Source organism: Segatella hominis, assembly GCF_004535825.1.
Taxonomy (GTDB): domain Bacteria; phylum Bacteroidota; class Bacteroidia; order Bacteroidales; family Bacteroidaceae; genus Prevotella; species Prevotella hominis.
On the sequence record NZ_SGVY01000008.1, the window covers coordinates 1 to 57,671 of the forward strand.

Sequence of the window (57,671 nt, forward strand, 5' to 3'; positions counted from 1 at the left end):
TTTTGCTTGTCTTCTTTTCGCAACACTAAGGTAAGTGAAAATTCTGACATGGCAAAATCCTGGGCAACTTTTTGTTGCTCAGGCACTTATAAATAATGTTAAACTATAGTGTTGCGGAATTAAGGTTACCGTAAAAATAAAGATCTATCTCCAATTACAGGACAAGTATCCACCATAAAGCTAATTCATCCATTCTATCCGAAACTCACTCCAGAAAATACAAGAGATTTGTTAGGAAGATAAATATGGATGCAAAGAACAAATATATATAAAAGCGTTCCCTCTTGATGAAGTCACGAAAGCTATAGCGAGCCTTATAGTGATCATCAAGATATATCCTGTACTCATGTATCATGGCATATCCCAAGATAATACCTAATATGAGTACAAACACCCCGATGATGATCAGGGCTAATTCTATCCTTGGTATAGTTTCTATTGTTTCTTTCATGGCACAAAGATAGTGTTTTTCATCAAAAAAAGGTGGCGCATTCCCCTGTCAATGTGTCTACTTCCTATGTTTTAGGTGTCTACTTCGTAGGAAGTAGACACCCATTTTAACGATTTTTTCCCTTTTATTATGCGTTTTTCTGATATTTATTGAAAAATGGTTAATCCTGTTTTTTATCATCTGGTGCTGCATTTGCAACTTGTTCTTCTCGCCATTCGGTAGGCGTACAACCTTCCTTTGACTTGAATATCCGGTACAGATAGGTACGGGCAGAGAAGCCACACTCGGCAGAAATAATGTCATTACTATAGTCTGGAAATTCCAACATCATCTTCTTTGCCGCAGTGAAACGTATATCACCAAGCCATATTCTGAATGTAGTTTTCAGATACTGGTCGAAGAATACAGATAACTCATCCTTGGAGATACAAAGTGTGCGAGAGAGGGTAAGCATATTCACAGTACTGTCCTTATATCCTAAATTCGCACACCATGCATCAAGACTTTTCTGGATGAAATCTCTGCGCTCATCGGAAAGTGGTTGTAAAGATTCTGTTCTGCTATCAGCAGAGGTCTGCTGTTTAGCAGAAAGTGCCCCCCCATACCTATATTTTGTTCCCACCAAGGCATCGTTTTCCACTTCTTTATCCAAGAGTTCTTCGGTAGGGATATAACTGCTGCCGAGAGCAATAAATGTAAGATTGAAGAACAGCAAGGCAAGCAATACGGCTGGACCTACTATATATAATAAGGTGGTAGAACAGATGGCAACTGGCATAGCAAGAACTGCAAGCCATAGAATGATTACACTGGCACGCGAATATCTTACGTAAGGCAACAAATCCGTTGCAGCCATTGTCTCCAACATATTTTTACGCCTAATCATCTCCTGAATAATCATGTATATGCAATAGAAAACACTTATGCAAAACAGAGTCAGCATCAGATAAAGCCCCTCTCTGATATACAGGCTATGATGAAGACTGATACCCACGCAAAAGGCCACAATGATGGCAGCATAAATGCCACTACACATCAGTATCATCTTTCTGAGGTTAGCACGGGTGGTTTCTATGTTGTAGATTCCTATGGAGATAAGCGAGAAGCAGGGGGTATAGAGGAGGATGTTGATGACCGCCCCCAGATTATCGTGCATAGCACGGAACCCGAAAGTCATCTGCAGCACATATTGTATCGCCAGTCCTATCAGGGCAGCAACGATCATCCATCGAGAACGCTCATACCGCTTGTTCTCCCATCTTACATGCAGATGAGAGAGTGCTACGATGAAGGCATTGATGAGCATGAATATAAAACATGCAAACTGAAGTAGAAATAATGAATCCATACGCTTCTTATCTTTTGTTTACTTTCTTGTATTTTTGATTACTTGCTGTAGGATTATCTGGATTAGTCATCTGCAAATATCCTGCTGCAACAAGGGAGGTGATGTATTTGGCTATATTTTTTGTATGATAGACAACACCGGCTCTTTCCAAAATTTCCCTACTTGTTCTTGGCACGCTACAGAAGTTTACTACATCCTTCTGTTTATTCGTCAATGGCACTCTTTTAGTGTCATGGTTAGTGTCATGGTAACTATGTATAGTGTCATGGTCTTCGGCAAAAGTGTCATGGTCGGTGGCTAAGTCAGTGTCAGAGTGTCTAAGTCCAGTGTCATGGTCTTCGACTTGGGTACTTTTTTCATGGACTTCGTTACCGACTTGGTTACTTTCTCCTCTCCAAACCGTGATGACAAATTCCTGTGCCTTGTTATTATTCATAAATGTGACATTGATGTCTTCATCCAGAGCACGAGTGATGCCGCTACCTACACCAGTGTATGGCAGCAAGTATATAGCATTGTTAAAAAGGAACATATTGCGAGGCATGGAAGTTCCTGCCTTGATATCCTCAATAGTAAGTCCATTAGGCAATGCACCAGGACTGTGAATCTCAACACGATTGTCGAAAATGAAAATGCGAACAGGGGCTTTCATGTTCAACGAGCGATGTACAAGGCTGTTTACTGTGAACTCAACCAAACTGGTATAAGGTATTTCCAACTTACCCATGCTGTTGAATTCATCTCCCACCTGCACATTATGCAGATTACGAGTGAAGAAATCCATGATAGTGTCATACTGATGAAGCAGATTTCCCTCCATATCTGCATCATTCACCTTGTCACGGAAGACCTTGCTGCCGATGCTGTTGCCAGCAAAACAGATGCACTTGGCTGTCATCATTGGCATCCAGCGTTGGGTGTATTTGCCAAACAGAAGCATGGCAGCAACAGTCAGTGAACCATCAGGACGGATAAATCGCAGATTGCGAAGTATCTTCTCACAGTCATGCCCCTTAGCTATGGCAGAGCATATCATATCAAGTGATGCTTCATTAAAAGCGTCACCTGTCAAGCCTTTCTTTTCCAACACTCTATCAAAACGGTTGCCAAGAAACTGCTTGATGGTCGTTGCATCAAGATCGTTGACAGTTGCATCCCTAACACCAGCCTCGTCTGGAGCAAAACTACCGCAGTCGGTCATCATTTCTGCAAGTTCTGCATTATCGAACACTTTACGCTTGTCGGCACCATTCTTCACCCATACAATTCCCTTGTTGTCATGATAAGGCTTGTTGAGTCCTTCCTTCACAGTAGCAACAACCAAGTAGCCATCCTCGACTTCAACAGTATCTATCTTTATCAGAATGGATGGCACTACGTTTTCTGAAGCAATGTCACTCAACAAGTTGGTTGTTTCTTGTACCTCAGAATACGACAAGGCATTGGTTTCTCCGGTCTTATCCTTTATACCAACTACCAATTTGCCACCATGTGAATTACTGAACGCCACTAACTCACAGGCAATATCATATTTGTCGAGAATGCGTTCCTTGAACTGCACCCCCGATACCTCGCCAGCGTTTATCTGTTTCAATATATCGTCCATCATTCTTTGATACATTCTTTGTTCAACAAATCGTTTACATCCACTTTTAGCAAATCAGAAATCCGTATTAAGGTTTCCAAGTCTGGTTGGCAAGTGTTGGTGCACCATTTGGAAATGGTTGCTTGGTCTTTACCCAACATTTCTGCCAACCACTTGTTTGAGCGCTTGGTTACTGCCAACATAATCTTCAATCTGTTTACATCTTTCTTTGCCATACTATATATATAAAATCGGTAAATACACTTGCAAAAGTACAATAATAATTTTAAATAGAGGTGTAATATTCTCAAAAAAATTACAGAAATCGTAAATAATTGAAAATTTCGCATTATTGTAATAGGCTTTACTTTGAATGTTCTTATCTCATCAAAGCAACATAAAGGTACAAAGCAAGTTATACTTAAAGGTATTTGGGGTGCTACATAAACCGATTCATAAATAATCCTAAAATGAAAGCAGAAAAGTTTGTTTTTAAGAATTTAGTTTTAACTTTGCACTTGTAAAAGGAGTGTTCTTTGCATATTGCAAAATACAGAAATGAGCAGTCCGCTCATTTCCATATTGTTACCTATAAGATGTAGGTAAACGCCCAACTTCTTGATATTCAATTAAAGACAAGTTTAGAGCGAGTTATATTTGTTAACAGAGAATGTTTACTGTGTTGGTAATCCGATAAAGCATATAGACTGATGAAAAACTGTTAAACCACAAATTAAATGTTCTTGCTCCTCTATAAGTTCTTCGTTCAACGTCTTTGAACCGACATTCAGCGTCTTTGAACCGCCGTTCAACGTCTTTGAACCGACATTCAACGTCTTTGAACGGAGATTTCTGTTAGGCTCAAAAACATTTCTATTTAGTATAAGCAATAAAAAGTGGTGAGAAAGTTTGGAATTCTCACCAAAAGACCTTACCTTTGTTCCCGATTTTAACTCCCAATTAAAATGAATGCCTTATGAATAGACAAAATCTATCTTCCAAAGTAAGGATCTCGTGCATTGGCAGCTGATAGGTAATATGATGAAAAAGATTAAAATTAAAAATAATGTCAACAGAACAAAAGAAAATTACAGACAGAAAGTATTTCGTACCTTTTGTATTAATCACGTCGCTCTTCTTCTTGTGGGGCTTCGCTCGTGCCATTTTGGATGTGCTCAACAAGCATTTCCAGAATGCTTTGCATATTAGTATTACGCATTCTTCGCTGATTCAGGTAACCACTTATTTGGGTTATTTCCTGATGGCGATTCCGGCAGGTATCTTTATTAATAGGTATGGGTATCGCCGTGGAGTCGTATTCGGATTGATTCTTTTCGGAGCAGGTTCCTTGCTGTTCATTCCTGGCGCAGCGATGGGCAGTTTTTCTGCTTTTCTGCTATGTTTGTTTATCATCGGTTGTGGTCTTGTCTTTCTTGAGACGGCTGCCAATCCGTATGTTACAGAATTGGGAGCCAAGGAGACGGCAACGAGTCGTCTGAATCTTTCGCAGTCATTTAATGGTTTAGGAAGTCTTTTCGCTACCTTTTGCGTCGGTCAGTTTCTGTTCAATAATACAGAAGAAGGCGGTAATGTCGTGGTGCCTTATACCATATTGGGTATTCTCGTGCTATTGATAGCGCTCGTCTTTTCGCGTGTTCATTTGCCAGAAATAAAGCATGAAGTAACTGCCGAGGATGAGGCTAAGGGTAGTAATATCGGCAAACTCTTTGCGCATCATGGTATGTTTGTCTTCGGTCTGTTGGCACTTTTATGCTATGAGATTGCAGAAATTTCCATCAATTCCTATTTCATCAATTTCGTGACAGGAATGCGCTGGATGGATGACCGTACTGCATCCCTGGTGCTGACTGTAGCTTTGGGATTCTTTATGGTGGGACGTTTCTTAGGCAGTTGGATTATGCGCCGGGTGGCTGCCACTACGATGTTGCTCATCTGTGCAGCTGGTAGTGTTGTCTGTATCGGTTTGGTGCTTTGTGATTTAGGGGTTGTTTCCTTAGTCGCATTGGTAGGCAACTATCTTTTTGAAGCGATTATGTTTCCTACGATATTTGCCATTGCTTTGACGGGTTTGGGCAATCTTACCAAATCAGCATCTTCCTTGCTGATGATGACCCCGATAGGTGGCTGTGGCTTCCTGCTGATGGGTCTGATAGCCGACACTACTCATGTTACTTTGCCATTTATCGTACCTTTTATCAGTTTTGTAATAGTATTAGCTTTTGCAGTTCGTGAATACAAAATTGCTCAAAAGAGCTAAAATTGCTATCTGTATTTAGCAAAACATTAGAAAATTCGCATCAAAAAGTAAGAATTAACTTTTTTAACTCGTTTGAAATACGAAAAAGCAAGTTAACATTTTGCCGTGTCAAAAGAAAAAAGTAAATTTGCACTCGTTTAAGGAAAGTGTTTGGTAAGAGTGCTTTACCTTATTAATATAGTATAGAAGAATGTTTCATTAAAATAATAAATTAAATATTATGGCAGTAGATTACAAGAAAATCGGTCTTGTGAACACTAAGGAAATGTTTGCAAGAGCTATCAAGGGCGGTTGGGCCGTTCCTGCTTTCAACTTCAACAACTTGGAGCAGTTGCAGGCTATCATCCAGGCTTCTTCTAACTTGAAGTCACCAGTTATCCTCCAGGTATCTAAGGGTGCTCGTAAGTATGCTAACCCTACTTTGCTCCGTTACTTGGCAGAGGGTGCTGTAGAGTATGCAAAGGAGTTGGGTTGCAACCATCCTGAGATCGTTCTCCACCTCGATCACGGTGATAGCTTCGAGACATGTAAGAGCTGTGTAGATTTCGGCTTCTCTTCTGTAATGATCGACGGTTCTGCACTTCCATACGAGGAGAACATTGCATTGACAAAGAAGGTTGTTGACTACGCTCATCAGTTCGGTGTAACTGTAGAGGGTGAGCTCGGTGTCCTCGCTGGTGTTGAGGATGACGTAGTTGCAGAGGAGTCTCACTATACAAAGCCTGAGGAGGTTGTTGATTTCGCTACACGTACAGGTGTTGATTCATTGGCTATCTCTATCGGTACATCTCACGGTGCTTACAAGTTCAAGCCAGAGCAGTGCACACGTGACCCTAAGACTGGTCACCTCGTTCCTCCTCCATTGGCATTCGACGTATTGGCAGCAGTTGAGGAGCAGCTTCCTGGTTTCCCTATCGTTCTCCACGGTTCTTCTTCAGTTCCTCAGGAGTATGTTGATATCATCAACAAGTTCGGTGGTAAGTTGCCAGATGCAGTTGGTATCCCAGAGGAGCAGTTGACTAAGGCTTCTGAGAGCGCTGTTTGCAAGATCAATATCGACTCTGACTCTCGTCTTGCTTTCACAGCAGGTGTTCGTGAGACATTGGCTCTTCACCCAGAGTACTTCGACCCACGTCAGTACTGCGGTAAGGCTCGTGAGTACATGGTTGATCTCTATAGCCACAAGATCAAGGATGTTCTTCATTCTGACAACAAGTTGGCTAACCTCGACTAATTCGAGATTTTTCAATCTAAGATATGAGAGTGGAATCCGAAAGGGTTCCACTCTTTTTGCTTTTTATAGGCTGACTCTTGATAGGCTGACTGTATTCTTAATAGGTTGCCACCCTATATTGGCAGGCTATTTTCTTAAAAGTTCAAGATTGCGAGAAATGCTGATGGTGGTCTTTTGTTTTAAAAAGGTGTACTTTTTGTTTTAAATCAGTTTGTTATAAGCTATATTAATATCCGTTAGTATAGTTTAACGGCATTCGCTCTTATTCTTCAAGAAAGATTTCATATTTTTGCACCCGAAAGAAATACTTTGCTTGGGCAAGTATGCTTTTATTCTTATATAATATCATGTACTAGTAGAAGATGAGGCTGCGTTTAGAGTAACGCAATTTAACTAAAAACATAAGTGTAAAGTAACTAAAGACAATATATAATGATTAAACAAAAATAAACAAGCAATAAATAGAATACAAGTAAATGATATTAGATTATGAGAAAATTTTTAATGATGCCGATTTTGGTATTGGCAATGGCATTGGGCTTTGTAAGCTGCAGTGCAAGTGATGATGGAGTAAACGATGGAATGCTTGGTCAACAGACCACTACATTCATGCCTTCGTTCTCAATGTTGAGTTACACACAGTCTGCAAGTACACCTATCCTACAGGATGGTAGCAACAGCGCTGAAATGGAAGAGAAGCTTGTCTGCAAGATTCTGCCAGGTGGAAAGTTGATGCTGACTCACAAGAATGTTGTTTTTGATGATGCTGTAAGCATTAAGATGGAAACAACTTTGGTGGGCAACAAGTTGATTGTCACAGAGAATGCTGACTATGGAGTGTCTGGCAACTATGGCTACTATACTCTGAATACTACAGTAGGTACGCTGAAAGATGGTAACTATACGATTGTTGTCATGCGCAACCAGAATGTGAGAGCAGAGTTCCAGATGTCTTACGATTCATCTAAGGCCAAGAACCAATAATTGTATTTCCGACGACCAGTTTAAATTTTATTTATTATATAATAAGTTAGTAAAGTTACTACAAAACTAATATTTCTCTAAAAAAGTTATTCTATTTCATTTTTTATTTGTACTTTTGTCGCATAATACAAATTTCGGATAGAGGTTTGTTGATAATGTTGATTTCCTGGTAGAATGATAATGCTAAAGGATAAAAGAAAATTGCAGGCAATTTATAGCTTGTTTAAAAAGCCAAGAGCAGAAAGACCTTTTGGGTTTGATTTTATATTATGGGCACCTGTTTTTGTATTGATAGTATATATAGAACTGTTGGTACAGCATAGTTATACTTTATTACCAATATGTATCCCATGGATGTATGATAAAATATGGATGATTACTTTTTCAGGGCTGTGTGCATTAATAAAAAAATATTTAGGAAAGTCTTCGGATGGCTTTTCGGATATTTCGTGTGTGTGTTTCGTAAAGGTTTCTTTGTGCTTTATTCTAATACCAGCTTTGGTCTTTTTGCCAAACAAGTATTTGTCATCAACAAGTTCTTTTAAGGAAGAATATGGCAAAGTGATAGACCTAACGGCTGTTAGTGGAAATAAGACTCCTACTTCCAAAAAGAATTATGTAAAGATTAAATTAGATAATGAAGATATTTCTTTCTGGTATGATACATACAAAGAAACAAAACCTCTTGGAACAAAATGCATTATGAACATTAAGAGAGGCTTTTTTGGGCTGAGATATGCCGATAATGTTGATTTTTTGGTAGAATGAGTTATATGCAGGCTCTTAGTTGATAACCTGCATAAGAACTTCAGGAGAACAGTCTTTTAAGATTACTTTGTTCCCCTTGTCAAGTAAATATATGGAAGGCATGGCTTCAAACTATATAAATTGCTGATATTTCTCTAAAAAAGTTATTCTATTTCATTTTTTATTTGTACTTTTGTTGCACAATACAAATTTCGGATAGAGGTTTGTTGAAAATGTTGATTTCCTGGTAGAATGATAATGCTAAAGGATAAAAGAAAATTGCAGGCAATTTATAGCTTGTTTAATAAGGCGCCTTTTTGGGTTGAATTTATATTGTTGATGGCTGTTATAGCTTTAGTAGTATATCTTGAAGTATTAGTGCAGCATAGTTATACTTTATTACCGATATGTGTCCCATGGATGTATGATATAATCGGGGTAAATTTTGTTTCAATATTATTGGCGTTAATAAAGATCTTTTTGAGAAAAACTTCTGAGGGCTTTTGGGATGTTTGGGGGACATATCTTTTGAAAACATCGCTATGTTTTATTTTAATACCAGCATTGATACTTTTGCCAAATAAATATTTACCCTCAACGATTCTTGTAAAGGAAAAATATGGTGTTGTAATAGATTTGGCATCAATTAAAATAAATAAGTCTACTAGTTCAAGGAAAAATTACGTAAAGATAAAATTAGATAATGAAGATATTTCTTTCTGGTATGATACATACAAAGAAACAAAACCTCTTGGAACAAAATGCATTATGAACATTAAGAGAGGCTTCTTTGGGCTGAGATATGCCGATAATGTTGATTTTTGGGTAGAATGATTTATATGCAGGTTCTTAGTTGATAACCTGCATAAGAACTTCAGGTAAACAGTTTTTATTATGAAAAAAAGAAGTTTTGGATTGGTAAAAGTAAACTTTGTTATGTTTGTAATTTGTATCGGATTTTTCCTGTGTGGCAAGTTTGGCATTCCATATATTTATGAAAAATATGGGATGCCAGTAGATGCTGTTGTTTACGGAATGAGTAACGATACTAAAGGTAGGAGCCTTGCACGTTATGAGTTTATTGTTGACCAGAAAAAGTACAGAGGAAGTACTTATAAGAATGTTCATGAAGGAGATACAATATGTGTTTGGTATTTTCCTGTTCTTCCTTGGTTAAACAGATATAATTAAAGAATTGGCTCGATTTTCTTAGTTGATAACCTGCATAAGAACTTCAGGAGAACAGTCTTTTAAGATTACTTTGTTCCCCTTGTCAAGTAAATAAATGGTAGGCATGGCTTCCAGGCTATAGCTGTCGCTGATGCGTGTGTCGGCATATATGGATAGAAAAGTGTAATCTGCAGGGATGGTCTGCTTGTCAAGCCAAGCCGAGATTCTGTGGCAGTTGTCACAGTCTGGGTCATAGAAGTAAAGGATGACCTTTCTGTCTTTGTAGTCACTCAGTTGATGTTGATTCCCGTTCTTGTCAGTAAACACAAAATCAAGGGCATTGTCACCAGGCAGGTTCTTGTTCCTCGTTTTTATCTTAAAGGCGATCCTCTCCTTTTCTGTTTCATCAAAGCCTGTTGATTTCTCCATTTCGTTGAGGAAAAGAAGATACACCTTGTCGTTCCTCATAGGCGACTTCGGATTACCCAGATAGTGTTCGATGAGGCTCTCGAATTTGTCTTTACTCTTCTGGCTCCCAAAAGCTTTTGAAGCAAAGATATGCACACTCTGCTCTGCGGTAGTTGGAGTAAAATGAGGAATGAGATCGATGAAATTGACAAATCCTTGTTCTGAGATATTGGCATTGCTAAGTTGCAAGGTATCCTTGAAGTCAAAATTGTCCCAATAATGGAGACCCAGATAATTGAGCCGTTGTTCTACGGATTTGAGAGAGTCGGGCATCACAGGATAGACAAACGAGCGGTTTTGTCCGATAGCTTGCAGAATGTTCAATGAGAACACCAATGCGGTGATAATAATAATTCGATATCTCATAAGCCAATTCTTTTTTTGCAAAGTTAAATAATAAATCTGAAAAAGGCAACAAAAATGTGCAGTTTTTCAAAAAATGAATGTCGTGGAGCTATAGAAGGTGAGTTCAACTCGGCAACTATATCTCCGACGACCAGTTTAAATAGTTTTCGCTATTTGGTGTTCTTAGTAAAAGTAAATGATATTTAATGATTCTGTAAAATCCGTTGTTTTTATCTATATGTAAAAGTAATTTCTTTAGCCTTTGTCTTCACGTTTGCTGCGTTTATATAGCCTCCGTTGTAGTAGCTGGCTTTCACATAGAACTTACCCGGAGTACCGGATGTGTTGACTCTCATGTTCTTGATGGTAATGGTCTGTGTCGTACCCACTACGCTGGCAGATTCATATTTCACAACAAACCAGTTGTTCCATCCTTTTCCTCCATCTACTTCCGCAGTAGAACCAACTTCTATACCGCAATTCTGCGGATTGATATCATTAGAAGCGATTTTGATTTCTATTGGAAGCAATTCCTTCGGATAGTTAGCCGGAATCTTGAATTTCAGTTGTGCTGTGGCGCTGATATCCTTACCCATCGTAGCAGGGAACTCAAACTCATATTCCATATTCTTGATGGTATAGATGTGGATATTCCTGCTCAGACCATGCTTCTTGTCCAACAGTCGGATGATTCCTTCCTTCATGGAATTATCAATGGTGCTCAATGTATAATGAATGCTTCCTTCGCCATTATTGAATGTAATGACAGGAGTCTCATTGATAGCACAATTGGTATTCTTCATCCAAATTGCTTCAAAGTCATTTGCGGTAATGTCGGTATCGCCAGCATACTTGAAGGAAATACTTTGTGCTGCAGTAGCTCCCTCGTTCAAGAGAATATAGGTGCCATTTGTGATACTGAGGGTATATTTTCCGTCAGAAACTTCTGGTACAATGTCTTCTACTACAATCCAAGGGTTGTTGGCTGGTGTTCCATTTACGGCTGCATCAAAGCTGTCATAGCCCAATGAAGCATCCAGTTTCTTCACCTTAATCTTATAGATGTGGTTTCGCTTGATGCGGTAGAGCTGGTTGTCCTTGTCCTGCAAAAGTACGTGGAAACGTTTGTGGGTACCGTTCTTGTAAGTTGCCCAGAGAATAACCTTCAGCGGTTTGCTGGCATCATTGCGATTCTCAAAGGTATAGGCGATATTCTCCATCTGTCCCTCAGAACCCTGGTATGTCTTCTGGTCTTTGGTAGGAGTGATATAATCAGGGTTCCATACTGCCATCTCATGGGTGTCAGGGAAGGTGAGGTCTGTCTTGAATGGAGCAATCGTACCGTGTTCCTGACCGTCGTAGATAGATACTATCACCTTTTTAATTTCGTTAGCCACCTCGTCTTCCAGTTCAACCTTCACCTTGGCTCTGTCTCTGATGAGATGTATCACAGGCTTGTCGGCTCCACCATTGAGGAAAGCTTTCATCTCCTCCGGCGTATTTTTCTTGACATATCCCCAATAGACGATTTTTTGAGACTGATCTTCTCCAGCGCTTGATTCGAATGAAGTCATGAGCATATTCTCATGCATTCCGATCCATTTAGGAGATTGGGTGATGTCCAACGTAGCATTGGCAACAAAGTGGATTCTTGCGGTAGAATTTGGTATTGTAGCCTTGATGCCTTTCGGATTGCTGCTGCCGTTTTCCAGGATATCTCCTTTAGGTGTTGTTTCAAGCGTAAGATCTTTTGCAAGTCCTAAGAAGAAACCGTCCTTGTCGAAGCAGAAAAGCTGGATGTCTTCTGCCCGGTCAATACCTTCATTACCGTATGTCTGACTTCTGGTTATGGTCTGGTTCTCCTCATAGCTCGGAATACCAACATAAGTGGTAATGGTATATTCGTTTCCTTGTTTTTCCCAAAGCTTAGAAGGACCATTCTCAACCATGTCGTTTGTGCAGGCTGTCAGCATAGCCAACAGTCCTGCAATCATACTCATATAATATTTTAAATGTTTCATAATAGTGCCTCCTTTGTGATGGTTTATTCTTTCTTGTTTTCTAATGCAGTTACCTCTTCAGGTGTAAGGTCGCGGACGCAGCGTACGAATCCTTCATCAGAACCTTTCGGATTTGCTGTTACCAGGTTTCCACTCAAAGACCAATATGAATAGCCTCTAAGGACCTCTGTTACGACATCCTGACCAGATTTGTATTGGTAGTTTACAATCACTTTGATTTCCGATTCCGTAGGAAGTCGCCAATTGTCATAACGGGTTCCGTCTGTTCCTACTTCTACATAGTCATCACAGTGCTTGGATGCTTTGACTCCTTTGCTGAAACTGAGTACGGTCCCGAGCTGAGATGCCAGAGCAAAAGCAGGTGATACTACGTCTTCTGATGACAGCTTTGTGGTCGGATTGATGTTGTTTACATGTCCAATCGTATAGTCTCCGTTGGTGTGCGTAATTTGAACCACATACATGTTGTTGTTGGATTGGTCTTTTCTTGCTTTATTCAGAGTGGCTTGGTATGCATTTTCTTTATATTCATCTTGGTATTCCCAAATATATGTGCCTTCTATGATATCTGACCACCAACCCCATCCTTCTTGTACCTTACCATAGGTATAAACCTTTGCCGTGAAGTTATCATCAGATGATGTCTTGCTGGTTTTGTGGGCTTTTTGATGTTCTTGCCAATCAATCCATCCGTCCAGACTCTTGGTAGAGTACCATCCTGCAATGGCCTGTATGTACTCCAATGGATATTGCTTGATGGTTACCTGTTCTGTCTTCTTGTTTTCTCCTTCACCGCAGGATATGGTAAACTTGATGTATTTTACGGTCAACGGAACAAATTCTTTAGCTTGGATATTGACGATACCCTGGTCTTTCTTCTCAGTATGACCATTGGCGAAATTCAGACTGATTTGTGGATAAGTAGTACTTCCTGGCTTAATCGTCTTCTTCGTGCCGTTCTTGTCGTAATAATAAACTTCGTCTATTTGGACAGTACAAGCATCGGAAGCATAGAATTGGATCGTCTTGTTATCCACTTTCTCATTTCTCATGATATGGAAGGTAGGGGTAACCAGGAGATAACTATGCTTATCGGCATTGATAACGGTTTCTTCGCCTTCTGTCCATTTCATCACGTCGTATTGGATATCCGCCTGGGTTCCATAGACGATTTCAGTACTGCTGCCACGATTGGTAATGTTGGCATTGACGGTATAGATATGGTTGCGTTTCAACTCTGTTTCGTTGATGTCACGTACTGGTATGCTATAGAAGTTGTCTGTGGTTTCGCCAACGGCTCCTTCTCCTTCAGCATCTTCTGAAATCTTGGTCAGCGGTACTTTCACGATCAACTTAGGCATCTGCTCCGTATTGTCCCATTTGGTAGCATAGCTGTAGGTGGTAATGGTAAAGTTTCCGTTTTCACCCATAGCACTTTCGTAAGCTCCACTCATATTGCCCAAAGTCTTGGCAGAGTTCTCGCCGAAGAATGTGGTAGCAGTATTGTAGTTCTGGAAATTCCAGCTTGGATTGCCAACAGTGTATCCAGGCACATTGATGTTGAGCTTAACCAGGATTTTAGCTGCTGCACGGCAGAGACTGGTTTGAATGGTTTGGCGGGCAGCTGTTGTTACGAGATAATCGGTCGTGCTGCTCATCAGGAAATTCTTGCCAGGATTGGTATTCGTCTGGTATGGTTTCCAGATGTCTGCATCCGTCTGGGTCTTTCCTGCTAATTCGCTCAGAACATTGATGCCTTGCAGTGATTCCTTGGCATTGGCAATGGTAACAACCTGGTAAGTTTCATTTTCTACCAGCTGGTTCTTGTCTTTCCAGTTGCCCTGGTCCAAAGTGGCAGTAGTACCTTGAGTCATGCTTGGCAACGTCTTGCCCAACTTGAGCGTTGCGTCGGCTTTACCAAAGATTTTCACATCGAGTTTATCCAACTTAGCCTCGTTGAGGCTCATGTCGGATGCAACTCTTGTCTTGGCATCAGTCACCTGTGGATAAATGCTGAGGCTCTCTTCCATTCCGATCGTATCGTTGAAGGCATCTTCCCCAGCGCACCCGGATAAGAGTACGCCCATGATGAAGGTCAGCATTGCTTTCCAGGTTCTGTTATATTGATAATTGATCTTCATGATGGTGTCATTTTAAATGTTACTTCACTTGAACAAAACTGATTTCCGTAGAGGTTCCTGGCAATTTTTCTTCGCCTTCACCCACGTTGATGAGTGCTTTGTTGCTTGGAACAATCGTCAAGAAGACATTTGCATGATAGTTGTGTGGATTTGCCATATCAAGAATCTTCTTAGGCACTACATAGAAGCTGATGGTTTCCTTGTTGCCGTTGCCTTCCAAGGTGTTCTTGATTTCTCCACTTTCGTCTCCCGCTATCACAAATCCGAAGACTGGATTGTTGCTCTGGAGAATCCATTTCCTGCCACCTGTATAGATGTTTTCGAAGGTAATCTTCGGTCCCCAGGTAGGCTCATTGAAAGCTACTTGTATGCCTCCGTCATGGGTTTGATAATCGCCTTCTACGACGGTATGGATTTCTACCTTATCTACATAGTTGTACTTTCCGCCATCTTCCCAGTCGAGTACGGTAGGGTTGATTTGCAACTTGCCGCCTTCGAGGAAGTATGCATAGACTACCAACTCGTGGTTGCGTGCTGCAGGCTTCATGTTGGAAGGTATTGTGAAGGTGGTACTTTGCTCTGGAGAGTCCTCACTCAGTTTGAAATAAATTCTACCTGTGATAGGTCGGTTGCTCTCTCTGAGATAAGTACGGTGCTGGGATACGAAGTTGGCTCCATCCAGACGCGTCATGTATTCAGCTGCTTTTTCACTGCTTCCTCTGTGGAAAGTTGTTGGGTCTGCAACACTGGTAATGTATCTGTTGGAAACTCCTCCGAGCATCACCTTTGAGTGTACGTAAGTGGTAGTTCCATTATACTGGGTGGAGATGAGTCCGGCAGTCTCGCGGTATGCATAGGTGGTTGCATCAGGGAAGACATAACTGGCTTGTGGTATGATATCCTCGTCCAATTCTATCTTGGTGATCAATGCCTCTTCTGTTCCTCCATCAGCCTTTCTTGCGAAGAAGAAGTGCAACTTAGAAACGGCTCTTACCAACGGAATGATTACGCTCTTGGCTGCAGCGGCAGTTTCTGTATCTGCCACATGGTCTGCTACAGAGATATGGGTGATGACTCTTGACAGTGGAAGTCCTGTAGCAGGAACTTCAGATGCCTGGGCTTTACCTTCACCGTTGATGCCGAACTGACTCTTGATGACCATTTCCTTCAACTGCTTGCGAGTCAACATCTTGTTGGCAGTATTATCAGGGAAAATACCCTTGATGCTTTCCGCATTTGCCAGAATGAAAAGGTCGAGATTCTCAAGTTCGTTTCCTCCAGATTTGCGAGGAATTTTCATGCTTACTGTCTTTACGGCAGTTTCGCCGTTGACAGGAGTGGTGAGAATTTCTTCTCTATAGCTTACTGCGATGGCATCATCACCTGTAGAGTTGGAATTGAAAGCCCAAACTCTGATGCTGTGGATGCTGCTTTCCGTAGCAGGATTGGCTGGGTTGCTGTCGAAGTCATCAGCTCTACTCATCGCCGCCCTTGACTCGGTAGGAGAGGAAGTCAGAAAACTGAGATTCAAATAGGTCTCGCTGTCGTCATTGGCAGTGCCAGGACCATAATCGTCATAGACGCATGATGTGAAGACGCTGATGGCTAAAAGCGAGAGTAGCAATGCCGTGAGTGCCATCAAGAAGGTCTTGATTCGATTCCTTCTTTCGTATAATTTAATGAAGTCATTCATAGCGTCCTCCTTTCTTTATTGATTATTACCTAATTCTGTATCTTTGATATTGACATTCCAACCATTGACATTCACCTTGGTGATCATGTTGTAATCTCTCTTGTCCGATACGTAGAACATCAGAACGTAATGGTCTTCACGGTCCAGATACTCCTGGTCTTCCCAATTCTGGTTTACCTTTTCACCGCAAAGGGCAAGGAACCAAGGGAGAGAATGATTGAATAATTCTATAGGATTATCCTTATCGCGCAGGTCGGTGATAATGATGCGCTTGTCATCATAATTGTTTTTGTCACCATCCCTTACGACACGTCTGTCATTCTGTCTTTCGAACATACGAGAAGATGAGAGATCGTAAATCAAGGCCTGATCTACAGGTTCTTCATTCACCTCGGTATGTGCACCGTCATAGTTTGCTCTGCGCTCCATGTTGTATGGCAAGTAGGTGATTCTTTCGTTCTTCACTTTCTCTCCTTTGTGATCGAGCCATGCTGAAGAACCTTCGATGCGAACGTCGAAATTCTCAGGTTTGAAATCCGCCTGATCGTTCTCGTAAGGGAGCAATACGATGCGGTAAGTCTTGGTACACTTCATTAAGCTGAGTGTAGAAGTCACTACTGTACCTTCGTTTCCATTTTGGTTCAGCCGCTGGAAGTCCACCTGGGTCTTTGCGGTGTATAAGGCTGCAAATTCCTTGTCGTTCTTGATTTCTTCGCCATTGTCCTTACCCATCCTTTCGGTCAGGTCGTCAATGGTAGAAACGCCCGGTGTAAGAGAAGCAAAACTGAACTCCATCTCGTCATCTTCTGCTCTTGACATCACCTGACGGTCGCGAGCCAGACATACGAAGGTATATTTCCCATCCTTCAGACCCGTAATTTCCATCGTGTGTCCAGTTTCAAACTTTTCTCGGCTTTCGATATAAGAGTCAAAGAATTTGCCGTTTTCATCAAAGGCATAAACGTTGATATTCTTAACTTCAGCGGCGAAAGCGTCAGCTTGTTTCACGTTATATGTATAGTCGAACTGGAGAGCCACTTTACTTATTGCAGGCGGGCAGTCGTCCATGTCTTCCTTGATGCAAGAAGACATTGTGGTTAGTGCTATGGCTGAGAAACATACCAATTTAAACCAGTTGTTGTTGATGAATTTTGCCATATCGTTAAATCTTTATATTGTTAATATTCTTAGAAAAGTTCTCTTGAGTTATCTGGAGTGCCCTGCTTTTAGGGTAGGGCATCGTTGATTTCGTCTTTGGGGTGCTTTACTGGAAGCACTGGGTAATCCCATCTTTCTGTGGGTTGTCCCATCTTTCGGATGGAGGAGGTAGTAGGGGGTGAGTTTTATATCACTGTCTTATGGAGGCTTCGTTCTTGATTCTTTGGAGGAAATCTTTCGGAGGCAATGCCCCCGAAAGATTGATGATAGTTACTTCAACTGAATATTAGTAGAGTTAAGTACCCAAGGGTTGATAGCTACTGTTACATTCATGTAGTAGTTAGGCTGGATATCGTCTGGAGTTGGTCCATTAGGAACATCCTTACCTAAGTCGTAGATACCATTCACATTCATGCGATAGATGCTGTTGCGGAGAATTGAGTAGTAACCTTCACGTACGTAGTAGTTGTCCTCAATGGTGTAGCGGTAGTACATCTTACCTGCACGGTAAACTTCGATGTTGTTGGCCTTGCGGAAGTTTGTTAACTTTTCGCCTTCCTCGATCAAGTTGCCCTGTGCATCCTTAATATTATTTACCACTTCTGCTGCTGTGAGCGCTCCGAATGGGTTACTTACTTCCTCGTCTGCCATCAAATCTGCGATACGGGTGTAAAGCTTGCCGTCATAGCGATAGAATGTGCCATCTGCGAAGTCTGCATTTGCCTTAGCACTTTCTGTCAATGTGGCCTTGATGCAGAAGTAGATTGATGTTGCATCATCCTTTTCAGTTGTTGTATTCTCAAACATATAGTTCTTAGGAGTACGGGCGTTGGTGGTGAAATTCTCAAGACCTGCAGCCTGATACTTGGTACCGTACTCTGTTGTTGGCTTGTAGTAAGGAGCAGTTTCTGCAATCAGCGCGTTGAGTGTCCACTTGCCTGTTGTGTTCCAATTCTGCACTACGTAAGAGTTGTTGTTCAAGTTTGACAGTGCGTATGTGTCATAAACTACACCTTCCAGATAATCCTCAAAGTTCTTGGTGGTAGTTTCTGGCTTTCTTTCAATCTTGGTTACATCTACGGTAGGAGCATCTACTCTTGCTACAACTCGGTCGAGAGAGATCTGGGTAGCAATGGCAGGGGTAGCCTCGTTCTTATTGTCTGCTGTAAAGGTAACAGTACTGTGATCTGCCTGCTTGTTCTTGTCGTTCTGGTTGAACATTACGAAATGGTTGTTGCTTGCATAGTTTGCACCTCCGACTGTTGATCCTGCAAATGCTGCATTGGCTGCGAGAGGATAGTCTAAATCTGCGTTTGCCAAGAAGTAAACGGTGTATGGTGTGTTCTCTTTCACGTCGTTTACACTCACCTTGATAGGCTTGGTCTCACCAGCAGTTGTCTGGGTAGGAGCTGTCTTCCAGTCACTTGCCGTTACGGTCTTCTTGAAGATTCTTTCTGTACCTTGATAGATATAGATGGTACCAGATGTGATGGTGCTTTCCTCTACTGTTCCGTTCTCAGGGTTAGATTGGGTAGTTCTGGTAGCATCACCAGCAGAACCTTTTACTTGGATAGTCATGTTATAGAAACCCTCTACTGTTTCCTGACCAGTGGTAGGAGACATTGTGTCGTCAGTGCTGCAACTGTTGAATGTGAATGCTGCTATCGCTAACATACTCATTGCGAATAGATTAAATTTCTTCATAATCTTAAGTTCTTAAAACGTTAAACAATTATTTTACTTATACATTAATTCTAAAAAAGAAGTTTCGCATATTTTGTAGCAAAAGTTATTTGCTTTTTTTATAAACCTTCTTAAACTTAATTCTCTTTACAATTTATGAGTCATCTTTTACTTATGAAATCCTCTTTTGTTGAATAATCATCTTTTACTATACATTATATATATAGATATTCATCCTTTGATTACATCCTTCTGAGAAGTTCCTGAAGATTAATCTTGGCTTCCTTCAAACCAGCCTTATCTGCTTTTTCGAAGTAGGTCTTGGCAGTCTGATAATCATTCTTCAGAACAGCAAGTGCGCCTTTAGCGTTGTCCACTTCCGGACCATTTCCAGCCTTCTTCAAGTAATTCTCTGCGCTTACCTTATCGCCTCTATCGATGGCAGTATAGGCTGCGTTGAGATTAGCAAGTTCTTCCTCTGGGAACATCTTTACGGCGATATCAAATACCTCATTGTATTCCTTGCTTCCCTTTTCGTAACTGTTGGCTACTGCATACATCTCTTCGAGGGATAGCTTTTGTGGACGGGTCTTGATAATCTTGCGAGCTTCTTCGAGATTGAAATGTCTTACGTCGTAATTGATTTCATATTCGGTGCGGCGCAAAGGTGGATATACTTGGTTGATGAGATATCTGTGTGCATCTCCTGCTTTGGCTGCAATCGCTCTTTCCATTTCGTCTGGTCCCATGTTGCTGTTGAGGATGTTCAGCACGGTTGCCTTCTGCGGGATGTTGTTCTTGGCTACGTAGTCACGCACTCCCTGCCAGTCTTCTGCAGTAGAGGAGAACTTGAACAGTTTCATTTCCACTGGATAGAGGTTGCGCAGATAGTCATAAACGGCTTTAGTACGGTTCTTAGCCAATTTCTCATTGTTGGCATAGCTGCCGTCTGGGGAGGCGTAACCATGTAGTGAAATCGAAGTGATGTGTACGTCTGCGTCGTTCTTCACCAGGTCGATGGTCTTGCGCATCTTGTCTAATTCTGCTTGATTGTTGCCTAGTTTTGTATTGATAATTGCTTTATTGATATGAAAATTGAGTTGTGCCGTACCCTTTTCCTGTCGGTTCTTGATAGGTTCTGCCTTAGGTCTCACGTATGCATATTGCAATTTCATTGGTCCTGGCAGGGCTTCACCGATGCGGCTGAACAAACCGTTTTCTACAATAGCTTGGTTACATCCGCAGACATCTTGTCCGACAACGAGTTGTGAGTTGTTCATCCACTCGCGATATGGAGTTGTATAAGCATAATGTATGGTCTGGGCTTCCTTATTGTTACGTCTGGTAACGATAAGTGGATTTTGGGTGGCAGTCTTGTTGTTGCGCTGGTAATAGATGTAGCGTTTGCGTCCCATGATTTCCACCGCAGGCATTTTGAGCGTATCTTGCTGGTTGACGATCATCGGGATGATGACGGTTCCCTTATTGCTTTTCACCTGAAGGTTGTCAAGCTTGAAATCCATATTGACAGCAACGTTATTGCCTGTTTTTTTCACTTCCTTGTTGAGAAGGCTCACTTTTCCACCTACCAATTGCTGTGCTTTGGCAGGCATACAGAGCAGAATGACTGCTGCTGCGAGGCTTAATTTGATGATATGAAATGTTCTCATAATTGAAGTCTTTTACTAAATGATAGAAACAATGTAATGCCTAAATGATAAGAATACTACCTTGCTGATGTCGTTTAGAAGACATACACCAGGTTGATGGCTGCCTTGGTAGGGCCTACGTAGTGGTGGCTCTTGTCACTTTCTACTTTCTCGCCGCATTTCTCACATTCGTATTGGTCATACTTGGAGAAAACGTACCCTAATCCCAACTCTGCTTCCAAGTTCCAGTGCTTGGAGAGTGTCCAGGTGTAGCCGTATGCGATTCCGGCTCCTATCATCCATCCCTCGAAGCGATGTTCTTTCAACTTGGAGAAATCTGTTCCCAGTAACATGAAGTCTGCATCAATATTACCTATATTATACTGTCCACCCAAGGCATGGAAACCAAGGAAGTGCCCCATCATCTTGTTGCAGAACCAATATCGTGCTTCAGGTTGTACGATCCAATGCTTCCACTTCTTATTGTCTGAGAAAGACCAAGGATTATAATTTCCCGACAGATCGAATGTCCATTTCGGTGCAAGGCTGAACTCAACTCCAAGATTGAAGGTGGTTGTTGCATCATACAAGAGGTTGGTCTTGATGGCTGCCTTTTGGGCTATTGCCGAATAGGAAAATCCTATGCAGGCAATCATTGTTATAATCATCTTTTGCTTCATAATCTTATGTTTTATGATTTTGTTCTTAGAATTATTTACTTTTATTATTCTTTTAAACTTTGAAGTTCTTAGAAAAATTACTTTTATGATTTTTGTCTTTTACTTTTTTATTGGTTTTAGAAATCATTACTTTTATCTTTCCTCTAAACTTTGTAAGTTCTTAGAATCGTTAAATGGTAGATTTTTTGTTCTTTCTGGTGGCAAATTTATAATGAATTCTCTTTGGTTGCAAGTTTTTTAGCACTGAAAAATACTGAAAAATGCGATTTTTTCTACATTTACAACTAAAAAACACTGAAATTTACCCCTAAAAACTAAAAAATCTCCAAAAAGAATACGAATCTCAAAATAAAAGCGTATTTTTGCGAAAAAGATGATGGTTAACTTTTTGATAGAATTATTGTATGAAAGGTCTTAGTAATAGTACGGTGAAAATGATACGATTTATAGAATTGTATCTTTGTCCACAATATTGTGGTGTGATTGATAGAAGAAGAGTGATAGCTTATCTGTTCTTTACACTGATAGAAGCTGTTGTGATTCCTCTGCATTTCTTCTTGTTTCTGATGTTCTGGGAGCCTATGGGCTTTGGTCTTACCTGTGCCCATCTGATAGCTTTCTCTGTCATCCAATGGACCATCTGGAAGCAAAGCTTAAGTTTCGATAATGGTTTGTCAGCCCTGCTGATGCTGGCTGCTGGTAAACTGATGATTGACAGTATATTCTGTATTTTTTTGGAGTTGTCGAAGATCATATCTCTGTTTTGGGTAATGTCTTCGTCATGATGGTTATCGGAATTACCGCTCTCAGTCTGATGTTGCGTAAAACGGCTTTGGTCGTAGCTCTGGCGATGATTCCTGCATTGGCTTTATATGTTTATATGGAACCTTCTGTTACCTTATGGTTCTCATTGAAGCCTTTACTCGTGGGTATATTGATGTTCGGCTATGTCTATACCTATAATATGAGTAAGGTGACTAAAGGATTGCGCCAACCGCGTGAAATCAATCAGGAAGAGAAGAAGGCATTGGAAATGCTTGCCAATATTCGTGATTTGGATCATGATAAAGCAGAAAGTTTGCTGGAAAGACTTACTCCTGAAATGCGTCAGCGTATTGTGGGGCTTGCCACTGAGCGGTTGAGAAAGGAAGAAAGGGAACTCTTAGCTTGGGATCTGATATGTGTGGAACTGACCAAAAGCGAAAAGGTTATCTGCAAATTGATATTGGAAGGAAAGACGCTGAAGGAAATCTGTTCTTTACTCAACAAGTCTGAGTCTAATATCACCAGCCAGCGCTGTCATATTCGCAGAAAACTGAAAATGGGACGTAAGGATGATTTGCGACGTACTTTGGAATTAAAAATTATAGAGGTAAGAGATGCGCTTTAGGCCATCTCTTATCTCTATTACTTTTATGTCAACCGTTCATTGATGTTGATGAACTGTCTTTTAATCTTCCATTCTCAGGAAGGCTTTAGGCAGATAGTCTATGAGATCGCCTGCGATGAGGCTCTCCTTGCCCAGATCTTTTATAGCTAAGTCGCCTGCGAGTCCATGAAGATACATGCCTATTTTGCAAGCTTCTGCCTGTCTGTAACCTCGGGCCAATAAGGCTGTGATAATGCCTGTCAAGACATCTCCGCTGCCGGCAGTAGCCATTCCGCTGTTGCCTGTTGAATTGAATTCGATATGCCCGTTTGGCAAACAAAGTGCAGAATAGTGTCCTTTGAGAATGATGTAAGCCTGGAGCCGCTCTGCCAATTCACTGGCTTTCATCAGCCGTTCGTAACTGTTTGCACAGGTGTTACCTACCAGACGGTCTAATTCCTTAGGGTGGGGAGTCATGATGATTCCCTTCGGCAGTTGCTGCATCCACGCTCTATGACTTGCCAGAATATTGATGGCATCTGCATCTACGACGAGTGGACAGGCGGTACGTCGTATTTGTGCAATCAGGGCGATGGCTGTTCCTTCGTTAATACCTAATCCCGGACCGATTCCGACGGCATCAAAGGCGTCTGCATCTGTAGGTTCACTGAAATAAGTTTCTTCGTGATCCAGTTGGAGGACAGCTTCCGGTACGCTGATTTGCATGATGTCGTAATTTCGCTTGGGCGTATGGGTAGTAACTTTTCCTACACCGGCTCTCAGACAGGCTTTGGTTGCCAATATGGCTGCTCCTGTCATTCCATAGCTTCCTGCGATGAGAAGCGCATTGCCCATACTGCCTTTGTGGGCAAAGTCGTTGCGAGGTTTCATCATGTGGCGGATATCGCTTTCTTCCAGGATGGAACATTTGCAGTCGGCATTTTGTATGAACTCATGCGAAAGGCGGATATCCAGTACCTTGAGGCGCCCGATGTACTGCTGCATGTCGGCAAGCATCATGGAAAGCTTTTTCTGCTGGAGTGTCAGGGTAAGGTCTGCATGGATGATGTTGGCGTGGATGTTATAGGTGTTATCTTCGCACATCAGTCCGGACGGGATGTCGATACTTACCACCTTGGCTGCACTCTGGTTGATGTATTTCACCATTGCAGCAAAACCTCCGGCTAAAGGCTTGTTAAGGCCGCTGCCAAACATGCCGTCGATGACAACGGTCTTGTCTGTGAGCTGCGGCGGATCAAGGTTGACCGTAATTTCTGTAAACTGTCTGATCTGTTTGCATTCTGTAAGCCTCTTCTTATTGGCTGCACAGTCTGCAGAGAGTTTATTATGTACGTTAAACAGATATACCGAAACCGGATAACCATCTTCTGCCAGTAGTCGGGCCACCGCAAGCGCATCACCACCATTGTTGCCAGGACCGGCAAAGACAACAATGGGAGTACGGCTGGACCATTCTTCCTCAATGCTTCGGGTAATGGCTTTAGCCGCACGCTCCATCAGATTGAGCGATGAGATAGGTTCATGCTCGATGGTATATCTGTCCAATTCATGAATCTGAGTACTTGTAAATATCTTCATATTTCTCCTATTTCTCCTATTATTGTGGGGGTGTTCTTTTTCTACAAATGCAAAAGTACTAAAAAAAGCCCGATGAAAGCATGAAGTTTCGTATTTTTTTCGTAATTTTGCACAAAATATTATTTTCAAGACTATGGGTATAGTTAAAATCAAGGACAAAACCTTTAAGACTTCCATTCCGGAAGCAGAGATTTTGAAGAAAGTACAGGTCGTGGCAGACCGCATAAACAAGGACTTTGAGGGTAAGAAACCTGTGTTCTTGGCAGTGTTGAATGGCTCGTTTATTTTTGCTGCCGATTTGATGCGCATGATAACGATACCGAGTGAGATTTCATTTGTGAAATATGCTTCCTATGAGGGCACTTCCTCTACCGGCAGCATGAAGACGCTCATGGGTATCAATCAGGATTTGGCTGGTCGCCATGTCATTATTGTGGAGGATATCGTTGATTCAGGTTTTACCATGGCCCACATGATAGAGGAACTCAAGAAAATGAATCCTGCATCAGTAGAAATCTGCTCTCTTCTCGTGAAACCGGGTAACCTGAAGGTTAATCTCGATATCAATTATGCAGTGATGGAAATCCCTAATGATTTTATCGTGGGATATGGTCTGGATTATGATCAGGAAGGCAGAAACCTCCGTGATATCTATACGATAGTGGAGTAAGATTGTGGAAGAATAACAATATATAATTTTATATACATAATAAAGAAGATGAAAAATATCGTAATTTTCGGTGCTCCAGGTGCTGGTAAAGGTACTCAGAGCGACAAGATGATCGAGAAATATGGTCTCGGTCACATTTCTACTGGTGATGTACTCCGTAATGAAATCAAGAACGGTACAGAACTTGGTAAGACTGCTAAGGGTTATATCGACAATGGTCAGTTGATTCCAGACGAGTTGATGATCGACATCCTCGCAAGCGTATATGATAGCTTTGGTAAAGAGCATAAGGGTGTGATTTTTGATGGTTTCCCACGTACCACTCCGCAGGCTGAGGCTTTGAAGAAGATGTTGGCTGAGCGTGGTCATAAGATTGCTGCCATGATTGAGTTGGCTGTTCCTGAGGATGAGTTGATGGCTCGTTTGATCAACCGTGGTAAGGAAAGCGGTCGCTCTGATGATAACGAGGAGACTATCAAGAAGCGTCTCAATGTATATCATACACAGACTGCTCCTCTCATCGATTGGTATGAGAAGGAAGGTATTCATCACCACATCGAGGGTCTCGGTACTGTAGATGAGATCTTCGCTCGTGTTTGCAATGTGATTGACAACCTCTAATGATCATATTTAATGTGTAATGTTTAATGTTTAGTTGGGTTTGCGCCTTGGGTGCAGCTTGATAAAAATTAGGCATTGCACATTAATTTCTTTCAACCAGGAAGAGAATCAATCAGGAAGAGAATCAAACATAAACATTAAACACTAAACATTAAACAATAGAAAAAATGGCTGAATCCAATTTCGTAGATTATGTAAAAATCAATTGCCGCTCTGGTAAGGGTGGTAAAGGCTCCATGCACCTGCGCCACGTGAAGTACCAACCGAATGGTGGTCCTGATGGTGGTGATGGCGGACGTGGAGGAAGCATTTATCTTCGCGGTAACCACAACTACTGGACGTTGCTGCACCTCAAATATCAACGTCACTTCTTTGCTGAGCATGGTGGTAATGGTGGACGTGATAAATGTCATGGTACTGACGGTAAGGACATCTATATTGACGTACCTTGTGGTACGGTGGTTTACAATGCTGAGACTGGCAAGTACGTTTGTGATGTAACTTATGATGGGCAAGAAGTGCTCCTGCTCAAGGGTGGTCGTGGCGGACTTGGTAATTTCCAGTTCCGTACTTCTACCAATCAGGCGCCACGTTATGCTCAACCAGGAGAACCTATGCAGGAAATGACCATCATCATGGAGTTGAAACTTCTGGCTGATGTGGGTCTTGTTGGTTTTCCTAATGCGGGAAAGTCAACTCTTCTCTCTGCTGTGTCAAGTGCTCGTCCTAAAATAGCCAACTATCCATTTACTACGCTCGAACCATCATTAGGTATCGTGGATTATCGCGATCACCAGAGTTTTGTCATGGCTGATATTCCTGGCATCATCGAGGGTGCGAGCGAAGGAAAGGGACTCGGTTTGCGATTCCTCCGCCATATTGAGCGCAACTCTCTCTTGCTCTTTATGGTACCAGGAGATACGGACGATATCAAGAAAGAATATGAGGTGCTGCTGGGTGAGTTGAAGAATTTCAATCCGGAGATGCTCGACAAGCATCGTGTACTTGCCATCACCAAGTGTGACCTTCTTGATGAGGAACTCATAGAGATGCTCAAGGAAACGCTTCCTACCGACCTGCCCGTGGTTTTCATATCTTCAGTGACAGGACAGGGTATTCAGGAACTCAAGGATATTCTGTGGAAAGAGTTGAACTCAGAGAGTAATAAACTCCAGGAGATTACTGCAGAAGATACGTTAGTTCATCGTGATAAGGATATGTCTCGCTTCCAGCAGGAATTGGCTGATGAAGGTGAGGATATCGTTGAATATATCGATGAGGATGATATCGAGGACGTAGAAGACCTGGATGATTTTGAATACGAGTAAAATGATAAAGGAATATCATATAGCCTCTGATGTCATGGCTTTTTCTACCACTCGTCAGGGTGGGGTGAGCCAGGGCAACTATGGTGAATTTAATATAAATGAGTTTTGTGGTGATAATCCGGAATGCGTGGAGGCTAACCGCAAGGCTTTGGCTCATGAACTGGGTGTTGAGGAAAATCTTATTCTCATCCCACATCAGGTTCATGGCGTGGAGGTAAGACAGATTGCAGGTGAGTTCCTTTCAATGCCTGAAAATATCCGTAAAATGGTGTTGGAGGGAGTTGATGCTATTATGACCAATCTGAAAAATGTCTGTGTCGGTGTTTCTACGGCTGATTGTATTCCTGTACTTCTCTATGATGAGGAGCATCATGCCGTGGCTGCCATTCATGCTGGTTGGAGAGGAACCTTGGCTCGCATCGTACATAAGACCCTGCAAGAGATGGCTTTTGCCTACAAGACAGAGCCTGAACATCTCAAGGCTGTGATAGGTCCTGGCATCTCTATGGAGAATTTTGAAGTGGGAGATGAGGTTTACGAGGCTTTTGAACAAGCCGCTTTCCCAATGGAAGAAATAGCAGCGCAATATCCTAATGCTGCTTTCAAGGCTAATCCTGAGGAACGTGAGCGTATGGCAGCCGAGGGAAATATTGATCAACCTTTGAAATGGCACATCAATCTGCCACTTTGCAATAAGGAGATTCTTATCCATTGCGGTGTTCTGGAGGAAAATATTCATGATTGCGGCATTTGTACATTTGCTCATTCTGATGAATATTTTTCAGCCCGCAAACTTGGAACTGATAGCGGACGAATTTATACAGCTATTATGCTGAAATAATGATAAAAAAACATCCACGAAGCGCATTTCGGTACGTTCGTGGATGTTTTTTTATATTCTATTGATTACTTTTTCTGCGACTTGCGGTTGGCGCGTTGTTGGCGATATTTAGCTTTCTGACGAGCAGAGCCACTGCCGTGGGCGCCGGTAATGTACTTTTTCTTTTTGGCCTTAGTCTTCACCTTACCGTCGTCGTCCTTTTTAGGACCACCACCGCTTCTGAAGACCATGCCGCCCATGATTATATCGTCTATATCATTCATGTCGTTTTTATATTGAAGGGGGGATGAATTCTTCACTCTTCACTCTTCGTTCTTCACTCAATTAATGGTGGAACAAGCGAACATGTGTGAACGCCATGGCGATACCATATTTGTCACATGTCTCAATAACATTGTCGTCACGGATAGAACCACCAGCCTGTGCGATATATTCTACGCCACTCTTGTGAGCACGCTCGATGTTGTCACCGAATGGGAAGAAGGCATCACTACCCAGGCAAACACCTGTGTTCTGTGCAATCCATGCTTTCTTCTCCTCACGTGTCAAAGGCTCAGGCTTCTCTGTGAAGAACTGCTCCCAAACACCATCCTGAAGAACGTCTTCCCATTCGTCTGAGATATATACGTTGATGGTATTGTCACGGTCTGCACGGCGGATCTTCTCCTTGAAAGGCAGGTTCATGACTTTAGGGCACTGGCGCAACCACCATTCATCAGCCTTGTTACCAGCCAGACGAGTACAGTGGATACGGCTCTGCTGACCGGCACCGATACCGATAGCCTGTCCGTCCTTCACATAGCATACAGAGTTACTCTGTGTATATTTCAATGTGATGAGTGCTATGATGAGGTCACGCTTAGCATCTGCAGGGAAATTCTTGTTTTGTGTAGGAATATCCTCGAAGAGTGCTGGGTCGTCTAATTTAACTTCATTACGACCTTGCTCAAAAGTAATGCCAAATACTTGCTTACGCTCAATAGGAGCAGGAGTGTAGTCTGGATCAATCTGAATTACGTTGTATGTACCCTTACGCTTATCCTTGAGAATCTCAATGGCCTCAGGAGTATAACCAGGAGCAATCACGCCATCGCTGACTTCTCTCTTGATGAGGAGAGCTGTAGCCTCGTCACAAACATCGCTCAATGCTACGAAGTCACCATAAGAACACATACGGTCGGCACCACGTGCACGAACGTATGCGCAAGCCAATGGAGACAACTCGAAGTTGACATCATCGCAGAAGTAGATCTTCTTCAAAGTGTCGCTGAGAGGAAGTCCTACTGCTGCTCCGGCAGGAGATACGTGCTTGAAACTTGCTGCAGCTGGAAGACCAGTGGCAGCCTTGAGCTCCTTGACCAATTGCCAAGAATTGAAGGCATCGAGGAAGTTGATATAGCCAGGACGGCCATTCACTACTTCGATAGGCAGTTCGCTTCCATCCTCCATATAGATTCTGGAAGGTTTCTGATTCGGATTACATCCGTACTTGAGTGCTAATTCTTTCATTGCAAACATGTATTTATTAAGAATTTGCTGCAAAGTTACAAAAAATATCGCATTTTTGTAGCATCGAATCAAACTTTTTTGTACTTTTGCAGGCAATTAGGTAACGATAGAGAAAAAGTAGAGAATACGTTAGTAAAAAGATAAAGAGAATTGCAAATTTCATGATGTTATGAAAAATGACTTAGTACTTCTCACCCATGAGGTAGAGAAGAAGATTGGTAAGAAGATTCATGTAGGTTCTGATTTTGAAAAATTAGCTTCTATCTTCTCTGTGAAACATCATCTCAAGGTGAGTGCACAGGGACTGCACAAGGTGTGGGGATATGTGAGTGGTAAGGAAAAACCTACCCATGAAACGCTCAATAAACTGGCACTTTTCGTAGGGTATCAAAGTTGGGATGATTTTCATGAGGCTCTTCATGGTGAAGATGATGGAAATCTGAGCTATGATACGGATGAAGATCATGAACTGAAGCCTGATTCTTCGGATGATATTGATTGATAGAAAATTGTCTTGTGAAAAAACAAAAAAAGGAGATTCCGCAAATGATTTGCAAGGAATCTCCTTTTTATTTTTACTTGGATAGTAATCAAGTGAATTACTCTGCGTTCTTGGCAATAGTCTTCTTCTCAGCGATACGAGCCTTCTTACCAGTGAGCTTACGCAAGTAATACAACTTAGCGCGACGTACTTTACCATGCTTGTTCACCTCGATAGAATCGATAGCTGGTGACTCGATAGGGAAGATACGCTCAACACCTACTGTACCAGACATCTTACGAACTGTGAAACGCTTCTTGTCACCATGACCAGAGATCTTGATAACAACACCACGGTAGAGCTGGATACGCTCTTTTGTACCCTCGATGATTTTGTAAGCGACTGTGATAGTATCACCTGCCTTGAACTCAGGGAACTTCTTGCCGGTTGCAAATGCTTCTTCAGCAACTTTAATCAAATCCATTTTTTGTATAGAATTAAAAATTGTTTATCGTTCCTGCGCAACATGGTCGGGCAACTCTTCTGCCCAGACAACAGCGGTTACGCCGAAAAGCGGGTGCAAAGTTACGCTTTTTTCTTCTATCTCGCAAATTTTCAACCATTTTTCTTAGTTTTTTCCACAAATATTCGTATCTTTGTGTCATCATGTTTTAAATTTAGTAAGTATGAAGAAAAAAAATAGTGGTAAATGTTTGCTGGCAGCAGCTGCTATGTTGCTGATGGTCAGTCCTTCTGCTGCTCAAAAATACAAGGTGGCAAAGGTGGAACGTACTCGCATTCTCATCGATCAGCGGTGGGATGCTAAACCTGATGCTGAGGCTGCCCAGTTTATTGCTCCTTATAAAAATAAGGTGGATAGTATTATGGGGCCTGTTGTGGGTAGTATTGCCCACGATATGACTCGTCATCGCCCTGAAAGCGAACTCAGTAATCTGCTCTGTGATATCTTAGTTTGGGGTGGTCAGGCTTTCAATGAACAGCCGGTTTTCTCTGTCTATAACATGGGAGGTATCCGTAGTAACCTCGCTAAGGGTAAGATTACTGTGGGTGATGTCAATGATATGGCTCCGTTTGAAAACAAAATCTGCTTTTTGACGCTTACGGGTGATAAGGTCATAGAACTCTTCCAGCAGATAGCTCATCGTGGGGGAGAAGGTTTGAGTCATGCTGTCCGCCTTACTATTACAAAGGATGGCAAATTGAAGGAGGCTACTATCAACGGTCAGCCTGTTGACCCTTCTAAGTCTTATCGCATTGCTACGCTCGATTACCTGGCTGAAGGTAACGACCAGTTAGTGGCTTTCAAGAGTGGTACGGATGTTCTTTCACCTAAGCAGAAAGAAAATAACGTGCGCTATATTATCATGGATTATTTCCGTGAGATGCAGAAGCAAGGAAAGTGCGTGGAGTCTAAGATTGAAGGACGATGCATAGTTGAGTAATGAGAAAAATAAAAGTAGAAATGATGAAGCATACATTATTATATATAGGGATGGCTCTTGCATTTTTTGCAATGCAGCCAGATGCAGCTCAGGCCAAAACGAAAAAGCCGGCTAAAGTGGAGAAACAACTGGTGGTGCTCCATACGAATGATACGCATTCCTGTGTGATGCCTATCAATCCTAATCTCGCTGATACTGCGATGGCAAATCGTGGCGGTTTTCTCCGTCGTGTCGCTATGATTCAGGAGGAACGTAAGGCAAATCCAGACTTGCTGCTTTTTGATAGCGGTGACTTTTCGCAAGGTTCTCCTTATTATTCGCTCTTCAAGGGTGATGTGGAAGTTGGTCTGATGAACGAGATGAAATATGATGCGGCTACGATAGGTAATCATGAATTTGATTTCGGTATCGACAACATGGTGCGTATCTTTAAAATGGCGAAGTTTCCGATTGTTTGCAGTAACTACGATTTTACGGGCACTCCTCTTGCTGACATTGTGAAACCCTATGCCATCATCTATCGTAAAGGCGTGAAGATTGGCGTCTTCGGTCTCGGTCCTGAACTGAAGGGCTTAGTAACTGAAGCCAACTATGGTTCTATAAAATATGAAGACCCGATAGCTAAGGCTAATGAGATGGTGAATATTCTGAAAAAGCAGGAGAAGTGCGATGTTATCATCTGCATCTCTCATTTGGGTTGGGATATTGATGGTATTGATGATACTGAAATGGTGTCTGGTACCCGAGATATAGATCTTGTCTTAGGTGGTCATAGCCACAGCTTCTTCCAGACGCTGAAGTACAGAACAGATCTCGATGGCAAGCCAGTGCCTGTAGACCAGAACGGAAAGAGTGCCATCTGGGTTGGCAAAATGACATTGGATATTGTGAAAAATAAATAAAACTTATACAAAGAAAAAATACAAAAAGACTCCCCGAGCTTTTCGGGGAGTCTTTTTGTATTTTTTATATCATATCATGATATCTGTTATTCCTTGTTAGAAGAGGCATAGAGTCCGATGCAGGCACCGATGAAGCCACCGCTCTTCTGGGTGCTCAGGTTGCTGGCATCAACGCCTTTGGCGAGCAGCTGCCAGTCGCCACCTTCCTCTGCATAATAGAAATCATAATATCTGTCATGACCTTCTACCTTCAGCTTCAGTTTGCCTGCCTTGATAGGAGCTGAGGCGATAGTGGCGTTGTTCTTCTCGGCACGGGTCAGGGTAATCATCAGCTTGCCCTTCTTCATGGTCTTACCCAACACGAAGTTGTGGTCTTCCTTCTGGAGAAGTGCCAAACCTGCTATCTCCTTGTCGTTGCGAGGAGTGAAGTTGATTTCTGTCTCGGCAGAGAAGGTGCCGTGCTGCTGGCGTGCCCAGATGGCAGACATCGGTTCACGCTTGTAGATATTGCCTGGCAGCAGATTCATGTTCAGCTTGCCGTTTTCTACCTTATAGCAATCTGTAAAGTCGCGGAGGAACATCCAGCGTTGGTTCAAATCCTTCAGACCTACACCGTTGTCGGCTGCATCGAAGTTATCCACATAGCTGAAGTTGCCCGAGAATTCGTTCTTCCCGGCTGGCTTCAATCCTGCCTTTTCGCCTACCGTAGAAATAGGGGTGTTCTTGGCGAGAATCTCTGGCCATCCGTTTTTCCATGTTACCGGCAGGAGATAGGTGTCGCGACCTGTGTTGTACATATCTTCCTCGTAAGGGCGGCAAGCCAGGAACACTGCCCACCAGTTACCCTTTCCATCTTCTACGATGTCTGCATGACCAGCACTGGATACAGGGTCCTTGCGGTTAGGATCGAGTCCGGTACGCTGGGTAAGGATAGGGTTGTTTGGGCATTCCTCCCAAGGACCCATTGGGTTCTTGGCGCGGAGAATCACCTCGCTATGCCAACCGCCTGTACCACCTTCTGCACACATCAGATAATAGAATTTGCCCTTTTTGAAGAGGTGAGGACCCTCAATCCAGATAGGACGAGCTTCAACATGGGTTCCGCCACGGAGAATCTCCTTGAAGTCGCCCTTGATGCTGTCGCCCTTCACGTCGAATTCGAAGCAGCGGATAGCACGCTGACCCTCATAGTCGGCACCACCAACTACCGGACCGTTATGTACGATGTAGCCCTTGCCGTTGTCATCGAAGAAGAAGCTTGGGTCAATGCCGTCAATCTTCTTCAGATAGATAGGTTCGCTCCAACCCTTGGATGGGTCCTTGGACTTGACGAAGAAGTTTCCGGCTCCCACGTTGGTGGTGATCATATAGAAGGTCTTGTTCTTCTTGTTATAGCTGATGGCTGGTGCGAAGATGCCGGCTGATACTTGCTGTCCCTTCAGAGGCACCTGCGATTGGCGGGTGAGCACATGGCCGGCAGGAGTCCAGTTTACCAGATCCTTGCTGGTAGAGAGAGGCACACCTGGGAAGAAGGTGAAGGATGAGTTCACCAGATAATAGGTGTCACCTACGCGGCAGAGAGATGGGTCAGGATAGAAACCTGTCAATACTGGGTTGTAGTACTGATGAGTCTTGTCTATCGGGACATTGAATCGGGCATCATTGCCGGCATACTTGAAGTAGTCGAACTCTGCTGTCTGTGCCTGCGCTCCTGCAGCAAGCATCATCGAAAGCGATAAGATTGCTAATTTCTTCATTATGATTGTTGATTTTTAAAGATTATACAATAAGATAAAAAAATGCAGCGAAAAACCAAGAGGGTGATAAACCTTTGGATTTTCCGCTGCAAAGTTACTGCTTTCTTTATAATCTTTCTTTTTGAAATGTAACCAAAACTTTTCGCTATATTTCATAGACAGTTTGTTTTGTTACATATAATTTTTATCTATCCTTTTAGAAATGTTTCTACTCCTTCATGGCATTCATCATGTATTCTCTAGGAGAACAGCCGTAGAGGTTCTTGAACATGGTGCTGAAACTTGCGGAATTGGAGAAACCGCAAGCGTACATCACGTCGGTGATGCTCTGCTTGCCATCCTTCAGCAACTTGGCTGCCTGCTGCAGTCGAATGTTGCGGATGAAGCTGTGTGGAGTCTGGTTGGTCAGCTCCTTCATCTTGCGATGCAGGTGCACTCGGCTGATGCCCACCTTCTGGGCTATCATATCGACACTCAGGTCGGAATCGCCGATGTTCTCGTTAATCACCTCCATCACGCGCTGCATCAGTGCATCATCTGGAGTCTGAATCTTCCTTTGCTCCACCTTCTCCTCCTGACTCTCTTTGCCCGTAAATTTATTTTTCAGCGTGCGGCGCATGGTGAGCAGGTTGATGATGGTGCGGCGCAGGATGTCCATGTTGAATGGTTTCAGAATGTAGGCATCTGCTCCGGTCTGCAAACCTTCCAGCTGATCTTCTTCACGGCTCTTTGCCGTGAGCAGGATGATAGGCACATCATTGGTGTTGATGTTTGATTTCAGCTTGGCACAGAGGGTGGTACCATCCATTTCCGGCATCATGATGTCGCTGATGATGAGGTCAGGCTTATTCTTCAGAATCTCGTTGAGTGCCACCTTTCCGTTAGGATAGGTGCGTATATTGAAGTCGCTGGAGAGCTGGGCCTTCAGGTAATCCTGAATATCCTCTTCGTCTTCCACAATCACGATTTCAGCCTTGTTTCCCCTTGCTGAGGCTGGCAGATTGCCCTGCATATCCGTTGTGCCGGCTGCGCTTTCGGCTTTTTCGGCATTTTCCGTCTCCTTCACCTCCTGTTCCAGCTGTTTCACCTCGGCAAGTTCCAGGTTCTGCTCTTCCTTCACCTCTTCTTCGTCGATGAGTTCTTCGGGTTTCAGATGGTCCTTGCCCAGCGGAATGCGGATGATGAACTCGCTGCCGTGCTCAAACTTGCTTCCCTTCTCGCCCTCGTTGTTGCGGGCAGAGATGGAGCCGTAGTGCAGTTCCACGAGCGAGCGGGTGAGGTCGAGACCGATTCCCGTACCGACGTTGCGGTCGTTAGGGTCGGCAGGGGTCTGGTAGAAGCGCTGGAAGATGGTTTCCAGCTTGTCCTTCGGGATACCTATGCCGCTGTCCTTGATGCTGATGTAGGCATGGTGCTCGGTGTGGGTGAGCGAGAGGAGAATGTGGCCTGCCGTAGGGGTGAACTTGAAGGCGTTCGAAAGGGTGTTGATAATCACCTTGTCGAAGTTGTTCCGGTCTATCCATACGGGCAGTTCTTCGCTGTCGTGCTGGTATTCGAAGTCGATGTTCTTGGCCAGAGCCTGCTGCCTGAAGAGTTCGTATTCCTCGTTGATGAACGCCACCATGTCGGTCTGGCACATGCGCATCACCATCTGTCCCTTGTCTATCTTTCTCAGGTCCATCATCTGGTTGATGAGGTGGAGGATACGTTCCGAGTTCTTTCGGATAATCTCGTAGATGCCCTGTCGGTGAGGCTCCTTGTCTTCCTTGATGAGTGAGAGCAGCGGCGTGATGATGAGCGTGAGCGGCGTGCGGATTTCATGACTGCTGTTCATGAAGAACTTGATCTTCGCCTCGCCCATTTCTTCAGCGTGGATGTGCTGCTGCAGGATGAGCTGGTCTTCCATCTGGCGCTTGCGGTGGCGCAGGTAGAGCATGATGGCTGCTATGAGGAGCAGCAGATAGAAGAGCTTTGCCCAGATGCTGGCATACCAGGCTGGGTGAATGGTGATGGTGAATTCTTTCACCGGTGTTTCGTAGCCATTGCAGATGGCCTTGATGCGGTATTTGTAGCTGCCTGGAGCCATGTGCGAGAAGGCAAGTTCGTTCTGTCCGGCTGGCACGGTGCGCCAGGCATCGCCGTTGATGCTGTACACATAGCTTATCTGCTCCACATCATTATAGGTGAGGGTAGAGAGCTGCAGGGTAAAGGTGTTGTCTTCGTGAGAAAGCTGGAAATCACGGGAAAAGGTTGACCAGTTGTCCGTGATGGTATAGCTGCCCGACTTCATGCCCGGAGTCACCATCTTGTTGTTCAAGATGAACCCCGAGATAACTACCTTTGCCTGCCATGGGTGCTGTCTTACTTGGTCTGCCTGGAACCAGTTGAGTCCGCCCGAACCGCCCATCAGGATGGTTTTTCTATCCTGTGTGGTGCATACGGAAGCGTCGCTGAATTCGTTGCTCTGCAGTCCGCTTTCGGCATAGAACTTGGTGATTGTTCCGCTCTTGAGAGCCAGTTTGTTGAGTCCCTTAATGGTTCCTATCCATATATTGCCCTGGTAGTCCTCGGTAATGCTTGCCACGCTGTTGTCGGTGAGCCCGTTGGCTGTGGAATAATGTTTAGGCTCTATTCCCTTTCTGAAGTCGAAACAGAAGGCTCCATTCTCGGTGCCATACCATACGTGGTCTTTGCTATCTACAAACACGCAGTGCGAAAAACTGTTCTTGTTCAGGCAGTTGATGCCCTTGAAGGTGGAAACCCAGCTGTTTCGCTTGCGGTCGAGGCACGCCAGTCCCACAGAGGTGGCTATATACACGTGGTTGCCATCCTTTGATAAGGCCATCTTGGTGAGGTAATCGTTGGGCAGGCTGTTGACCTTGAGGTTGTTATCTGCACCATATTTAGCCTTGTAGTTCCTTCGGCTTCCGTCTTTCTGCAGGCAGAAGAGACCTTCGCCCATGGTGGCTATCCAGATGTTGCCCTGTGGGTCTTGTTTGATATCGAAGATGCCCACCGACTTGCTGATACCCAAATCAACAGGGTGGAAGCTTCCGGCTGCATCCATATAGCCCAGACCGTCGGTATAGGTTCCCACCCAGGTTCTGCCCTGCTGGTCCTTACAGAGGGTGAGCACGGTGCTTTGGTTTAGGAAATGCCCCTCTACGCTGCGGGTTGCTATATTAAATAGGTATAGGCCATCCTTGTCGGTACCCACCCACACCTGGTTGCCCTGGTTGATGCTGAGGCTGGTAACGCAGTTTTCGCCAATCACGTTGCGGTTGCCCAGGCGGAAGCCCATGTAGTTGAAGTCGTTCTGTATGTTGCTCTGCATGAACACGCCTTTCTGCAGCATGCTTACCCAGATGTTGCCCTGATTGTCTTCTATGATGCTGGTTACCTTGCTCTTGGCCAGGTTCACCAGTCGGCTGAAGAGAGGGTTATCCTGCAGGAATCCGGTCTGAGGGTCATATACATAGATGCCCAGTCCGTCGCAGCCGATATAGAGCTTGTTGTTGCGGCTGATATAGATGTTGTCGATGGGCAGGTTTCCGATGCTGCTGATTCGGGTAAAGGCGTTGCTTCCTGCCCTGAGCAGATATACGCCCTGGTTCTTGCTGGCGAGATAGATGTTGCCCAGGGCGTCCTGCTGGATATCCTGTGCGCCCACGCCTTCGGTACCGGCAAAGTGGGAGGTGACTCTACCGTTTGTTTCCTTGCGGTAGAGTTTTCCGTCTTCGGTGATGATCCAGAGTCTGCCCCGTTTATCTTCCAGGAGTTTGTGGATATATTTCAGTTTTTCCACCTCTCCCTTCATGGCATGGCATTTTTGTTCATCCTGCTTTTTGAGCATGATGCCATAACCGGATGTTGCCACGGCTACGTCTTTATTTTTTAGGGGATATACCTGCTTTACGTAGGTGGCGAGTTCTTTGCCTTTGGAATCGAGCATAGGGATTTTTAGGAATTCGCTTCCCGTAAATTCCAATAGAGAGTTGTTGGTACCTAACAGGATATGTTCTTTCTCGTCTTGAGCAAGGCTAATGATGTAGTTGCTGTTGAGACCTAAAAAATTTGACATATCCTTTTTTATAACGGTGATGTGGTAACCATCGTAGGTGTTCAAACCGTTGCGGGTGGCTATCCAGATGAATCCGCTCTTGTCCTGGAACACCTGCGTGGCGAGGTTGCTTGATAGTTGATTGTCTGTATTGAACAGCTTACCGCTCAGCCCCCATGACGGGAGGATAGAGAAAACTGATAGAATGAGTATCAGAATGATACTTTTCACGACTAACTGGTATTTTGTGTTCATTATAAGTTTAATCATTATTGGTTTATCATGCGAGCTTATTGTAAGCTTTTTCTGAGTGCAAAAATAGTGTTTTTTTTTGATTATTCAAGTAAAAACAAGATTTTTTTTACTTTGTGTGATGAAAAATGTTACATGTCGTAAAGTATTTGTTATATCCTGTAAGCGATTAGAAAAGAAATCGTTACTTGTAATAAAGTACATATTATATAATAGCAGTATCTTTGCAACTGAAAAAGAGTTTGTTTTTTAAATAGGTTAGGTTTAATAGGTTAGGTTTATTAATAGTTAGGTTTACTAATAGTTAGGTTTACTAACGTTTAGATTTATTTTGGTTTATAACATTTCAGATATCATGTTGCTATAGGCTCATGATTAATTGGTTTTCTAAGAATGGTGCGTAGTGATTACGCGCCATTCTATTTTACAAAATATGATAGAATCTAAAAACAATAACTATACTATATATGAAAAAGAAAATAATACTTGGCTTGGCGATGACCATGGTGTCATTGCTTGGCAATGCGGCTGACAATCTTCCTGGTCAGCAGGTAGTCAAGGGCTACAAGGGCATCGTGATTAAAGAATAAACAATTATAAATAAAAAACTGAACGAAATGAATAAATTATCTTTCGTGGCATCAATGCTGATGATGTGCCTCCCGATGACGATGATGGCACAGAAAAACGGGGCGAAGGCGCAGGATAAGCCCGACCCAAACTTTCAAATTTATCTCTGTTTCGGACAGTCGAACATGGAGGGTAATGCCGCCATCGAAGACATCGACCGAACAGGTGTGAATCCAAGATTCATGGCAATGTATGCCGTGGATAATGAAAAGGCTGGATGGAAAAAAGGACAGTGGCATACTGCCGTTCCTCCTCAGGCACGACCAGACACTGGCCTCACTCCTGTAGATTATTTCGGAAGAAAGATGGTGGATAACCTGCCAGACAGCATCAAGGTGGGAACCATCACCGTGGCTGTGGGCGGTGCCAGCATCGACCTCTTCGACAAGCGTACCTGCAAGGCATATCTGAAGAAGCAGCCCGACTGGATGAAGAACTTCGCTTCCCAGTATAACGGCAATCCATACGCCCGACTCATCGAGCTTGCCAAGATAGCCCAGAAGCAGGGTGTCATCAAGGGTATCCTCCTGCATCAGGGAGAAACCAACAATGGTGATGTCAACTGGCCCAACCGGGTGAAGACCGTGTATAACGATATTCTGAAAGAACTGCACCTGAAGGCTGAGGATGTGCCGCTGCTTGTGGGTGAGACTGTTCGGCAAGACCAGGGCGGAATCTGCTGGAAGCATATCGCCATTGTGGATGATATCGCCAAGACCATCCCTACTGCTCATGTCATCTCTTCCAAGGGTTGTCCGCAACGTGGCGACGGATTGCATTTCATTGCCGAAAGCTATCGCACCATGGGTAAGCGCTATGCCAACATGATGCTCTCGCTGCTCGGCATCATTCCGGATGCCAATTATCCGCGTGTGGACAAAGACCATCGTGCCTATGTCAAGCTACATGCACCGGAAGCAAAGCAGGTTATCTTCGACATCTGCGGAAAGAAGTATCCTATGAAGAAGGATTTCGACGGCGACTGGTATGGTGTTTCAGACCCATTGGTAGTAGGCTTCCACTATTATTTCCTGAATGTGGATGGTGTACAGGTAGTAGATCCTGCAAGCGAAACTTATTTCGGCTGCTGCCGAGAGGCGAGTGGGCTGGAGGTTCCTGAGGGAGCCGAAGGCAACTACTATCGTCCTCAGCAGGGAGTAGCACAGGGTCAGGTTCGTTCGGTATCTTACTATGCTGCATCTCAGGGCAAGTTCCGCAGAGCCATGGTTTATACGCCTGCAGAATATGAAACCAATCTGAGCAAGCGCTATCCAGTGCTCTATCTGCAGCACGGAATGGGCGAGGATGAGACGGGCTGGGAGCATCAGGGCTATATGCAGCACATCATGGACAACCTTATTGCCGAAGGCAAGGCTGAGCCGATGATTGTGGTGATGGAGAGCGGCGATGTAAAGCAGCCTTTCGTGCCACGTCCGGGCAAGGATGTGGATGAGGAGCGCAAGCTCTATGGCGCATCTTTCTACGATGTGATTATCAAGGATCTGATTCCGATGGTAGATAAGAAGTTCCGAACCTATACCGACAGAGAGCATCGTGCGATGGCTGGCTTGTCATGGGGCGGTTGCCAGACTTTCAACACCGTGTTGCCGAACTTGGATAAGTTCTCTGCCCTGGGAACCTTCAGCGGTGCACTTTTCGGTGTGGATGTCAAGACCTGCTTCAACGGTGTCTTTGCCGATGCAGAGAAGTTCAACAGTCAGATAAACTATATGTTCATGGGCTGCGGTTCAGAAGAGAACTTCGGCACGGAGAAGATGGCGAAGGAATTGAAGGACCTGGGCATCAAGCTTGATGTCTATGTTTCTCCTGGTACTCATCATGAGTGGCTTACCTGGCGCCGCTGCCTGAAGGAATTTGTGCCACATCTGTTCAAGTAACAAGACTGGAAATCAATAAGATAATATAAAAAGTTGTATCCCGAAACTGCCTGGCAGTTTCGGGATTTCTTTTTGTTACATTTCTAATATCTTTTGTATCTTTTTGCTTTTTTATTGTGTTTCGTAAAGTAATTGTAACATAAGAGAAAGTCATGTGACGAAATAAATCTTAATTTTGCAGCGTGCTTTACAAAAGAATGTTTTTACTGAACACGAACAATCATAAATTAAGAAAATTAACAATTTAATCTATTCTCTTATGAGGAACTTAAGAAAGATTGAAAAGCCGTTAGCGTTGCTATCCTTTCTCTGTTTATTCCCTGCAGGAATGTCGGCTCAGAGTATTGTAAAAGGAGTAGTTACAGATCTAAGTGGTGAACCTGTCATTGGTGCAACAGTGAAAGCTGCAGGTAGCAAGCTGGGTGTGGTTACTGATTTGGATGGTAAGTTTAGCATTGATGCTGCACCTGATGCAACATTGACTATTACCTATGTGGGTATGGAGACTAAGACCGTGAAAGCTCAGGCTGGTAAAACGCTTACCATTACCTTGAAGGATGATTCTAAAGTTCTGAATGATGTCGTTGTCATCGGTTATGGCGTTCAGAAGAAGAGCGACCTGACAGGTGCAGTTGCATCTATCAAGAGCGATGACATCAAGGGCTTGTCAGCTACCGATGCCGGTGCTGCCCTCCAGGGTAAGGCTGCCGGTGTACAGATTATCAACTCGGGTGGTCCGGGTGAGGCTGCCGATATCCGTATCCGTGGTTATTCTTCCAATAGTGGTAATATCGGTCCGTTGCTCATCGTCGATGGTCTGAAGGTGGATAACATCCAGTATCTGGATCCATCTATGATTGAAAGCATGGAGGTATTGAAGGATGCCGCTTCTGCTGCCATCTATGGTGCGCAGGCGGGTAATGGTGTCGTTATCATCACAACCAAGACGGGTGCTGCCAATGGCGGTAAGGCACAGATTTCTTATAGCAGCAAGTTCACTATCCAGTCGTTGGGAAAGAAGGCTGATATCTTTGATGCTCCTGAGTATATCGAGTATCACAAGTATTTGGGCGACTTGACCGATGATCTTCTGAAGAAGAACAACTATAATGGTCAGAACACCAACTGGTATGACGAGGTGTTTGAGAACAGTCTGGCTCATCAGCATAGCCTCACCATGCAGACAAGCAATGGCAAGGGCCGTTTCCTCGCCAGTCTGAATATCCTCAACAATGATGGTATCGTGAAGGGCAACAATGATACCTACAAGCGCTTCACCGGTCAGATCAATGCTGATTATGATATTTACAAGTGGTTGAACATTACTACCAATACATCTTTCGAAAAGTGGAAGATCAAGGGCGTGACCAAGGGTTATGGTTCATTGCTGAACTCTGTGGTTTCCATCGACCCATTAACTCCTGCTTATTATAGTAATGTCGATGATCTGGCTCCTGCCATGAAGGCGGCTCTCGAAGCAGGCAAGGCGGTGATGCGAGATCCTAACCATAACAATGACTACTATGCTACTTCAAAATATGTAGAGGAAGCAACAGGTAACCCATTGGCTCAGAAAGACCGTCATGACATCACCAATTCAGGTATCAATGTGCGTGGAACCGTGGCTGCCAATCTCAAGCCATTCAAGGGCTTTACCTTTACTTCCCGTCTGGGCTACCGCATTACCCAGAGCAATTACCACAAGTTTGAGGCGCCATACTATCTCAATACAATGGCCAACTCAACCAAGTACAGCATTGAGGCACGTTCCAACAACGGCTTATACTATCAGTGGGAGAACTTCGCCAACTATATGAATACATTCGGCAAGCATACAGTGGGTGCGATGGTAGGTATGTCGTTTACCAAGAATCATTGGGACAACAATACCATTTCTTCAGAAGGAGATAATATTCTTTCTGCCTATGAGTCCAACTTCCGCTACATCGACTACTTGCTGGCTGATGCCACCAAGAGCGTGGGCAATGCTCCGGGTGATGCTACCGAGCTTTCTTACTTCGGACGTTTGAGCTACAGCTACGACAACCGTTACTTCCTGCAGGTCAACTTCCGTCGTGATGCCTTCGATACATCCAAGCTTTCCAAGAAGGCTCGTTGGGGTAACTTCCCATCTTTCTCTGCAGGATGGTCTATCAGCAACGAGAAGTTCTTCAAGGATCATATCGACCGTGATGCCGTTTCCTTCCTGAAGCTCCGTGCATCATGGGGTCGCAATGGTAACGTCAATATCCTGAGCGGTTATCGATATTCTTCTCCTATTGCACTCAACCAGAGCTTCTATCAGTATAATCCGTCTATCGGTGATGGTAAGCTTACCTATGGTTCCAAGCCAACTGGTATTGCCAATCCAGACTTGACATGGGAGACATCTGAGCAGGTGGACTTGGGTCTTGATGCTCGTTTCCTTAACGACCGTCTTACCTTGGGTGTTGACTGGTATCGCAAGACTACCAAAGACCTCTTGATTGAGATTGCTCCTCTTCCAGAAATCGGTGTCAACAAGATTGTTGTGAATTCCGGTAAGGTTCTCAACTCAGGTCTTGATATCGAGTTGGGCTGGAGAGACAACATCAAGGACTTCAAGTATGGAGTTACCGTGAATGGTTCTACCTTGAAGAACGAGGTAAAGGAGGTTTCTGCTATGGTAAACCGTCTGACCGAGATAGGTATTGATGGATTCAACAACCAGTTGAAGCCAACCTTCGAGGCTGGTCACTCCGTATGGTATTTCCGTGGTTACAAGTATGCAGGTGTTGCAGAAGATGGCAGTGCCCTCTATTATGACAAGAATGGCAAAGTCACTCCAGCTCCAACCGATGAGGACAAGCAGGATTTGGGTGCAGGTATTCCTAAGTTTACCTATGGTATCACCATCAATCTGGCTTATAAGGGATTCGACTTCTCCGTATTCGGTACAGGTGCAGCAGGCAACAAGATTTACAACCTGATGGTATCTGCCGACCGCCCATTGATTAACGGTATCACCACCTATTGGGAGAATTCATGGAGAGAAGACCGTACCAATGCCAAGTATCCTGATATGAAGAAGGTTGCTACCGACTGGAAGTTCTTCAGCTCTGATGCAGCTATCTTCAGTGGTTCCTACTTCAAGTTCAAGCAGATTCAGCTGGGTTACACCTTGCCAAAGCTCATTACAAGCAAGATTGGCTTGAGCGACCTCCGTGTTTACTGCTCATTGGATGATTTCTTCACCATCACCAACTATCCTGGTGCCGACCCTGAGACTGCTTCCATGAACAGTGGTGCATCCCGTGGTTTCGATAATGGTACCTATCCAACTTCCAAGAAGATGGTATTCGGTATCAATGTAACATTCTAACCTTTTAAAACGAAAAGAAATGAAGAAAATATTATTTTCAACCATACTGACACTCGCTGCAGCAGGCACCATGACACTCACCACATCTTGTGAGGATCAGTTGGATATCGAGCAGAAGGGTGTTATCTTATCAGAGAATTTCTATAAGACTGATGCTGATGCCGAGGCAGCCCTGGTTGCAGCTTACGAGGGATTCATGTGTAATGTAGTGGGACGTAATCACGATGGTGGTGGTCCTGGCATCTACACTCCTTATAAGATTATCACCAATATGTGTGGTGATGATGTGCTCTATGCCAGTGGTAACTATGGCGACCACGAGTTCAGCGGTATGCTCAATGAGTTCCGTTACGATGCTGAGGCAGAGGTGCCTAAGTTTATGTACACCGGTCTTTATCACTCGGTATATACCTGTAATCTCGTTACTGATCATTTCCAAAAAGCAGCTGATACTCCAGTCAAGAAACGCTGCGTAGCTGAGGCTCGTGTTCTTCGTGCCTTCGACTACTTCCTGCTGGCTAATCTCTGGGATAATCCTCCGTTCGTAGATCACGTATTGGAAAGAACTGATCTTCCTTATAACTGCAACAACAAGAATCTTGAGCACCCTATGGACCACAAGCAGCTCATTGAGTGGGTGGCTAAGGAGTGCGAGGAGGCTGCTGCCGACCTCGACGAGCGCAAGGGCACCGATGATAAGGATGGTGCAGTCAAGGTGACCAAGGGCTTTGCATGGGCTCTGGCTGGTAAGGCTTACCTCTTCGCCGCTGAATATGATAAGGCTAAGACAGCTCTCAAGAAGGTAATCGACTCAGGCAAGTATGCGCTTGTTCCTGGCGACCGCTATATGGACAACTTCCATATTGAGGGCGATGGCAATGAGGAGAAGGTCTTCGAAATCAACTTCGAGTACAATGCTGGTAAGGGATCATGGGATGGTATGATTCAGCGTTCCAGCTGGATGGAATCTAATGCCTGGAACTGGCGTGCCGCCAGCTTCGTCCAGTCACCACAGAGAGTTTATAGTGGTATTGATGGCTGGGGTGGTCTTGGCGTTCCTCAGTGGTTTGGTGATGAATTCCATGCCAATGATGGTGATTCCTATCGCTTCAAAGCTACTTTGAAGCATATTGATGATGCTGTCTATAAGATGGAATATGCTGACCCTGCATTGAATGCAATGTCGGTAGAAGAGAAGATGAAGAGCAAAAAGGTGGGTATCAACGACCCAGTACAGGGACTCTACGACAACTCATTCTGGTTGGCTTTCAAGCAGGTAATGAGAAAGGCTGATACTGAAGGCGGCAAATATGGAGACGGCAATATTCGTCTGAACAACTATGTTGTGATGCGTTATGCTGAGGTATTGCTCAATTATGCGGAAGCTTGTCTTCAGACAGGCGATCAGGACGAAGCTACGAGATATATCAATATGATTCAGGAGCGCGCCGGTTCAAGGACCATCAGCCAAACCGTAAATATGGATGTGCTGAAGAAGGAGAAGTCTTACGAGCTCTGGCTGGAAGGCTGCCGCTGGTTCGACGTGATGCGTTGGAAGGATACCAAGGCTATCGAGCGCCTGAAGAATGTAGGCTCTGACTGTCCTCATCTATTCGATAAGTTGTTCCGTAAACCTAAGTCTGGTGACCGCAAGGTTACCTGGGAAAATGGTACAGAGGCCAACAGCCGTTTCTATACCGTATCTACCAGTGCTGCCAAGGATGCCGGTTTCAACGTAGGTTTCAAGAAGGGCAAGCATGAGTTCTTCCCTTATCCACAGACCGTGATGGATAAGAATCCTAACCTGGAGCAGAATCCTGGTTGGTAATCATGAAGTTGTTTTGTAAATAAAACGTTTTAAGTTTAAAGAACTATAGATTGTTTGACAATTAAGGGGGTGTTTTGAAAAGAAGCACCCCCTTTTTTCTTCTTTAAAGGAATTTGCGTATGAAAACATGGATGTGTGCCCAGCTTTGGCGCATCGAGCAGCTTACCGATGGCACCTATCGCATCATGCCAAAGGCTGTGCCAGGCACAGAAGAGAAACTGGCATTGGTTTCACTCAGCGATTGTACCCCAGGTCTGGCTCCTTTCGATTTCAACAGCGATAATTCTAAATGGAATTTTAGGCAACAATAAATCCATGATGAATCCCAATTTAATATACTAATAGCTTAATAGTAATTGCAATGAACATGAATGTTATATACGCAGCTTTGATGTTTGTGGTAACTATGTCCTCCGGCAATGCCTCAGCGCAGCAGTTGCCTGATTTCAAGGATTACAGCATGAAGGGCAGAACCTATCGTTATATGAACGATGCGCTCTTCCCATTCGGATATGGTTTAAGCTACACTTCTTTCTGTATGGGTGACGCTACACTTTCCAACTCTATCCTGAAGAAGGGTGAAAAGATTACCTTGAAGGTGCCTGTAAGTAATGTTGGCAAGAAAGATGGTACCGAGATTGTGCAGGTGTATGTGAAGGATCCAACTGATGCTGATGGACCATTGAAGACTTTGAAGGCTTTCGAGAGAGTGGAGGTGAAGGCAGGAAAGACTGCTGAGGCTGTCATTACGCTGGATAGCAGAAACTTCGAACTCTTCGATGCTGCAACCAATACCGTCCGTGCCAAGGCTGGAAAGTATGAGGTTTATTACGGCAGCAGTTCGGCTGATAAGGATTTGAAGAAACTGGATGTTTCTATTGAATATTAAGTAACTTGAGGAAATCCGTCTTTAGTTAGGAGAGGTTATCTTATCCACGGACATTTTCCCCTGAGTCCAAGTGTATCAATCACCAATAGAGTTGGTGTAGTAAGATAAACTTAATAAGGTTTTTGAAACATTCGATAAAGTCATTATGATTATTTTTTCGTAATTTTGCAGCATTAAACGAAAAAACAATCATAATGATGAATACAACGAAAATCTTGGCTCTCAGAAAGCCGTTACTGATAAGTGCATGGCTGCTTGCCATGCAGGGTGCTGCCTATGCACAGAACCCAATCGTACAAACACAGCTAACTACCGACCCGGCACCTCTGGTTGTCGGAGACCGTCTCTATGTATATACCGGTCATGATGAAGATAAGGCTGACTTCTTCTGGATGAACGAATGGCGTGTGTATTCCACCAAGGATATGGTGAACTGGACAGACCATGGTTCTCCGCTCGACCTCAGTTCTTTTTCCTGGGCAGACGACCGTGCCTGGGCAGCACAGACTATCGAACGTAATGGTAAGTATTACTGGTATATCTGTGCGCACTCTAAACTGACGGGCGGAATGGCTATCGGCGTAGCTGTGGCAGATTCTCCTACCGGTCCGTTCAAGGATGCGCTGGGAAAGCCGCTTTTCGATAATGGAAGTTGGGACAATATCGACCCAACGGTTTGGATGGACGAGGATGGTCAGGCTTATCTCTATTGGGGTAATCCGCATCTTTACTATGCCAAACTGAATGAAGATATGATCAGCTTCAAGGGTGGTATAGATGCTAAGGCTGCTGTTGATAAAAAGCGTGAAGTGGGCAGAATCGTGATGACTGAGGAGGGATTCGGCTCGCCTGACGTGGAGAAGCGTGATTCTACCCGAAAATATAAAGATTGCTACACAGAGGGACCTTGGTTCATGAAGCGTGGCAAGAACTATTATATGCTCTATGCTGCAGGTGGAGTGCCTGAGCATATCGCTTATTCCATGAGCAAGAAGCCTTTCGGTCCCTGGAAATATATGGGCGAAATCATGCCATTGGAAGATACGGGTTCCTTTACTAACCATTGCGGTGTGACCGACTTCAAGGGCAAGTCTTATTTCTTCTATCATACGGGTAAACTGGGTGGTGGTTTCGGACGCAGTGTGGCTGTGGAAGAATTCAAATATAATGCCGATGGTACCTTCCCAATCATCCATCATACCCAGGAAGGAGTGGCTCCTATCGCAACCCTCAATCCTTACAAGCGTCAGGAGGCTGAAACCATCGCTTTCTCTAAGGGAGTGAAGTCGGAGCAGACCGATGATACGGGTGTTTATATCTCAGAAATCCATACAGGTGATTATATCAAGGTGCGCGAGGTGGATTTCGGAAATGAAAGTCCGGATGCATTTGCCATCTCTGCTGCGTGCTCGTCGCTCGGCGGTTCGCTGGAGGTTCATCTCGATAAGGAAGATGGCGAACTGATAGCTAAACTTGATGTTACCAAGACTGGTGGCTGGGAAAAGTGGAAGACTTTCTCGGCACAAATGCTGAAGAAAGTGACAGGAAAGCATGATATATACTTCGTGTTCAAGGGATTGAAGGGAAGCAAACTCTTCAATTTCGACTGGTGGAAGTTTGAGAAGAATTTCGCCAATCCTGTGGTTTGGGCTGATGTGCCTGATGTGGATGTAATCCGTGTGGGTGACAGCTTCTATATGGTAAGCACCACCATGCATCTGATGCCGGGTGCGCCTATCATGAAATCGAAGGATCTGGTGAACTGGGAAACCGTGAACTATATCTTCCCTAAACTTACCGATTCACCTAAGTATGACATGAAGGAGGGTACGGTGTATGGTCGTGGTCAGTGGGCTACTTCGCTGCAATATCATTGTGGCAAGTTCTATGCGCTCTTTGCTCCGAACGATAATCCCGGTGGAGAAACTTATATCTGCATCGCCGATGATATCGAGGGCAAATGGACTATCCACAGCCGTTTGCAGCATTTCCATGATGCCGCTCTCTTCTTCGATGACGACGACAAGGCATATGTGGTTTATGGAACGGGAGAGATGGTGCAGCTGAATGCCGACCTGACAGATGTGGTGCCGGGCAGCCATCGTAAACTCTTTGATCGTGATGCTGATGAAACGGGTTTGCTCGAAGGCTCCCGCATGATTAAGCACAACGGCAAGTATTATCTCCTGATGATTTCGTGGCCACAGGGACATCCTCGTCGTGAGGTTTGTTATCGTGCAGATCACATTCAGGGCCCTTATGAAAAAAAGGTGATTCTGGAAACGGAGTTTGCCGGATTCAACGGCGTGGGACAAGGTACGATTGTAGATGATAAGGATGGCAACTGGTATGGCATCGTATTCCAAGACCGTGGTGGTGTGGGCAGAGTGCTCACGCTGGAGCCATGTACCTGGAAGGACGGATGGCCAATGCTGACAGATGAGAAGGGCAATATTCCTGCCGAGATGCAGAAGCCTGTGCTGGGCTATGACGGCAAGGGACTCGTGTATAGCGATGATTTCTCGAAGGATAAACTGGAACTGCAGTGGCAGTGGAACCACAATCCTGTGGATAATGCCTGGTCGCTCACCGAGCGCAAGGGCTGGCTCCGCCTGAAGACTTCCCGCGTCGTTCCAAACATCTTCCTGGCTCCCAATACCATCAGTACCCGTACCGAAGGACCAACCTGCGAGGGATTCATCAAGATGGATGTGAGCAAGATGAAAGATGGCGATGTGGCTGGCTTGTCAGCCTTCCAGGGTGATGCAGCCCTGCTTTCTATCGTAAAGGAAGGCAAGAAACTCTTTGTGGTAGGTACCAAGGAGAGTGTGGCTCTGACGGATAAGGAGAAGGCGGTGACCGATGTGAAGCGTGAGGAGGTGTATCGCCAGCCTTTGAATCTGAAGCAGGATAAGGCAACGAAATCAAGCATCATCTATCTGAAGATGAGTTGCGATTTCCGTCTTCATCAGGATCTTGCCACCTTATTATATAGTATAGACGGCAAAACCTGGGTTCCTGCCATCAAGGATTTCAAGATGCAGTATGATTATCGCCGCCTTTTCATGGGTACCCGTATCGCCATCTACAATTATGCCACAAAGGCTGCTGGTGGATATGTGGATGTGGATAGTTTTGAATATTCGAAAGAAAAGCTGAAGTAGGCGAAGGTTTGTTCTACCATGTGAGGTGTATTGCCTCTTCGTTCATATTAAATAATGTCATAAAATCACATTTATTGCCATAAAAGTATCATTTTGTCCACCTCTGGTTGGATAATTATTCGTACTTTTGTGGCAATATTTTTTATAATAATCTTTTAGACCTATAAATGAGAATGAAGAAATTATTATTTGCAACCTGTTGCATCGCTCTTTTAGGCGGTTCTTTGGAAGCGTCAGCGCAGAAAAAATCTGCAGCCAAGAATGTTCTGATACAGACTTTGGAGAGGAAGTCTTGGTCGGCTGATAATGGGAATGGTACCTTTACCAACCCTTTGTTTTATGATGAGTTTTCTGACCCTGATATTATCAGAGTGGGGGAGGATTACTATCTGGCGGGTACCACGATGCACAGTGTTCCGGGATTGGTAGTTCTCCATTCCAAGGATCTCGTAAATTGGGAATTCTCTTCTTATTGCTTCGACCGATTCGATGATTCAGATGATTTCAATCTCCGCAATGGCAAGGAGGCTTACGGACAGGGTATCTGGGCGCCTGCCATCCGCTATCACAACGGAAAGTTCTATATCTTCTCCAATATCAACGGGCATGGATTGCAGGTGTATATTTCGGATAGTGCCAAGGGTCCTTGGACGCATCATAAAGTTAATGGCGATATCTACGACCTCTCTGTGCTCTTCGATGAGGATGGTAAGATTTATGCCGTGCACAAGTATGGAAACGTGACCGTTACGGAGTTGAAGCCCGATTTGAGCGGTCCGGTAGAGGGAAGCAGCAAGGTGGTGATTCCGGAAGGCAATGCGATGGGAGAGGGACATCATGTGTATAAAATCAACGGCATGTACTACATCCTCTCTGCCGATTACTCCCCGATGGGGCGCATGCAGTGTGCCCGAAGCAGGAGTATCTGGGGGCCTTACGAAACCTGTGTGATCAGCGAACGCGAATCGTATGGTTATGCTGCTGGATGGAGCGTAGGTAACATGGGTATCGGTAGGCCGCTTCCAGAAGATGGATATCAATTTAAGAACAACAGACCGAATGGGGTGAACCTGGGGTGTGCTACCATTCATCAGGGGGGCATCCTCCAGGCTCCTGATGGCAAATGGTGGGGCGTATCGATGCTGGATTTCAATGCCGTGGGCAGAACGGTATGCCTTTCGCCTGTCACATGGGTGGATGGCTGGCCTTACTTCGGATTGGAGAAGAACCTGGGTCGCTCGCCTCGCACCTGGTTCAAGCCGAATGATGTGGTGAAGACACCTCAGGCACCATACGAAAGATGTGATGATTTCTCTGGCAAGACCTTCAAGCCGGTTTGGCAATGGAATCATAATCCGAACGACAAGATGTGGTCGCTGAACAAGGAGCGAAAGGGATGGCTCCGTTTGCATTCAATGCCTGCCAAGCAGCTGCTCTGGGCAAAGAATTCGTTGACGCAACGTGCCATCGGTCCTGTTTCTTATACATCTGTCAAGCTGGATGCATCCCGACTGAAGATGGGGGATGAGGCAGGACTCGGTGCTATGAATACGCCATACGCTTCATTGGGCATGATGAAGACGGAAAAGGGATTAAGCCTGAGATGCTACGACCAGAATACCAACAAGGAGGTGCTGAAGCCGATTGCCAAGAACAAGGTGGTATGGTTGCGCCTTTGGGGTGATTATGATAAGAGTCTGCTGCAATATTCCTACTCTCTTGATGGAAAGACTTGGGAGAATGTCGGAGAGCAGATGCTTTCTCCTTATCAGTTGAAGACCTTCCAGGGTGTGCGTGTAGCGCTGTATGCCTTTAACAAGGCGGGAGTGAACGGCGGCGTGGCTGATTTTGATGACTTCAAGGTGGAGGAACCGATGGCTGACAGGACTGCTAATCTGCCTATCGGAAAGACCATCCGACTCTTTAATCTTGCTGATGGTAACCTGATGAATGCTACCAGTCATGGACTGATGCACAGCTCCAGGAATAAAAAGGAGATGAGCAATGGCGTGAAATTCATCATCGAAGACCGTGGACAGGGCAAGATTGCACTGAAAACTGCAGATGGACGATATATATATATCGCAGGTGCTGGCTTGTCGGGCGATGTGCGTCTTACTTCTGATGCCTCTCATGCAGAGGAGTTTGTATGGCAGGATATGCTTTACAACCGCTGTATGCTTCTATCACTGAAGACCCAGCGGTATATAGGCAAGCATCCTACCGACGGAAGTCCTTATTCTGCTGATTTCCAGGGCGCTGATGCCGGTATGAAGAATGGCTGTGTCTTCTCTTGGGAAGTGGTAGAGTAGGCTACTCGAAATAGAATGTCAGTGCTATCATTTTACTATGGGCTTCCTTGGCTGCCAAAGTATATGGTAGCATACTTTTATCTTTCACGTTCTTCACATGATCTTTATCGTATATATTCATGAGTCCATACATGAATTTCAATTCAGGTCGCAGTTTGAAGAATGGAAGATAAAAGTCGCAACCAAGTCCAAGTTCAAGAAAAATATCTGTTTTCTTTAATTGGATGTAGTCGCTTTTATTACCGCTGAGGTTCATCATCGGATTGATACCAGCCATGATATAAGGGCGATGATTGTTGAATCTTGGAGCAGAGAAGATGATGTCGAAGGCAGAGGAGATGTATGCCGTCTTCAGTTCTTGCTTTTTATCTTCCTGTTTTACGTTTCCGTCTTCATTGGCGTCTTGCATGATATTATGAAACGTAAGGTGTCTTGTTCCAAAATACATGGCAGGAGCTATTCTAAATTGGAAATGGGTGCTCAATCTAAATTCTCCTAATACTCCGACCGTAAATCCAGGATCCCATCTGTCCTGGTCGATAGTAACGTTGGAGTTGACTTCCGCTCCATTCTCATCTGTATAGGTGACAGGTCCGGCGTTGATGAATTCCAGGTCTTGCAGGTGAGTACCCACCATCACTCCAAAATGAAATGGGCGCAGGTCTGTATAAGGACGATTCTCTACCGTCCTTTCCTGGGCTAATGCTATTGTGGCAATAAGCCCCATCATGATGCTAAGTATTATTCTTCTCATATACTTTTATAACGTTATTCTTTTCATCTTATTGTGTATAAGTTTATTTCGACTACGTATAAATTATAAAAAAAGTAGTACCTAATTGTAGGTAGTATGAAAAATATTTCCTATCTTTGCATCATTAATTGTTGGTATCCCCAACATGGCAGGCGAAAATCGTCTGTTGCATATGATGCTTAAAAACATTATTAACATTATAAAACATTATTATTATGGCTTACGTAATTGGTGACGATTGTATCGCATGCGGTACATGTATTGACGAGTGTCCATCAGGTGCTATTTCTGAGGGCGACAAGTATTCTATCAACCCAGATCTCTGCACTGAGTGCGGTACTTGTGCTGATGTTTGTCCTAACGAGGCAATCAGTCTTCCTTAATTTTTAAGGATGATACTTTAGTTACATAAAACTTGAGAGCGGCTCTATGAGTCGCTCTTTTTTTTATTCCTCTCATTGTTGTCACACTTGCAATAGTTAGAGGATAGTTTATTCTATTTTCGATCAAATTTAATGATAAAAATCATTCTTTTTAGTGACTGAAAATATCCCATTTTAATGTTGCGTTTTATAGGGGTCTAATGATGCGCTTTCTTAGGTGCTAATGATGCGCTTTCTTAGGTGCTAATGATGCGCTTTCTTAGATGCTAATGATGCGCATCGTTAGGGTACGATGATTCGCATCAGGTTTTTCTTGCTGATTTTCTCAGACGCAAAAGTGCTTTTACCCAGGCACAAAAGTGCCCTTCCTTAGGCACTTTATAAACTTGGTGACATATGAACCGGAATATGTATTTTTGCAGAAAAAGTAATAGTTGAGCGTAAATAATAAGAGAAATATTTGGCAAATTGCTTTTTAAGTCGTACTTTTGTAGGCAAGTATCAATTAGAAATATCATATGAATATAACGTCGATAACTTTCAATAATTTCCGTTGCTTCGGAGAATATCACTTGCAGTTCAAACCAGCAGTAAACTTACTGTTTGGCGTGAATGGTTGTGGTAAGACTTCTATCCTGCGTGGTCTAAAGATAGCAATGAGCTCATTTTTCTCAGGTTTTTCCGATAGTAACACTCGTTTTATTGGAATCTCTAATGATGACTTTATGAGCGAGGTGCGTGATGGGGTAGAGTCTTTAGAACGACAAGTGAACATATCCTACGATTTAGCAGAGTTTAAAAATATGATTCTGAGCCGAACAGGCAAGAAAAACCGTACAGCAATTTCTGGTATCAAGCCTTTGCGTGATTATACTCATTCGTTATATCACGATCTTTCAACAGAAGATGATGGGAGCATAGCCCTACCACTTTTCGCAGCTTTCTCAACAGAAGACATTCACAGTAGCCGCAAGTTAGATCGTTCTATCTTCTGTAAATATTACCAGCCTCGTTCGTTCGGCTATTACGAATGTTTGCAGGGGGATGGATTCTTTGATTATTGGATGCATCGATTGCTCATCCTGCAAGAAGGACAGAAGTCGCTTAGCGAAATTGAAGTTGTGCAATGCTCAATAGGAGAAGCTTTGGGGGAAAGTGGTTGCAATATTATCAGAAATGTGTCTATACGTCCATTGCAGAAGACAGTCTATTTCCATTTTATCGATGGCAGAGAAATAGACTCACGAAATTTGAGTGATGGTTACAAGAGACTTGTGAATATTGTGACGGACTTGTCTGTACGTTGTTATATTCTGAATGGCAAAAAATACGGAATGGATTGTTGTCATGAGACGCAGGGAGTAGTGCTGATAGACGAAGTGGATTTGCATCTGCATCCTGAATTACAATTGGTAGTTTTGCAATCCCTTCATCGAACTTTCCCTAAAATTCAGTTCATAGTTTCTTCTCATGCTCCAATGGTGTTGTCGAGTGTAGAGACTAATGATGATAATGAAGTGGTTCATCTGCAATATCAGAATGGTAATTATACAGCTGAGCCAATTGTGACTTATGGTATGGATGCCTCTACGATTCTAGAGACTTATATGGGCAAACGCTCCCGTCTATTATCCTTTTAATGGCATTGTCGTTTATTTTCTTAAGAAGAAATTGGCAACGCTGAGCAAGAAAGGAGCGTAAGATTTTTTTTATATTTCAACAGTTTTCCATCCAGTTAAGGCAAACATGGAATCGTAGAAGGAAGAGCATCTGTTGGCACGAATATAAAAATGCCTGCAATGAGCCTCTACCATATCTACGATTTCCTCCGAGCATGAGCCGCAATCCATACGAGCACGAGAAATATGTATTTCCGAAGCCTCCAACCGATTGAAGGTTTTTTCTAAAGTCTCTTTTTGGTTGAAGCGCACGTTTGTGTTGCCGTCTCTATTTTCAATACCAACAATCATGTCGTTAATGACAGCTACACCTGGACTATAGCCCAAGAACTTCTTGTTGCTCAGGTGCTTATAAAATAAATTATAGTGTTGCGGAATTAAGGTATAACTTGTCTCATAAAATTAGTTCGTTTTATTTATCCATGAAGTTATCAAATTAACCACCTGACTTACTTTTTCCAATTCGCGAGAATTTCTACCATTATGCTTAAATGAATAAATCGTTTGATATGGAGAGTAAACTGGATATTTACAAAAGGAATGAGTTGTATTAATTATTGCTGCATAAAACGGCTTTTTTTCCTTATACATAGTTTTCTCCAATGTAGTAATGTCTCTCAATGCATAAGTTGTTTCATCTCTTTTACAAACAATATATAGCACAGGGCATTTTATCTTTTTGTAAAACTCAACAGGATTGAATTTTAACATAGCTAAATCATGTTTATTGTGTAATCCCCACTGAGCTTTGACATAATACTCTAAGATTTCTAATTTTTTCCTTTTTTTATTTGCAAAAATTGAGTTAGTCAAGACCGCTTTAAGATAGCCATCATAATCCAAAGAATCCAAAGACAATTTCTCTTGGGCATAATGAGACAATGATGACAGTTCCTTCTCACTCAGCTCAAAGAGTTGTTTCAACAATTCAAACTTACCAGGTGACAAAAATGCATTTTGACTATAAACAAATTCAGTTCCTCTCATTAAAGAGGAAGCAATTTCTACCAAAAAATCAGGTTTGGTGGAACAACTCGCTACCAAAGCTGCCATCGCTCCCTCGCTATGTCCAATAAAGCCAATTTTATATTTTCGAAATTCATTATGGGATTTCAAAAATCGAAAGGCGATTACAGCATCCGACGCTACATCATAAAAGGAACAATTTGTCTTGACTGTATCTTGTACATAGCAAGACACCTTTGATTCATCTGTAGGCTTTAGCAACTCCTCCCGATTGTCAAATACAAACAAAGAAAAGCCACGTTCAACCAAAAGGCGTGTAAAAAACTCATAATCTTGCCATTTTCTTTGAGAAGATGGTACAACTACAAACAAGAACTTCTTTTGCAAGAATTCCTTAGAAGATGATGTTATAAAATAACCATTAAGCCTTGTATGGTTCGACATGGGGATACGAAAACTAACGGTATCACAAGTTAAGCCGAAACAAGCCAGAGGTATCATTAAAATAAAAAGACATATCAGGAATTTATTCTTCATATACATTATCATAAAATTTTAGTATTTTGTTAATCAAGAAATCAAATACGCCAACTTTTTGTTCATCAACAGAATATTGCATCGGTCCCAATGTTTCATATAAAATGTCTGTTTGGTTCAACTGACATTGTAAAAACTCTTGATGACTAAGAAAATCCCACGACAAATCCTGATTGGTATAAATTGCATAAATAGGACATTTCATTTGCTGCAAAATTTGTCCAGAGTCAAAACGAGCAAAGGACCTCGCTAATGAATTTGTAAAAAACAAGAACTCAGCTTTTGTAAGATATTTACCCTTTTTAGGTTTCTTTTCAAACTTACCTTTTTGAATTATTTGAAAAACATTCCGTAAATAGTCAGTTTTGTCAACATCAACAACTTGGTGGTTTTCTCGTTTTATATTTTCCGCTAAAGAAACCTTATTATACAAATAGTCGGATCCATTTAAAAATACCCCAGATAATGCTAACAGCATTATTACATTTTTATTTGATACAGCTTCTTTCATAGCTATATACGTACATTCTTCTACAGGAAATAAAACCAAATTCTTATTTCTAGTGGATATTTGGCTTGTCAAATATAAATGCAAAGAATCAGTAAGATTCTCCAAGCATGTATTCTGATTATTGAGATGCAGTTGAAAATGATGCGTCTCAATTCCATGACTTACCAAACAAGAATCAAACCTGTTTATCACATTTTTTTTTGCAGTCTGACTAGAATAAAGCCAAATTACTTGTGGAAATTCTACTGCATACAAGTACCTTCCCCATAAAA

General features: G+C 43.4%; 44 protein-coding genes and 2 pseudogenes (1 of these 46 running past the window's edge). 25 read left to right on the forward strand and 21 right to left on the reverse strand.

The annotated features are described in order from the left end of the window. Window positions 1–611: 611 nt before the first annotated feature. Genes EXN75_RS18130 through EXN75_RS04485 form a run of 3 tightly spaced genes read right to left on the reverse strand, consistent with a single transcriptional unit; the run spans window position 612 to window position 3,620 of the window. Complete coding sequence (locus EXN75_RS18130; RefSeq protein ID WP_246031287.1) at window positions 612–1,799, reverse strand: AraC family transcriptional regulator; 1,188 nt, start codon at window positions 1,797–1,799, stop codon at window positions 612–614. A 7-nt stretch (window positions 1,800–1,806) separates the two neighbouring features. Further along, on the reverse strand, window positions 1,807–3,408 hold the full coding sequence (locus EXN75_RS04480) for an RNA-binding domain-containing protein (protein ID WP_134842927.1): 1,602 nt from the start codon (window positions 3,406–3,408) through the stop codon (window positions 1,807–1,809). Continuing rightward, window positions 3,405–3,620 (reverse strand): helix-turn-helix transcriptional regulator, encoded by a 216-nt coding sequence (locus EXN75_RS04485; RefSeq protein WP_022251786.1) that lies wholly within the window; start codon window positions 3,618–3,620, stop codon window positions 3,405–3,407. Before EXN75_RS04485 ends, EXN75_RS04480 begins: the two co-directional genes overlap by 4 nt. An 830-nt stretch (window positions 3,621–4,450) precedes the next feature. Between EXN75_RS04485 and EXN75_RS04490 the strand changes: the two genes are divergently transcribed. The 6 genes from EXN75_RS04490 to EXN75_RS04515 all read left to right on the forward strand — a co-directional run bounded on the left by EXN75_RS04490 (window position 4,451) and on the right by EXN75_RS04515 (window position 9,818). After that, complete coding sequence (locus EXN75_RS04490; protein ID WP_022111366.1) at window positions 4,451–5,662, forward strand: sugar MFS transporter; 1,212 nt, start codon at window positions 4,451–4,453, stop codon at window positions 5,660–5,662. Between the two features lie 220 nt (window positions 5,663–5,882). Further along, entirely contained in the window at window positions 5,883–6,896 is a 1,014-nt protein-coding gene (locus tag EXN75_RS04495; protein WP_118190424.1) for a class II fructose-bisphosphate aldolase, read from the forward strand. A gap of 489 nt (window positions 6,897–7,385) precedes the next feature. Continuing rightward, window positions 7,386–7,880, forward strand: coding sequence for a hypothetical protein (locus tag EXN75_RS04500; RefSeq protein WP_134842929.1), 495 nt, complete (start codon window positions 7,386–7,388; stop codon window positions 7,878–7,880). Between the two features lie 180 nt (window positions 7,881–8,060). Next, entirely contained in the window at window positions 8,061–8,648 is a 588-nt protein-coding gene (locus EXN75_RS04505; RefSeq protein WP_134842930.1) for a hypothetical protein, read from the forward strand. Window positions 8,649–8,885: 237 nt separating this feature from the next. Then, the gene (locus EXN75_RS04510; RefSeq protein ID WP_134842931.1) at window positions 8,886–9,461 is read left to right on the forward strand and encodes a hypothetical protein; all 576 of its coding nucleotides are present in this window, start codon (window positions 8,886–8,888) and stop codon (window positions 9,459–9,461) included. A 60-nt stretch (window positions 9,462–9,521) separates the two neighbouring features. Then, window positions 9,522–9,818, forward strand: coding sequence for a hypothetical protein (locus tag EXN75_RS04515; protein ID WP_134842932.1), 297 nt, complete (start codon window positions 9,522–9,524; stop codon window positions 9,816–9,818). An 18-nt stretch (window positions 9,819–9,836) separates the two neighbouring features. Here EXN75_RS04515 and EXN75_RS04520 read toward each other — a convergent pair whose 3' ends face one another. The 8 genes from EXN75_RS04520 to EXN75_RS04555 form a co-directional block, all read right to left on the reverse strand. Then, window positions 9,837–10,631, reverse strand: coding sequence for a DUF5106 domain-containing protein (locus EXN75_RS04520; protein WP_134842933.1), 795 nt, complete (start codon window positions 10,629–10,631; stop codon window positions 9,837–9,839). Between the two features lie 209 nt (window positions 10,632–10,840). Beyond that, window positions 10,841–12,631: a hypothetical protein gene (locus tag EXN75_RS04525; protein ID WP_134842934.1), complete on the reverse strand. Its 1,791-nt coding sequence runs from the start codon at window positions 12,629–12,631 to the stop codon at window positions 10,841–10,843. Between the two features lie 23 nt (window positions 12,632–12,654). Continuing rightward, on the reverse strand, window positions 12,655–14,772 hold the full coding sequence (gene fimD / locus EXN75_RS04530; RefSeq protein ID WP_134842935.1) for a fimbrial tip adhesin FimD: 2,118 nt from the start codon (window positions 14,770–14,772) through the stop codon (window positions 12,655–12,657). Window positions 14,773–14,791: 19 nt separating this feature from the next. Next, window positions 14,792–16,465 carry a hypothetical protein gene (locus EXN75_RS04535; RefSeq protein ID WP_134842936.1) on the reverse strand — a complete coding sequence of 558 codons (1,674 nt, stop codon included), beginning with the start codon at window positions 16,463–16,465 and terminating at the stop codon, window positions 14,792–14,794. A 15-nt stretch (window positions 16,466–16,480) separates the two neighbouring features. Continuing rightward, entirely contained in the window at window positions 16,481–17,623 is a 1,143-nt protein-coding gene (locus EXN75_RS04540) for a FimB/Mfa2 family fimbrial subunit (protein ID WP_134842937.1), read from the reverse strand. Between the two features lie 270 nt (window positions 17,624–17,893). Further along, complete coding sequence (locus EXN75_RS04545) at window positions 17,894–19,327, reverse strand: Mfa1 family fimbria major subunit (protein ID WP_134842938.1); 1,434 nt, start codon at window positions 19,325–19,327, stop codon at window positions 17,894–17,896. A 221-nt stretch (window positions 19,328–19,548) separates the two neighbouring features. Then, window positions 19,549–20,976, reverse strand: a complete 1,428-nt coding sequence (locus EXN75_RS04550; RefSeq protein WP_134842939.1) for a DUF3868 domain-containing protein — start codon at window positions 20,974–20,976, stop codon at window positions 19,549–19,551. Between the two features lie 74 nt (window positions 20,977–21,050). Beyond that, on the reverse strand, window positions 21,051–21,635 hold the full coding sequence (locus tag EXN75_RS04555) for a DUF3575 domain-containing protein (RefSeq protein ID WP_022109766.1): 585 nt from the start codon (window positions 21,633–21,635) through the stop codon (window positions 21,051–21,053). 434 nt (window positions 21,636–22,069) lie between these two features. Between EXN75_RS04555 and EXN75_RS04560 the strand changes: the two genes are divergently transcribed. Next, window positions 22,070–22,420 (forward strand): hypothetical protein, encoded by a 351-nt coding sequence (locus tag EXN75_RS04560; protein WP_134842940.1) that lies wholly within the window; start codon window positions 22,070–22,072, stop codon window positions 22,418–22,420. Continuing rightward, window positions 22,417–23,025 carry a helix-turn-helix transcriptional regulator gene (locus EXN75_RS04565; RefSeq protein ID WP_134842941.1) on the forward strand — a complete coding sequence of 203 codons (609 nt, stop codon included), beginning with the start codon at window positions 22,417–22,419 and terminating at the stop codon, window positions 23,023–23,025. The genes EXN75_RS04560 and EXN75_RS04565 overlap by 4 nt, the downstream gene beginning before the upstream one ends. Before the next feature lie 60 nt (window positions 23,026–23,085). Here the strand turns inward: EXN75_RS04565 and EXN75_RS04570 are convergent, their stop codons facing one another. After that, window positions 23,086–24,603 carry an NAD(P)H-hydrate dehydratase gene (locus tag EXN75_RS04570; RefSeq protein ID WP_134842942.1) on the reverse strand — a complete coding sequence of 506 codons (1,518 nt, stop codon included), beginning with the start codon at window positions 24,601–24,603 and terminating at the stop codon, window positions 23,086–23,088. A gap of 133 nt (window positions 24,604–24,736) precedes the next feature. Here EXN75_RS04570 and hpt point away from each other — a divergent pair, with 133 nt between their 5' ends. From hpt to pgeF, 4 genes are all read left to right on the forward strand, one after another. Beyond that, window positions 24,737–25,273 carry a hypoxanthine phosphoribosyltransferase gene (gene hpt / locus EXN75_RS04575; RefSeq protein WP_022109762.1) on the forward strand — a complete coding sequence of 179 codons (537 nt, stop codon included), beginning with the start codon at window positions 24,737–24,739 and terminating at the stop codon, window positions 25,271–25,273. Between the two features lie 48 nt (window positions 25,274–25,321). Next, complete coding sequence (locus tag EXN75_RS04580) at window positions 25,322–25,894, forward strand: adenylate kinase (protein WP_022109761.1); 573 nt, start codon at window positions 25,322–25,324, stop codon at window positions 25,892–25,894. A gap of 167 nt (window positions 25,895–26,061) precedes the next feature. Continuing rightward, window positions 26,062–27,222 (forward strand): GTPase ObgE, encoded by a 1,161-nt coding sequence (gene obgE / locus EXN75_RS04585; RefSeq protein ID WP_022109760.1) that lies wholly within the window; start codon window positions 26,062–26,064, stop codon window positions 27,220–27,222. 1 nt (window position 27,223) lies between these two features. Next, window positions 27,224–28,063 carry a peptidoglycan editing factor PgeF gene (gene pgeF / locus EXN75_RS04590; protein ID WP_134842943.1) on the forward strand — a complete coding sequence of 280 codons (840 nt, stop codon included), beginning with the start codon at window positions 27,224–27,226 and terminating at the stop codon, window positions 28,061–28,063. Window positions 28,064–28,128: 65 nt separating this feature from the next. On the opposite strand, the gene EXN75_RS04595 is transcribed toward pgeF, so the two are convergent. Both EXN75_RS04595 and EXN75_RS04600 read right to left on the reverse strand, forming a co-directional pair. Next, window positions 28,129–28,326: a hypothetical protein gene (locus tag EXN75_RS04595; protein ID WP_022109758.1), complete on the reverse strand. Its 198-nt coding sequence runs from the start codon at window positions 28,324–28,326 to the stop codon at window positions 28,129–28,131. A gap of 61 nt (window positions 28,327–28,387) precedes the next feature. Next, complete coding sequence (locus EXN75_RS04600) at window positions 28,388–29,572, reverse strand: phosphoribosylaminoimidazolecarboxamide formyltransferase (protein WP_223176146.1); 1,185 nt, start codon at window positions 29,570–29,572, stop codon at window positions 28,388–28,390. 169 nt (window positions 29,573–29,741) lie between these two features. On the opposite strand from EXN75_RS04600, the gene EXN75_RS04605 reads away from it, so the two are divergent. Continuing rightward, window positions 29,742–30,074 (forward strand): hypothetical protein, encoded by a 333-nt coding sequence (locus tag EXN75_RS04605; RefSeq protein WP_022109756.1) that lies wholly within the window; start codon window positions 29,742–29,744, stop codon window positions 30,072–30,074. Window positions 30,075–30,171: 97 nt separating this feature from the next. Here EXN75_RS04605 and rplS read toward each other — a convergent pair whose 3' ends face one another. Then, entirely contained in the window at window positions 30,172–30,537 is a 366-nt protein-coding gene (gene rplS, locus EXN75_RS04610) for a 50S ribosomal protein L19 (RefSeq protein ID WP_118116630.1), read from the reverse strand. Between the two features lie 202 nt (window positions 30,538–30,739). Here rplS and EXN75_RS04615 point away from each other — a divergent pair, with 202 nt between their 5' ends. After that, window positions 30,740–31,516 (forward strand): 5'-nucleotidase C-terminal domain-containing protein, encoded by a 777-nt coding sequence (locus tag EXN75_RS04615; protein WP_408005921.1) that lies wholly within the window; start codon window positions 30,740–30,742, stop codon window positions 31,514–31,516. 71 nt (window positions 31,517–31,587) lie between these two features. Continuing rightward, entirely contained in the window at window positions 31,588–32,418 is an 831-nt protein-coding gene (locus EXN75_RS04620; RefSeq protein ID WP_246031291.1) for a bifunctional metallophosphatase/5'-nucleotidase, read from the forward strand. A gap of 86 nt (window positions 32,419–32,504) precedes the next feature. On the opposite strand, the gene EXN75_RS04625 is transcribed toward EXN75_RS04620, so the two are convergent. Then, window positions 32,505–34,175, reverse strand: a complete 1,671-nt coding sequence (locus tag EXN75_RS04625; RefSeq protein WP_134842944.1) for a glycoside hydrolase family 43 protein — start codon at window positions 34,173–34,175, stop codon at window positions 32,505–32,507. A 208-nt stretch (window positions 34,176–34,383) separates the two neighbouring features. After that, on the reverse strand, window positions 34,384–38,505 hold the full coding sequence (locus EXN75_RS04630) for a hybrid sensor histidine kinase/response regulator transcription factor (RefSeq protein ID WP_134842945.1): 4,122 nt from the start codon (window positions 38,503–38,505) through the stop codon (window positions 34,384–34,386). A gap of 449 nt (window positions 38,506–38,954) precedes the next feature. On the opposite strand from EXN75_RS04630, the gene EXN75_RS18470 reads away from it, so the two are divergent. The 8 genes and pseudogenes from EXN75_RS18470 to EXN75_RS04665 all read left to right on the forward strand — a co-directional run bounded on the left by EXN75_RS18470 (window position 38,955) and on the right by EXN75_RS04665 (window position 52,569). Next, the gene (locus EXN75_RS18470; RefSeq protein ID WP_262302227.1) at window positions 38,955–39,077 is read left to right on the forward strand and encodes a hypothetical protein; all 123 of its coding nucleotides are present in this window, start codon (window positions 38,955–38,957) and stop codon (window positions 39,075–39,077) included. 63 nt (window positions 39,078–39,140) lie between these two features. Further along, window positions 39,141–41,015, forward strand: coding sequence for a sialate O-acetylesterase (locus EXN75_RS04635; RefSeq protein WP_134842975.1), 1,875 nt, complete (start codon window positions 39,141–39,143; stop codon window positions 41,013–41,015). A gap of 259 nt (window positions 41,016–41,274) precedes the next feature. Next, window positions 41,275–44,376 carry a SusC/RagA family TonB-linked outer membrane protein gene (locus tag EXN75_RS04640; protein WP_246031288.1) on the forward strand — a complete coding sequence of 1,034 codons (3,102 nt, stop codon included), beginning with the start codon at window positions 41,275–41,277 and terminating at the stop codon, window positions 44,374–44,376. Between the two features lie 19 nt (window positions 44,377–44,395). After that, entirely contained in the window at window positions 44,396–46,204 is a 1,809-nt protein-coding gene (locus EXN75_RS04645) for a RagB/SusD family nutrient uptake outer membrane protein (RefSeq protein WP_134842946.1), read from the forward strand. Between the two features lie 140 nt (window positions 46,205–46,344). After that, window positions 46,345–46,515, forward strand: a pseudogene (locus EXN75_RS04650) (family 43 glycosylhydrolase); the annotation flags it as partial. 56 nt (window positions 46,516–46,571) lie between these two features. Further along, entirely contained in the window at window positions 46,572–47,093 is a 522-nt protein-coding gene (locus EXN75_RS04655; protein WP_246031289.1) for a fibronectin type III-like domain-contianing protein, read from the forward strand. 194 nt (window positions 47,094–47,287) lie between these two features. After that, window positions 47,288–50,257 (forward strand): family 43 glycosylhydrolase, encoded by a 2,970-nt coding sequence (locus tag EXN75_RS04660; RefSeq protein ID WP_408005924.1) that lies wholly within the window; start codon window positions 47,288–47,290, stop codon window positions 50,255–50,257. Between the two features lie 173 nt (window positions 50,258–50,430). Next, window positions 50,431–52,569 (forward strand): family 43 glycosylhydrolase, encoded by a 2,139-nt coding sequence (locus EXN75_RS04665; protein WP_134842947.1) that lies wholly within the window; start codon window positions 50,431–50,433, stop codon window positions 52,567–52,569. Window position 52,570: 1 nt separating this feature from the next. Here EXN75_RS04665 and porT read toward each other — a convergent pair whose 3' ends face one another. Further along, on the reverse strand, window positions 52,571–53,323 hold the full coding sequence (porT, locus tag EXN75_RS04670; protein WP_118116628.1) for a type IX secretion/gliding motility protein PorT/SprT: 753 nt from the start codon (window positions 53,321–53,323) through the stop codon (window positions 52,571–52,573). A 215-nt stretch (window positions 53,324–53,538) separates the two neighbouring features. Here porT and EXN75_RS04675 point away from each other — a divergent pair, with 215 nt between their 5' ends. Together EXN75_RS04675 and EXN75_RS04680 are read left to right on the forward strand one after the other, a co-directional pair. Beyond that, the gene (locus EXN75_RS04675) at window positions 53,539–53,706 is read left to right on the forward strand and encodes a 4Fe-4S binding protein (protein WP_022120089.1); all 168 of its coding nucleotides are present in this window, start codon (window positions 53,539–53,541) and stop codon (window positions 53,704–53,706) included. A 518-nt stretch (window positions 53,707–54,224) separates the two neighbouring features. Then, window positions 54,225–55,346 carry an AAA family ATPase gene (locus EXN75_RS04680; RefSeq protein WP_134842948.1) on the forward strand — a complete coding sequence of 374 codons (1,122 nt, stop codon included), beginning with the start codon at window positions 54,225–54,227 and terminating at the stop codon, window positions 55,344–55,346. 72 nt (window positions 55,347–55,418) lie between these two features. Here the strand turns inward: EXN75_RS04680 and EXN75_RS04685 are convergent. From EXN75_RS04685 to EXN75_RS04695, 3 genes and pseudogenes are all read right to left on the reverse strand, one after another. Beyond that, a pseudogene (locus tag EXN75_RS04685) lies at window positions 55,419–55,721 on the reverse strand (IS1380 family transposase); the annotation flags it as partial. Between the two features lie 66 nt (window positions 55,722–55,787). Further along, the gene (locus EXN75_RS04690; protein ID WP_167639447.1) at window positions 55,788–56,888 is read right to left on the reverse strand and encodes an alpha/beta hydrolase; all 1,101 of its coding nucleotides are present in this window, start codon (window positions 56,886–56,888) and stop codon (window positions 55,788–55,790) included. Continuing rightward, on the reverse strand, window positions 56,878–57,671 hold the 3' portion of the coding sequence (locus EXN75_RS04695; RefSeq protein WP_134842950.1) for a hypothetical protein. 34 nt of this gene lie beyond the right edge of the window; only the last 794 of its 828 coding nucleotides appear in the window; its start codon lies beyond the right edge, outside the window; the stop codon is at window positions 56,878–56,880. Before EXN75_RS04695 ends, EXN75_RS04690 begins: the two co-directional genes overlap by 11 nt.

Bases quoted from the DNA above. Each gene is read 5' to 3' on its own strand.
- EXN75_RS04630 (WP_134842945.1), bottom strand. From the start codon at position 38,505: ATGATTAAACTTATAATGAACACAAAATACCAGTTAGTCGTGAAAAGT.
- EXN75_RS04560 (WP_134842940.1), top strand. From the start codon at position 22,070: ATGATACGATTTATAGAATTGTATCTTTGTCCACAATATTGTGGTGTG.
- EXN75_RS04510 (WP_134842931.1), top strand. From the start codon at position 8,886: ATGCTAAAGGATAAAAGAAAATTGCAGGCAATTTATAGCTTGTTTAAT.
- EXN75_RS04675 (WP_022120089.1), top strand. From the start codon at position 53,539: ATGGCTTACGTAATTGGTGACGATTGTATCGCATGCGGTACATGTATT.
- EXN75_RS04620 (WP_246031291.1), top strand. From the start codon at position 31,588: ATGCAGCCAGATGCAGCTCAGGCCAAAACGAAAAAGCCGGCTAAAGTG.
- EXN75_RS04540 (WP_134842937.1), bottom strand. From the start codon at position 17,623: ATGGCAAAATTCATCAACAACAACTGGTTTAAATTGGTATGTTTCTCA.
- EXN75_RS04520 (WP_134842933.1), bottom strand. From the start codon at position 10,631: ATGAGATATCGAATTATTATTATCACCGCATTGGTGTTCTCATTGAAC.
- EXN75_RS18130 (WP_246031287.1), bottom strand. From the start codon at position 1,799: ATGGATTCATTATTTCTACTTCAGTTTGCATGTTTTATATTCATGCTC.
- EXN75_RS04495 (WP_118190424.1), top strand. From the start codon at position 5,883: ATGGCAGTAGATTACAAGAAAATCGGTCTTGTGAACACTAAGGAAATG.
- EXN75_RS04595 (WP_022109758.1), bottom strand. From the start codon at position 28,326: ATGAATGATATAGACGATATAATCATGGGCGGCATGGTCTTCAGAAGC.
- EXN75_RS04480 (WP_134842927.1), bottom strand. From the start codon at position 3,408: ATGATGGACGATATATTGAAACAGATAAACGCTGGCGAGGTATCGGGG.
- EXN75_RS04615 (WP_408005921.1), top strand. From the start codon at position 30,740: ATGAAGAAAAAAAATAGTGGTAAATGTTTGCTGGCAGCAGCTGCTATG.
- EXN75_RS04655 (WP_246031289.1), top strand. From the start codon at position 46,572: ATGAATGTTATATACGCAGCTTTGATGTTTGTGGTAACTATGTCCTCC.
- rplS (WP_118116630.1), bottom strand. From the start codon at position 30,537: ATGGATTTGATTAAAGTTGCTGAAGAAGCATTTGCAACCGGCAAGAAG.
- EXN75_RS04565 (WP_134842941.1), top strand. From the start codon at position 22,417: ATGATGGTTATCGGAATTACCGCTCTCAGTCTGATGTTGCGTAAAACG.
- EXN75_RS04525 (WP_134842934.1), bottom strand. From the start codon at position 12,631: ATGAAACATTTAAAATATTATATGAGTATGATTGCAGGACTGTTGGCT.
- EXN75_RS04605 (WP_022109756.1), top strand. From the start codon at position 29,742: ATGAAAAATGACTTAGTACTTCTCACCCATGAGGTAGAGAAGAAGATT.
- EXN75_RS04665 (WP_134842947.1), top strand. From the start codon at position 50,431: ATGAAGAAATTATTATTTGCAACCTGTTGCATCGCTCTTTTAGGCGGT.
- EXN75_RS04645 (WP_134842946.1), top strand. From the start codon at position 44,396: ATGAAGAAAATATTATTTTCAACCATACTGACACTCGCTGCAGCAGGC.
- EXN75_RS04490 (WP_022111366.1), top strand. From the start codon at position 4,451: ATGTCAACAGAACAAAAGAAAATTACAGACAGAAAGTATTTCGTACCT.
- porT (WP_118116628.1), bottom strand. From the start codon at position 53,323: ATGAGAAGAATAATACTTAGCATCATGATGGGGCTTATTGCCACAATA.
- EXN75_RS04550 (WP_134842939.1), bottom strand. From the start codon at position 20,976: ATGAGAACATTTCATATCATCAAATTAAGCCTCGCAGCAGCAGTCATT.
- pgeF (WP_134842943.1), top strand. From the start codon at position 27,224: ATGATAAAGGAATATCATATAGCCTCTGATGTCATGGCTTTTTCTACC.
- EXN75_RS04515 (WP_134842932.1), top strand. From the start codon at position 9,522: ATGAAAAAAAGAAGTTTTGGATTGGTAAAAGTAAACTTTGTTATGTTT.
- EXN75_RS04600 (WP_223176146.1), bottom strand. From the start codon at position 29,572: ATGAAAGAATTAGCACTCAAGTACGGATGTAATCCGAATCAGAAACCT.
- hpt (WP_022109762.1), top strand. From the start codon at position 24,737: ATGGGTATAGTTAAAATCAAGGACAAAACCTTTAAGACTTCCATTCCG.
- EXN75_RS04545 (WP_134842938.1), bottom strand. From the start codon at position 19,327: ATGAAGAAATTTAATCTATTCGCAATGAGTATGTTAGCGATAGCAGCA.
- EXN75_RS04535 (WP_134842936.1), bottom strand. From the start codon at position 16,465: ATGAATGACTTCATTAAATTATACGAAAGAAGGAATCGAATCAAGACC.
- EXN75_RS18470 (WP_262302227.1), top strand. From the start codon at position 38,955: ATGAAAAAGAAAATAATACTTGGCTTGGCGATGACCATGGTGTCATTG.
- EXN75_RS04570 (WP_134842942.1), bottom strand. From the start codon at position 24,603: ATGAAGATATTTACAAGTACTCAGATTCATGAATTGGACAGATATACC.
- EXN75_RS04680 (WP_134842948.1), top strand. From the start codon at position 54,225: ATGAATATAACGTCGATAACTTTCAATAATTTCCGTTGCTTCGGAGAA.
- EXN75_RS04690 (WP_167639447.1), bottom strand. From the start codon at position 56,888: ATGAAGAATAAATTCCTGATATGTCTTTTTATTTTAATGATACCTCTG.
- EXN75_RS04635 (WP_134842975.1), top strand. From the start codon at position 39,141: ATGTGCCTCCCGATGACGATGATGGCACAGAAAAACGGGGCGAAGGCG.
- EXN75_RS04580 (WP_022109761.1), top strand. From the start codon at position 25,322: ATGAAAAATATCGTAATTTTCGGTGCTCCAGGTGCTGGTAAAGGTACT.
- EXN75_RS04485 (WP_022251786.1), bottom strand. From the start codon at position 3,620: ATGGCAAAGAAAGATGTAAACAGATTGAAGATTATGTTGGCAGTAACC.
- EXN75_RS04625 (WP_134842944.1), bottom strand. From the start codon at position 34,175: ATGAAGAAATTAGCAATCTTATCGCTTTCGATGATGCTTGCTGCAGGA.
- EXN75_RS04500 (WP_134842929.1), top strand. From the start codon at position 7,386: ATGAGAAAATTTTTAATGATGCCGATTTTGGTATTGGCAATGGCATTG.
- EXN75_RS04555 (WP_022109766.1), bottom strand. From the start codon at position 21,635: ATGAAGCAAAAGATGATTATAACAATGATTGCCTGCATAGGATTTTCC.
- fimD (WP_134842935.1), bottom strand. From the start codon at position 14,772: ATGAAGATCAATTATCAATATAACAGAACCTGGAAAGCAATGCTGACC.
- EXN75_RS04660 (WP_408005924.1), top strand. From the start codon at position 47,288: ATGATGAATACAACGAAAATCTTGGCTCTCAGAAAGCCGTTACTGATA.
- EXN75_RS04505 (WP_134842930.1), top strand. From the start codon at position 8,061: ATGCTAAAGGATAAAAGAAAATTGCAGGCAATTTATAGCTTGTTTAAA.
- obgE (WP_022109760.1), top strand. From the start codon at position 26,062: ATGGCTGAATCCAATTTCGTAGATTATGTAAAAATCAATTGCCGCTCT.
- EXN75_RS04640 (WP_246031288.1), top strand. From the start codon at position 41,275: ATGAGGAACTTAAGAAAGATTGAAAAGCCGTTAGCGTTGCTATCCTTT.